Origin of the sequence: Roseovarius dicentrarchi (genome assembly GCF_003316635.1) — a bacterium.
GTDB classification, from domain to species: Bacteria; Pseudomonadota; Alphaproteobacteria; order Rhodobacterales; family Rhodobacteraceae; genus Roseovarius; species Roseovarius dicentrarchi.
Map to the genome: position 1 here is coordinate 113377 of NZ_QNQP01000007.1, position 40548 is coordinate 153924.

Annotated in this window: 45 protein-coding genes (1 of these 45 only partly in view); 26 read left to right on the top strand and 19 right to left on the bottom strand. The window is 63.9% G+C overall.

The window, feature by feature from the left end; genetic code table 11:
- Positions 1 to 505: the 3' portion of a hypothetical protein gene (locus DQ230_RS07210; RefSeq protein ID WP_113911905.1), read on the top strand. It extends 158 nt beyond the left edge of the window; the window shows 505 of its 663 coding nt (coding positions 159–663); the start codon falls outside the window, past its left edge; its stop codon occupies positions 503 to 505.
- Positions 506 to 512: 7 nt separating this feature from the next.
- Here the strand turns inward: DQ230_RS07210 and DQ230_RS07215 are convergent, their stop codons facing one another.
- Complete coding sequence (locus tag DQ230_RS07215; protein ID WP_113911906.1) at positions 513 to 767, bottom strand: accessory factor UbiK family protein; 255 nt, start codon at positions 765 to 767, stop codon at positions 513 to 515.
- A 123-nt stretch (positions 768 to 890) separates the two neighbouring features.
- Between DQ230_RS07215 and lgt the strand changes: the two genes are divergently transcribed.
- From lgt to DQ230_RS07235, 5 genes are all read left to right on the top strand, one after another.
- Positions 891 to 1775, top strand: a complete 885-nt coding sequence (gene lgt / locus DQ230_RS07220; RefSeq protein ID WP_113911951.1) for a prolipoprotein diacylglyceryl transferase — start codon at positions 891 to 893, stop codon at positions 1773 to 1775.
- On the top strand, positions 1772 to 2836 hold the full coding sequence (locus DQ230_RS07225) for a class I SAM-dependent methyltransferase (RefSeq protein ID WP_113911907.1): 1065 nt from the start codon (positions 1772 to 1774) through the stop codon (positions 2834 to 2836). The genes lgt and DQ230_RS07225 overlap by 4 nt, the downstream gene beginning before the upstream one ends.
- A complete protein-coding gene (gene pgeF, locus DQ230_RS07230; protein WP_113911908.1) occupies positions 2833 to 3600 on the top strand; it encodes a peptidoglycan editing factor PgeF in 768 nt (255 codons plus the stop codon). Before DQ230_RS07225 ends, pgeF begins: the two co-directional genes overlap by 4 nt.
- A 228-nt stretch (positions 3601 to 3828) precedes the next feature.
- Positions 3829 to 3981 carry a hypothetical protein gene (locus tag DQ230_RS17065; protein ID WP_162497389.1) on the top strand — a complete coding sequence of 51 codons (153 nt, stop codon included), beginning with the start codon at positions 3829 to 3831 and terminating at the stop codon, positions 3979 to 3981.
- Between the two features lie 154 nt (positions 3982 to 4135).
- Entirely contained in the window at positions 4136 to 4900 is a 765-nt protein-coding gene (locus DQ230_RS07235; RefSeq protein ID WP_113911909.1) for a Hint domain-containing protein, read from the top strand.
- Positions 4901 to 4918: 18 nt separating this feature from the next.
- Here DQ230_RS07235 and DQ230_RS07240 read toward each other — a convergent pair whose 3' ends face one another.
- On the bottom strand, positions 4919 to 5419 hold the full coding sequence (locus DQ230_RS07240; protein ID WP_113911910.1) for an Lrp/AsnC family transcriptional regulator: 501 nt from the start codon (positions 5417 to 5419) through the stop codon (positions 4919 to 4921).
- A 205-nt stretch (positions 5420 to 5624) separates the two neighbouring features.
- On the opposite strand from DQ230_RS07240, the gene trxB reads away from it, so the two are divergent.
- Entirely contained in the window at positions 5625 to 6620 is a 996-nt protein-coding gene (gene trxB / locus DQ230_RS07245) for a thioredoxin-disulfide reductase (RefSeq protein WP_113911911.1), read from the top strand.
- On the top strand, positions 6610 to 6936 hold the full coding sequence (locus DQ230_RS07250) for a ribonuclease E inhibitor RraB (protein WP_113911912.1): 327 nt from the start codon (positions 6610 to 6612) through the stop codon (positions 6934 to 6936). The genes trxB and DQ230_RS07250 overlap by 11 nt, the downstream gene beginning before the upstream one ends.
- 52 nt (positions 6937 to 6988) lie before the next feature.
- On the opposite strand, the gene DQ230_RS07255 is transcribed toward DQ230_RS07250, so the two are convergent.
- The 3 genes from DQ230_RS07255 to DQ230_RS07265 all read right to left on the bottom strand — a co-directional run bounded on the left by DQ230_RS07255 (position 6989) and on the right by DQ230_RS07265 (position 8671).
- Complete coding sequence (locus DQ230_RS07255; protein ID WP_113911913.1) at positions 6989 to 7849, bottom strand: glycosyltransferase family 10 domain-containing protein; 861 nt, start codon at positions 7847 to 7849, stop codon at positions 6989 to 6991.
- Positions 7850 to 7988: 139 nt separating this feature from the next.
- Positions 7989 to 8216 carry a DUF1150 family protein gene (locus tag DQ230_RS07260; RefSeq protein ID WP_113911914.1) on the bottom strand — a complete coding sequence of 76 codons (228 nt, stop codon included), beginning with the start codon at positions 8214 to 8216 and terminating at the stop codon, positions 7989 to 7991.
- 35 nt (positions 8217 to 8251) lie between these two features.
- Positions 8252 to 8671: an Hsp20 family protein gene (locus DQ230_RS07265; protein WP_113911915.1), complete on the bottom strand. Its 420-nt coding sequence runs from the start codon at positions 8669 to 8671 to the stop codon at positions 8252 to 8254.
- Between the two features lie 172 nt (positions 8672 to 8843).
- Between DQ230_RS07265 and DQ230_RS07270 the strand changes: the two genes are divergently transcribed.
- From DQ230_RS07270 to DQ230_RS07280, 3 genes are all read left to right on the top strand, one after another.
- Positions 8844 to 9068, top strand: coding sequence for a YdcH family protein (locus DQ230_RS07270; RefSeq protein WP_113911916.1), 225 nt, complete (start codon positions 8844 to 8846; stop codon positions 9066 to 9068).
- 75 nt (positions 9069 to 9143) lie between these two features.
- Positions 9144 to 9632 carry a 5-(carboxyamino)imidazole ribonucleotide mutase gene (gene purE / locus DQ230_RS07275; RefSeq protein ID WP_113911917.1) on the top strand — a complete coding sequence of 163 codons (489 nt, stop codon included), beginning with the start codon at positions 9144 to 9146 and terminating at the stop codon, positions 9630 to 9632.
- Positions 9625 to 10713, top strand: a complete 1089-nt coding sequence (locus DQ230_RS07280) for a 5-(carboxyamino)imidazole ribonucleotide synthase (protein ID WP_113911918.1) — start codon at positions 9625 to 9627, stop codon at positions 10711 to 10713. The genes purE and DQ230_RS07280 overlap by 8 nt, the downstream gene beginning before the upstream one ends.
- A 7-nt stretch (positions 10714 to 10720) precedes the next feature.
- On the opposite strand, the gene rnr is transcribed toward DQ230_RS07280, so the two are convergent.
- From rnr to dapE, 3 genes are read right to left on the bottom strand one after another with little or no spacing between them, the layout of a single operon-like run.
- Entirely contained in the window at positions 10721 to 12985 is a 2265-nt protein-coding gene (gene rnr / locus DQ230_RS07285) for a ribonuclease R (RefSeq protein ID WP_113911919.1), read from the bottom strand.
- Positions 12986 to 13024: 39 nt separating this feature from the next.
- Positions 13025 to 13603 (bottom strand): TIGR04282 family arsenosugar biosynthesis glycosyltransferase, encoded by a 579-nt coding sequence (locus DQ230_RS07290; RefSeq protein ID WP_113911920.1) that lies wholly within the window; start codon positions 13601 to 13603, stop codon positions 13025 to 13027.
- Between the two features lie 2 nt (positions 13604 to 13605).
- On the bottom strand, positions 13606 to 14757 hold the full coding sequence (dapE, locus tag DQ230_RS07295; protein ID WP_113911921.1) for a succinyl-diaminopimelate desuccinylase: 1152 nt from the start codon (positions 14755 to 14757) through the stop codon (positions 13606 to 13608).
- Positions 14758 to 15012: 255 nt separating this feature from the next.
- Here dapE and DQ230_RS07300 point away from each other — a divergent pair, with 255 nt between their 5' ends.
- The gene (locus tag DQ230_RS07300; protein WP_113911922.1) at positions 15013 to 16068 is read left to right on the top strand and encodes a Hint domain-containing protein; all 1056 of its coding nucleotides are present in this window, start codon (positions 15013 to 15015) and stop codon (positions 16066 to 16068) included.
- Between the two features lie 6 nt (positions 16069 to 16074).
- Here DQ230_RS07300 and DQ230_RS07305 read toward each other — a convergent pair whose 3' ends face one another.
- Together DQ230_RS07305 and dapD are read right to left on the bottom strand one after the other, a co-directional pair.
- Positions 16075 to 16443, bottom strand: coding sequence for a hypothetical protein (locus DQ230_RS07305; protein ID WP_113911923.1), 369 nt, complete (start codon positions 16441 to 16443; stop codon positions 16075 to 16077).
- Positions 16443 to 17270 carry a 2,3,4,5-tetrahydropyridine-2,6-dicarboxylate N-succinyltransferase gene (gene dapD / locus DQ230_RS07310; protein WP_113911924.1) on the bottom strand — a complete coding sequence of 276 codons (828 nt, stop codon included), beginning with the start codon at positions 17268 to 17270 and terminating at the stop codon, positions 16443 to 16445. Before dapD ends, DQ230_RS07305 begins: the two co-directional genes overlap by 1 nt.
- 322 nt (positions 17271 to 17592) lie before the next feature.
- Here dapD and DQ230_RS07315 point away from each other — a divergent pair, with 322 nt between their 5' ends.
- Positions 17593 to 18405, top strand: coding sequence for an LOG family protein (locus DQ230_RS07315; RefSeq protein ID WP_113911925.1), 813 nt, complete (start codon positions 17593 to 17595; stop codon positions 18403 to 18405).
- A gap of 22 nt (positions 18406 to 18427) precedes the next feature.
- Here DQ230_RS07315 and rlmN read toward each other — a convergent pair whose 3' ends face one another.
- Positions 18428 to 19606: a dual-specificity RNA methyltransferase RlmN gene (gene rlmN, locus DQ230_RS07320; RefSeq protein ID WP_113911926.1), complete on the bottom strand. Its 1179-nt coding sequence runs from the start codon at positions 19604 to 19606 to the stop codon at positions 18428 to 18430.
- Between the two features lie 222 nt (positions 19607 to 19828).
- On the opposite strand from rlmN, the gene DQ230_RS07325 reads away from it, so the two are divergent.
- Positions 19829 to 20941 carry a CaiB/BaiF CoA transferase family protein gene (locus tag DQ230_RS07325; RefSeq protein WP_113911927.1) on the top strand — a complete coding sequence of 371 codons (1113 nt, stop codon included), beginning with the start codon at positions 19829 to 19831 and terminating at the stop codon, positions 20939 to 20941.
- Between the two features lie 72 nt (positions 20942 to 21013).
- On the opposite strand, the gene DQ230_RS07330 is transcribed toward DQ230_RS07325, so the two are convergent.
- The gene (locus DQ230_RS07330; protein WP_113911928.1) at positions 21014 to 21535 is read right to left on the bottom strand and encodes an invasion associated locus B family protein; all 522 of its coding nucleotides are present in this window, start codon (positions 21533 to 21535) and stop codon (positions 21014 to 21016) included.
- A gap of 217 nt (positions 21536 to 21752) precedes the next feature.
- On the opposite strand from DQ230_RS07330, the gene DQ230_RS07335 reads away from it, so the two are divergent.
- Positions 21753 to 22763 (top strand): asparaginase, encoded by a 1011-nt coding sequence (locus DQ230_RS07335; protein WP_113911929.1) that lies wholly within the window; start codon positions 21753 to 21755, stop codon positions 22761 to 22763.
- On the opposite strand, the gene serB is transcribed toward DQ230_RS07335, so the two are convergent.
- The gene (gene serB / locus DQ230_RS07340; RefSeq protein WP_113911930.1) at positions 22760 to 23635 is read right to left on the bottom strand and encodes a phosphoserine phosphatase SerB; all 876 of its coding nucleotides are present in this window, start codon (positions 23633 to 23635) and stop codon (positions 22760 to 22762) included. The two genes, DQ230_RS07335 and serB, sit on opposite strands and share 4 nt — an antisense overlap.
- Before the next feature lie 157 nt (positions 23636 to 23792).
- On the opposite strand from serB, the gene DQ230_RS07345 reads away from it, so the two are divergent.
- Positions 23793 to 24962 (top strand): phosphoserine transaminase, encoded by a 1170-nt coding sequence (locus DQ230_RS07345; RefSeq protein ID WP_113911931.1) that lies wholly within the window; start codon positions 23793 to 23795, stop codon positions 24960 to 24962.
- Positions 24963 to 25024: 62 nt separating this feature from the next.
- Entirely contained in the window at positions 25025 to 26620 is a 1596-nt protein-coding gene (gene serA / locus DQ230_RS07350; protein WP_113911932.1) for a phosphoglycerate dehydrogenase, read from the top strand.
- A 214-nt stretch (positions 26621 to 26834) separates the two neighbouring features.
- Here the strand turns inward: serA and DQ230_RS07355 are convergent, their stop codons facing one another.
- Together DQ230_RS07355 and DQ230_RS07360 are read right to left on the bottom strand one after the other, a co-directional pair.
- On the bottom strand, positions 26835 to 27419 hold the full coding sequence (locus DQ230_RS07355) for a UbiX family flavin prenyltransferase (RefSeq protein ID WP_113911933.1): 585 nt from the start codon (positions 27417 to 27419) through the stop codon (positions 26835 to 26837).
- Positions 27416 to 28924 carry a UbiD family decarboxylase gene (locus tag DQ230_RS07360; RefSeq protein ID WP_113911934.1) on the bottom strand — a complete coding sequence of 503 codons (1509 nt, stop codon included), beginning with the start codon at positions 28922 to 28924 and terminating at the stop codon, positions 27416 to 27418. Before DQ230_RS07360 ends, DQ230_RS07355 begins: the two co-directional genes overlap by 4 nt.
- A 135-nt stretch (positions 28925 to 29059) precedes the next feature.
- On the opposite strand from DQ230_RS07360, the gene ubiT reads away from it, so the two are divergent.
- The 5 genes from ubiT to DQ230_RS07385 all read left to right on the top strand — a co-directional run bounded on the left by ubiT (position 29060) and on the right by DQ230_RS07385 (position 32953).
- Positions 29060 to 29602 (top strand): ubiquinone anaerobic biosynthesis accessory factor UbiT, encoded by a 543-nt coding sequence (gene ubiT, locus DQ230_RS07365; protein ID WP_238987450.1) that lies wholly within the window; start codon positions 29060 to 29062, stop codon positions 29600 to 29602.
- Positions 29602 to 30579 carry a ubiquinone anaerobic biosynthesis protein UbiU gene (gene ubiU / locus DQ230_RS07370; RefSeq protein WP_113911936.1) on the top strand — a complete coding sequence of 326 codons (978 nt, stop codon included), beginning with the start codon at positions 29602 to 29604 and terminating at the stop codon, positions 30577 to 30579. The genes ubiT and ubiU overlap by 1 nt, the downstream gene beginning before the upstream one ends.
- A 4-nt stretch (positions 30580 to 30583) precedes the next feature.
- Positions 30584 to 31489, top strand: coding sequence for a ubiquinone anaerobic biosynthesis protein UbiV (ubiV, locus tag DQ230_RS07375; protein WP_113911937.1), 906 nt, complete (start codon positions 30584 to 30586; stop codon positions 31487 to 31489).
- A 22-nt stretch (positions 31490 to 31511) separates the two neighbouring features.
- Positions 31512 to 32018 (top strand): DUF2478 domain-containing protein, encoded by a 507-nt coding sequence (locus tag DQ230_RS07380; RefSeq protein WP_113911938.1) that lies wholly within the window; start codon positions 31512 to 31514, stop codon positions 32016 to 32018.
- 125 nt (positions 32019 to 32143) lie between these two features.
- A complete protein-coding gene (locus tag DQ230_RS07385) occupies positions 32144 to 32953 on the top strand; it encodes a Crp/Fnr family transcriptional regulator (protein WP_113911939.1) in 810 nt (269 codons plus the stop codon).
- 678 nt (positions 32954 to 33631) lie between these two features.
- Here DQ230_RS07385 and panC read toward each other — a convergent pair.
- Both panC and panB read right to left on the bottom strand, forming a co-directional pair.
- Entirely contained in the window at positions 33632 to 34483 is an 852-nt protein-coding gene (gene panC / locus DQ230_RS07390) for a pantoate--beta-alanine ligase (RefSeq protein WP_113911940.1), read from the bottom strand.
- A complete protein-coding gene (gene panB, locus DQ230_RS07395; protein WP_113911941.1) occupies positions 34480 to 35325 on the bottom strand; it encodes a 3-methyl-2-oxobutanoate hydroxymethyltransferase in 846 nt (281 codons plus the stop codon). Before panB ends, panC begins: the two co-directional genes overlap by 4 nt.
- Positions 35326 to 35512: 187 nt before the next feature.
- On the opposite strand from panB, the gene DQ230_RS07400 reads away from it, so the two are divergent.
- Positions 35513 to 36367, top strand: a complete 855-nt coding sequence (locus DQ230_RS07400; RefSeq protein WP_113911942.1) for a hypothetical protein — start codon at positions 35513 to 35515, stop codon at positions 36365 to 36367.
- Complete coding sequence (locus tag DQ230_RS07405; RefSeq protein ID WP_238987451.1) at positions 36364 to 37530, top strand: winged helix-turn-helix domain-containing protein; 1167 nt, start codon at positions 36364 to 36366, stop codon at positions 37528 to 37530. The genes DQ230_RS07400 and DQ230_RS07405 overlap by 4 nt, the downstream gene beginning before the upstream one ends.
- Positions 37531 to 37600: 70 nt before the next feature.
- Here the strand turns inward: DQ230_RS07405 and DQ230_RS07410 are convergent, their stop codons facing one another.
- Complete coding sequence (locus DQ230_RS07410) at positions 37601 to 37981, bottom strand: hypothetical protein (protein ID WP_203228021.1); 381 nt, start codon at positions 37979 to 37981, stop codon at positions 37601 to 37603.
- A gap of 430 nt (positions 37982 to 38411) precedes the next feature.
- On the opposite strand from DQ230_RS07410, the gene DQ230_RS17070 reads away from it, so the two are divergent.
- Positions 38412 to 38573, top strand: coding sequence for a hypothetical protein (locus DQ230_RS17070; RefSeq protein ID WP_162497391.1), 162 nt, complete (start codon positions 38412 to 38414; stop codon positions 38571 to 38573).
- A gap of 84 nt (positions 38574 to 38657) precedes the next feature.
- Positions 38658 to 40217, top strand: coding sequence for a calcium-binding protein (locus tag DQ230_RS07415; RefSeq protein ID WP_113911944.1), 1560 nt, complete (start codon positions 38658 to 38660; stop codon positions 40215 to 40217).
- Between the two features lie 50 nt (positions 40218 to 40267).
- On the opposite strand, the gene DQ230_RS07420 is transcribed toward DQ230_RS07415, so the two are convergent.
- Positions 40268 to 40548: ATP-binding protein (locus tag DQ230_RS07420; RefSeq protein WP_162497392.1), on the bottom strand; the 281-nt coding region annotated here is incomplete at its 5' end.

A 40548-nucleotide genomic window follows, 5' to 3' on the forward strand; every position in this document is an offset into this window, starting at 1 on the left:
TGTCGCGGCGCTGAATCTGTCGCTGGAGCTGTGGCAGATTACCTCAGCCGCAGCCCCCGCAGAAAAAGCCGCGCCAGGGCCGGGCGCGGCGGCGCAGCGCGATGTGTCGGCACATATCACGCTGCCGTTCCATTGCAGCCAACCGCAGGATCGCGCCGCACCGGTTGCCCTGAACCCGGCATGGCTGGCAGCGCAAGGGTGGAATGTTCAGTGTTTGCGATGGATCACTGCACCGCCGAAAACGGACGCCGCGTGCGTGCAGCCCGGCGCGCTTTGCCTGATAGATTGCGAGCAGACATGGCCCGAGGCACACGCGATCTGGGCCTATCTGGACGCTGGCACGCTGAATATCGCGTATCTGCACCGCCCGCTGGCAGGCACTTTGCTGATCGCGGGCAGCGATCCGGCGCAGGGCGCGCGCCATCTGAGCGGCCCGGCGCTGGACGCGATCACGCCGCTCGGGCGGGTTGTCTGGGTTCAGACGCTGCCGCCCGTCCTGCCGTAAAAGGCGCCTAGCCCTTGGTCGCTGCGTTTGCTTCCAACGCATCCAGCCGGGTTTTCAGCGCCTCATTTTCTTCGCGCGCCTTTTGCGCCATCGCGCGCACGGCGTCGAATTCTTCGCGCGTGACAAAATCGCGGTCCGCCAGCCAGCGGTCGATCATCGACGACATCGCCGTCTCGGCCTCTTGCCGGGCGCCCTGGGCCACGCCCATCGCGTTCGTCATCAGTTGCGAGATATCGTCCATCACCTTGTTACGGGTCTGCATATGTTGCCTCCGGCATTGCGGTTTCGCTAAAATTCATGTCTTCGCTTTATATGGGCGCGCGGCCGCCTGATCGCAAGATCTGTGCGGTTGACTTCCCCCCTCATGCGCGGCCATGTCTGCGTCATGCACGCCCTGATCCCATATCCCGACATCTCGCCCGAGATTTTCTCCATCTCCGTTTTCGGCATGGAATTTGCGCTGCGCTGGTATGCGCTGGCCTATATCGCGGGCATCATCATTGGCTGGCGCATTGTGGTGGGCGCCGTGCGCCGCCCGCACCTGTGGCAGGGCGCCCCGGCCATGACGGCCAAACAGGTCGAGGATCTGATGTTCTGGGCGATCCTTGGCATCATCTTGGGCGGGCGCCTGGGGTTCGTGCTGTTTTATCAGCCCGCATATTACCTGTCGCGCCCGCTGGAGATTTTGCAGGTCTGGCAGGGCGGCATGTCGTTCCATGGCGGGATGGTGGGCGTCTTGATGGCCTGTATCGCGTTTTCCCTGCGCAACAAACTGCGCATCCTGTCTGTGGGTGATCTGTTGTGCATGGCGGCGCCCGTGGGGATATTTCTGGGCCGCGTGGCCAACTTCATCAATGGCGAGTTGTGGGGCCGCCCCACCGATCTGCCGTGGGGCGTGGCATTTCCCGGCGCTGCGGCGCAGGATTGCCCCGGCGTGATCGGTCTGTGCGCGCGGCATCCATCGCAACTCTACGAGGCGCTGCTGGAGGGGCTGCTGCTGGGCGCGGTGCTGCTGTGGCTGGCATACCGGCGCGGCGCGCTGAAGCGTCCCGGCCTGATCGTCGGCTGGTTTTTCGCCGGATATGGCGCGGCGCGGTTCATCGTGGAATTTGCCCGCGAGGCGGACGCGCAGTTCATGTCGGAGGGCAACCCGCTGGGTCATGCGCTGCAACTGGGCGCGGGTTATGGCCTGTCGATGGGTCAGCTTTTGTCGCTGCCGATGATCGCGTTCGGCCTGCTGCTGCTTTTGACCCGGCCCAGGGCGCGATGACCCCGCTGGCGCAAACGCTGATCGCGCAGATTGCCGAATGCGGGCCGATGACGCTGGCCGAATATATGGCGCATTGCCTGATGCATCCCGAACACGGCTACTACGCCACGCGCGACCCGCTGGGCGCGGGCGGCGATTTCACCACCGCGCCCGAAATCAGCCAGATGTTCGGCGAGTTGATCGGGCTGTCACTGGCCCAAACATGGCTGGATCAGGGCGCGCCGGCCCCTTTCGTGCTGGTCGAACCGGGACCGGGACGCGGCACGCTGATGGCCGACATCCTACGCGCCACCCGCGCCGTCCCCGGCTTTCACGCCGCCGCCCGGGTGCATCTGGTCGAAACATCGCGCCCCCTGCGCGCCACGCAGGCGGCGGCGCTGGCAGGCGCCAGCCCGGTCTGGCACGATGCGGTACAGACGCTGCCGGATCTGCCGCTCTTTATGGTGGCGAATGAATTTTTCGACGCGCTGCCCATCCGGCAGGCCCAGCGCGACGGCGCGGAATGGCGCGAGCGGATGGTCGGGCGCGATGGCGACAGGCTGATTCCCGGCCTTGCCGCGCCCAGTGTCCTGCCGCCGCTGGCCCACCGGCTGGACGATACCAAGGACGGCGACATCGTCGAATTCTCGCCCGCCGCCACGCATATCGCCGCCCATATCGGTGCGCAGATCGCGCAGCGGGGCGGCGCGGCGCTGATTGTCGATTACGGCGACTGGCGCAGCGTCGGCGATACCTTTCAGGCCCTGCGTGCCCACGCCCCCGCCGACCCGTTTGACGCCCCCGGCACCGCCGATCTGACCGCCCATGTCGATTTCGAGGCGCTGGCCCGCGCCGCCGCCCCCGCGCGCCACAGCCGCCTGACCCCGCAAGGCGTGTTTCTGGAGCGTCTTGGCATCACCCCGCGCGCGCAAAAGCTGGCGCAAACGCTTGTCGGCGATGCACGGGACGCGCATGTCGCCGCACATCGACGCTTGACGCATCCCGCGGAAATGGGGACGCTGTTCAAGGTGATGGCCCTTTATCCCGAAGGCGCCGCACCGCCGCCGGGACTGTCCGAATGACGCTGGAAATTCTGACCGCAAACAGCCTTGCCCCCGTGCGTCACGGGTTCTTTACCCGCCGGGGCGGTGCATCCTCGGGCATTTTTACCGGGCTGAATTGCGGGCTGGGATCGTCGGACCAACAGGAAATCGTCACCATTAACCGCGCGCGGGTCGCGGCCGCCATGCAGGTGCCACCCGATCATCTGCTGACCGTGCATCAGATCCATTCGGCCACCGCCCTGCCGGTGGATGCGCCAATCACCGCCCCCATTTCCGAGCGGCCCCGCGCCGATGCGATGGTCACGGCCACGCCGGGCCTTGCGCTGGCCGTGCTGACCGCCGATTGCCAGCCGGTGCTGTTTGCCGATGCACAGGCAGGCGTGATCGGCGCCGCCCATGCCGGATGGCGCGGCGCACTGGACGGCGTGCTGGACGCGACCATCATCGCGATGGAGGGGCTCGGCGCCACCCGCGCCAATATCGCCGCCGTCATTGGCCCCACGATCAGTCAGGCCGCATATGAGGTCAGCCCCGAGTTCATGCAGGATTTTCTGGCCACCGACAGCGAAAATGCCCGGTTTTTCACCGAAGGCGCCCCCGGCAAGATGCAGTTCAACCTGCCCGGCTTTGGACTGGCCCGGTTGCGCGGCGCGGGCATCGGGCGGGCGGAATGGACCGGCCACTGCACGTACACAGACGAGGAACGGTTCTACTCATACCGCCGCGCCACCCACCGGGCCGAGGCCGACTACGGCAGGCAGATCGCCGCCATTTGCCTCTAGGCCCTGATGGCCGCGCGGAATGTGGCAATTCCAAGCCGCGCCAGGCCGCACCCCAGACGCTAAACCATTGAATTCCAACGCCCGCGGCAGGCGCCAGAAAATTCGCGAATTTTCTCGCCCGCCGCGCCGCTGCCGCCTGTGTGTCAAATCTTGGCCGCAAAGCGATGGCACATTCTGCTCAGACCAAATCAACAGATCCGCATCGCGGGCAGCCTGAGGAGCGAGCGAATGAGCCATACCCCCAAACCCCAAAGACGCTGGATGACCACCGCACTGCAAAGCAGCGCGCAGCCAATGCCGGCCCTGCCCTTCAAGCGCGGCCAGCGCGCGATCACGGCGCGCACCGCACAGACGGCTGCCAAACTGCAACGCCGCGCCTGAAACGACCGATCCCGGCCATCCATTTCGATGCCCGCACCTGTCAAACAGCGTGGCCACCGGCCTTTGTTGCGCCCCGGCGGCCCGCCCTCCGCACGCCTTATTTCCGGCGCGTCTGAACGCGGCACATATTTATTCAGCCAAAAGGCAGTTCATCATGGTTTATACACCATCCGCGCAAAACCTTGTCAGCGCCCTGCGCACGCAGCCCCTGCCGCCCGCATACCGGCGCGGCACGCCTGTATATGACCGCCAAGAGCCGGGCCAGATCGCGCGCACCCTGTTTCAGCGCAATGACGGCAGCATTGAGGAGGCGCGTCACATCCTGCCTGCCATGCCTGTCTTTACAGCCGCATTTTCCGCCTTCGCGCGCGGCACGCTGATCGCCACAACGCGCGGCCCCGTCGCGGTCGAAGATTTGCAGCCCGGCATCAAGGTCCTGACGAACGAGCGCGGCCCCTCGCCCCTGCTCTGGATCGGGTCAATGTCGCTGCGCCCCGCGCCAACGCCCGGCGGCCCGGCGCGCCTGACGCGGATCATGACCGGCGCGCTGGGAATGGGCCGGCCCATGGTCGATCTGATGACCGGCCCCGGCGCGCGCATCGCACAGCGCGGCACGGCGCGCCCGGATCATGTATTGCGTCCGGTCCATGACCTGATTGATGGCAACAGCGTCATTGCCATCACTCCGCCCGGTACGGTCGATCTGTATCATATCGCGCTGCACCGCCATGCGACGATCACCGCAGCCGGGCTGACGGTGGAGACGTACCACCCCGGCCCCGGTTTCGAAGCGGGACTGAACCATCAGCAACTGGCGCAGTTCCTGGCCCTCTTTCCGCATATACGCCGCCCGGCCGATTTCGGCAGCCTTGCCCATCCGCGCAGCGCATTCGGCCAGCCAAATCGCCAGATGGCCTGACGGGGGCAGACACGTCGCTCAGGCGTCGCGGGCCAGCCGCTCTTCCAATACCTCGAACGGCACGCCCGGCTGGTCCTTGGCGTCGCGTATGACCAGCGCGGTCTTGACGCTGGCCACATTCGCCGCCGCCGTCAGCTCTTCGGTCAGGAACCGCTGAAACGTGCTCAGATCCGGCGCCACGCATTTCAGGATGAAATCCACCTCGCCATTCAGCATGTGACATTCGCGCACCAACGGCCAGTCACGGCAGCGCGCCTCGAACGCGCTCAGGTCTGCCTCGGCCTGGCTTTGCAGGCCGACATTGGCAAACACCTGCACCTCGAAGCCCAATTCACGCGGATCGACATCGGCGTGATAGCCGCGAATAAATCCGGCCTCCTCCAACGTGCGCACCCGGCGCAGACAGGGCGGCGCTGAAATTCCGACACGCTTGGCCAGTTCCACATTGGTCATGCGCCCGTCCGCCTGAAGTTCGGCCAGAATTTTTCGGTCGATCGGGTCCAGACGGGTCGTCGCCATTGCTCACCTGCTTACTGGTTGAATTTCGCGATTGTTATACCAACCACGGTGCCCTGCGCAATAATCTATCGCTGCGGCGCAATATACTTGCGCGGAATATGCGCATGGCGCGGGGAATGCAAGGGCGCATTACGGGGGGTTTCACCATGACCCTGCCGTGTCTATATCAGGCGCAACATACGCAGTTTATCGAAAGGGCAGGCACATGGCCAAGACGAAAAAGACCAAGGTTCTGATCATCGGCTCCGGCCCCGCGGGCTATACCGCCGCCGTCTATGCCAGCCGCGCCATGCTGGAGCCGGTTCTGGTGCAGGGGATCGAGCCGGGCGGCCAGCTGACCACCACGACCGAGGTCGAAAACTGGCCCGGCGATACCGAAGTGCAGGGCCCCGATCTGATGGTGCGGATGGAAGCCCACGCAAAGGCGATGGGCGCCGAAGTCATCGGTGACATCATCAGCAGCATTGATTTCTCCAAACGCCCCTATGTCTGCCAGTCCGATAGCGGCACCGAGTATATCGCCGATGCGATCATCCTGTGCACTGGCGCCCGCGCCAAGTGGCTGGGCCTGCCCAGCGAGGAGAAGTTCAAGGGCTTTGGCGTGTCGGCATGTGCCACCTGCGACGGCTTCTTCTATCGCGGTCAGGAAATCGTCGTTGTCGGCGGCGGCAATACGGCGGTAGAAGAGGCGCTGTTTCTGACCAATTTCGCCTCCAAGGTGACGCTGATCCACCGCCGCGATGAATTGCGCGCCGAGCGTATCCTGATCGACCGGTTGGAGAAGAACCCGAAAATCCATCCCGTCTGGTTCCACGAGCTGGAGGAGGTCTATGGCACCGATGCCCCTCTCGGTGTCGAGGGTGTCAAGGTGCGGCACGTGAAAACCGGCGAAATCACCGACATCCCGGCCAAGGGCGTGTTCATCGCCATCGGACACGCCCCCTCGAACGAGCTGGTCAAGGATGTGCTGGAAACCCATATGGGCGGCTACGTCGTCACCAAACCCGACAGCACGGAAACGTCCCTGCCCGGCGTCTTTGCCGCGGGCGATCTGACAGATCACAAATACCGCCAGGCCGTCACCAGCGCCGGCATGGGCTGCATGGCCGCGTTGGAGGCAGAGCGCTGGCTGGCCGAACACGGCATGGCCGAGAACGAGGACATGGTCGAGGCGGCGCCGGAGGATGCAAATGTCACATGATTTTGACGCCCAGCGCGCAGAAACCTACGCCGTATTCGAGGATATTCAGGCCGAGGCCGACCTGCCCGACATCGCCGATATCGACTATGCCTTTACCGCAGGGGACAGCGCCGACTGGGACGCAGCCGAGGCCGCGCTGAGCGAGGCAGGCTTTGAATGCGAGCCGGTAGAGGATGATGACGGCACCCCCTACCTTGCCGCCTGCCTGCCCGATCAGCCCCTGACCGCCATGGCCATCTGGCTGGGCGAGGAGGCCGCGACGCGGCTGGCGATGCCGCATGGCTTCCTGCCTGACGGCTGGGGGTTTTCGGCCTAGCGGGCTCATATCGAAACGCTGCCCGCCTGCCGCAGCGCAGGCGGGCGGGCGCTTATTCCAGAACGGCGCGGGCGGCGCGGCCGTAAAGATCGCCGTAATCTGCCGCCGCAGGGCGCATGGCGCGCAGCGCAGGCAGGCGCGCGCTGTAATCCTCGTCACTTGCCGCCTGAATGGCCGCGCGCAGATCAGCCTCATCCTCGCAGATGATCATTCCGGATGTGTCAAAGAAATCAGCGATATTGGGACAGCCCCAGTAAATCGGCACGGTCTGGCACAGGATCGCGTCAACCAGCTTTTCGGTGAAATAATTCCGCTCGCGCACATTCTCGATCACGACCGAATAGCGATAGGGCGCCAGCCCCTCGGCCTTGGCCGCGAACGGCTTGTAGCCGCGCCCCATCACATCCAGATCCACGCCGGCGCCGCCTGCCCAATCGACGATCGCATGGCGCAGCACATGCCCGTCCTGCGACCGCTTGCTGGAGGCGATCAGCGACGTCATGCGCGCTTTGGTCGTGTCCACGTCTTGCCATTCGGACACCCAAGTGCCGCCAAAGGGGAAAAAATATCCGTTCGGAATGTCCGCCAGCAGCGCGGCATCATGAGTCAGCACCCGGTAAAACCGCCGGTGCGACCGGCGCAGAGAGGCCAGATGACCGCCATGAATCGCTTTGGGTTCCAGCACGGCAATGGAAACACGCGCCGCTGTGCCGAATCCGGGGCGCCAATGCAGGGTCTTGCGTGGAAACACGATCAGGTGGTCCTGCGGCGCCAGATCCCGCAACGTGCGGCCTCCAATACCCTCCGGCACGCCCAGCGGCCACATCAAGCGGTCCAGCGGTATGGCGCCGGGCGTCAGGCCCAGCTTCATGTCATTCGGCAGGATCGCAACTTTCGGCGCGGCTTCAACCATGGATCACTCCCCTTGGATCAACCCGCGCCTCTTACACGGAAAAGGCGCACCCCGGCAACAGACCGGCGCGCGCCTTTCGGCCTTCATCTTGTTTCAAATACTCATGTCGCAGCGGCGGCCACCCGCCGCCGCGACAGCTTTAGTGAACTGTCACCGGATCCAGGTCGTGCTGGCGCGCCAGCACGAACGCCATCTGTCGGTTGCTGACCAGTGCCAGACGCTCGCCCGCCTCGCTGTGAACGGCGTATAGCGTCTTCAACTCGCCCACCTGGCTCTGCACATCTTCGGGCAGATCCGCCACAGCGACAGGGCGGACATATGCAATGCGGTGGCCCGCCTCATGCGGGAAGTCAAATTCGGTATCCATGATCGTATCCTCCTTGAGGGTTGCCCGCTTGGGGATTATTGGCCGCGTTTGTTGATCTTGATCGTCTGAACGACTGTCTCGGGCAGGGCGCGGGTCAGGTCCACATGCAGCAGACCGTTCTCCATGATCGCCGAGCCGACTTCGACCCCGTCGGCCAGAACGAAACTGCGCTGAAACTGCCGCGCGGCAATGCCGCGATGCAAAAACACCCGCTCGCAGGTATCCGCAGATTGCCGCCCCCGGATCACCAGCTGGCGATCCTCGACCGTGACCGACAGATCCTCCTCGCCAAAGCCTGCTACGGCCAGCGTGATGCGATAGGAATTGTCCGATGTCTGTTCGATATTGAAGGGCGGATAACCTTCATTCCCGGATTTCGCGCTGCGTTCCAGCAAACGTTCCAGCTGGTCGAACCCCAGCATGTAGGGGTGTGCCCCCAATGTCATTTTCGTCATGTGCCACGTCCTTGCCTCAAGCGACTGGTCAGATTTCGCGCCATCCCGTCATCGGCAACGGCACCTTGGAATGAATATGGGTCTTCATCCTTTTGGGTGCAAGGGCTATGCGGACAGTCAAATTCAGCCTATCATCTGGCGCATCTTAGCAAGTCCAAGGATTTACCCCGATATGAACGCCTATAGCGAGCTTGCGATGAAGTCCGATGATGTGCTGCGCGTCGAGCTGGAGCAGTTCCGCCGCCAGCACCGCGATCTGGACGAGGCGATCCATGCGCTGGAGGAACGCAGCGTGCGCGATCCGCTCACCGTCAAGCGGCTGAAACAGCAGAAATTGCGCCTCAAGGATCGCATCGCCTATATCGAAGACCGGCTTTTGCCCGATATTATCGCCTGAAAGGCAGCGCATCGACGCTAGACGCGCCGGCGCCGCGCGACTATGGTTTGCGCCTGAATTAACGGGGGGCGCATTATGCCGCAAGTGCAGGTCGGGATCATCATGGGCAGTCAATCGGACTGGCCAACGATGAAGGAGGCGGCCGATATTCTGGACGCGCTGGATGTGCCTTATGAGGCGCGCATCGTCTCGGCCCACCGCACACCTGACCGCCTGTGGTCCTATGGCAAGGAGGCCGCAGGCCGCGGCCTCAAGGCGATCATCGCGGGTGCCGGCGGTGCCGCGCATCTGCCCGGCATGATGGCATCCAAAACCCGCGTTCCGGTGATCGGCGTGCCGGTCCAGACGCGGGCGCTGTCGGGCGTCGACAGCCTTTATTCCATCGTCCAGATGCCACGCGGCTACCCCGTCGCCACCATGGCCATCGGCGCGGCCGGTGCCGCCAATGCCGGCCTGATGGCCGCCGCAATTCTGGCCAATGACGATCCGGCGCTGGCACAGCGTCTGGATGACTGGCGCGCGGCCCTGTCCGCCTCTATCCCCGAGGAGCCTTGCAATGACTGAGCCACTGACATCCGGGCCACTGAAAACCGGCGCGACCATCGGCATCCTTGGCGGAGGACAACTGGGCCGGATGCTGTCTGTCGCCGCCTCCCGCCTTGGGTTCAAGACCTGCATCTTCGAGCCGGGCGCGGATTGCCCCGCCTCCCACGTCGCCAACCGCCATATCGCCGCGCCCTATGAGGATGAAGCCGCGCTGCGCGATTTCGCCGACACCTGCGATGTGATCACCTTCGAGTTCGAGAATATCCCGACCTCGGCGCTGGATATCCTTGAAAAACTGCGCCCCGTTCACCCCAACCGCATGGCGCTGCGCGTCAGTCAGGACCGGCTGGTGGAAAAGGCGTTTCTGAACGATCTGGGCCTGAAAACAGCACCTTTCGCCGCTGTTGATGACAGCGAGGACATCAGTCAGGCGATGGAGGAAATCGGCCTGCCTGCGATCCTGAAAACCCGCCGCTTTGGCTATGACGGCAAGGGTCAGGTGCGCCTGCGCGCGCCTGAGGATGCCGATGGCGCGCTGGCCGATATGAATGGCGCGCCCGGTATCTACGAGGGGTTCGTCGATTTCACCCACGAGGTGTCCGTAATCGCCGCGCGCAATGCGGCGGGTGATGTATCGGTCTTCGATCCGGGGGAAAATGTGCATGAGGATGGCATCCTGCGCACCACCACCATCCCGGCCCGCCTGTCGCCGCCGCAGCGCAGTGACGCGGTGCTGCTGGCCGCCAAGATATTGAACAAGCTGGATTATGTCGGCGTCATGGGGGTCGAGCTGTTCGTGACGGCGGATGGCCTGATCGTCAACGAGATAGCCCCGCGCGTGCATAATTCCGGCCACTGGACGCAGAATGGCTGCACCGTTGACCAGTTCGAGCAGCATATTCGCGCGGTGGCCGGCTGGCCCTTGGGCGATGGCAAGCGGCATTCCAACGTGGTGATGGAAAACCTGATCGGCGACGACGTGGGCCGCGTGCCGGATCTGGCCCGCGACGGCGCCTGCGCGCTGCATCTATACGGCAAGGCCGAGGTGAAACCGGGCCGCAAGATGGGCCATGTCAACCGCGTGACAGGCCCGGCCTGAAGCCCTCCTAAAGCTTCGCCCGGCGCGTGCGTTCCACCTTGCGCCCTGCCTTTGCCGCTTTCTTTTTGGCCGCGCCCAGCTTGCGCTGGGGCGGCTTGCCCCGGCCCTGCCCGCGTCCCTGCGGCATGGCCTTGCCCTCGACGCTGACCAGCTCCAGCGCGATGCCGCCGGTAACGGGCAATGCCTCGGCCAGCTTTACCGTCACGCTCTGGCCAAGCCTGATGATGCGGCCCGATTCCGACCCCATCAGCGTCGCGGACCCTGCGTCATGGACGAAATACTCGTGCCCGATGCTGCGCATCGGAATAAGCCCGTCGGCGCCGGTTTCATCCAGCTTCACAAAGGCCCCGAAACTGGCGATGCCGCTGATGCGCCCGCTGAATTCCTCGCCCACACGCTCGGACAGGAACGCCGCCAGATAGCGGTCATTCGTGTCCCGCTCGGCCATCATCGACCGTCGCTCGGTCTCGGAAATATGCTGCGCGGTTGCCTCCAGCTGATCGATCTCGGCACGGCTCAGCCCGTCATCGCCCCAGCCATGCGCGGAAATCAGCGCGCGGTGCACGATCAGATCGGCATAGCGCCGGATCGGCGAGGTGAAATGCGCATAAGCCATCAGGGCAAGGCCGAAATGGCTGAAATTGGCAGGCGAATAATAGGCTTGCGTCATGGCGCGCAGGGTGGACATGTTGATCTGCTCGGCGTGATCGGTATCCGCCGCGCCATGCAGCAGCGCGTTGATATGCGACGTCTTCAGCACCTGCCCCTTGGCCAGAACCAGCCCCGCAGCCTCGGCCACCTCGCGCAGCGCGTCGAGTTTTTCAATGGGGGGCTCCTCATGGACGCGGTAGAGCAGCGGAGATTTTTTGGCAGCAAGCGTTTCGGCGGCGGCGACGTTTGCCAGCACCATGAATTCCTCGATCAGCTTGTGCGCGTCCAGCCGTTCGGTGAAATTGACGCTCAGCACCTTGCCCTCGTCGCTGAGGATCACCTTGCGCTCGGGCAGGTCCAGATCCAGCGGCTGGCGGTGTTTGCGCGCGATTTTCAGCGCGTCATAGGCGGCGTAAAGCGGCGCGATCACCTCCTCCATCAGGGGTGCGCATTTGTCGTTCGGCGCGCCGTCCTGCGCCGCCTGCACCTCCTGATAATTCAGCGAGGCATCGGAGCGCATGATCGCGCGATGGAAGGTCTGGTCGATCTTCTCGCCAAATTCATCAATCCGCATCCGCACCGCGATACAGGCGCGCGGAACCCCCTCGTGGAGCGAGCACAGATCGCCCGACAGCCGGTCGGGCAGCATCGGCACCACGCGGTCGGGAAAATAGCTGGAGTTGCCGCGATTGCGCGCCTCGGCGTCCAGCGCCGAACCCGGCGTGACGTAATGCGCGACATCCGCGATGGCGACCCAGATCACATGGCCGCCTTCGTTATCCGGCGCATCATCGGCATGAGCGTAACACGCGTCGTCATGGTCGCGCGCATCCCAAGGGTCAATCGTGACCAGCGGCAGATCGCGCAGATCCTCGCGGCCCTCCAGCCCGGCGGGCGTCATCGCGTCCGCCTCGGCGATCACCGCATCGGGGAAATCGTCGGGGATGCCGTGCTGGTGAATGGCGATCAGCGACACGGCGCGCGGGGCCGAAGGATCGCCCAGACGCGCGAGGATGCGCGCGCGCGGCAGGCCCATGCGCCCCTTGGGGCCGGAGCGTTCAGCCTCGACCAGCTCGCCATCCTTGGCGCCGCCGGTGGCGGCCGGCTCGACCATCCATTCCAGCGCCTGCCCCTTGTCGATGGGCAGGATGCGCCCGCCCTCGGTGCCCTTGCGAAAAATACCCAGCACTTTCTGCGGGTTATGGCCGATGCGGCGGATCAGCCGCCCCTCGTATTGATGCGTCTCGCCCTTTACTTGGATAAGTTTGCCCAGAATACGCTCGCCCGCGCCCAGCGCCGGGTCAGAGCCGCGCAGAACCAGCAGGATCGTCGGCTCCGGCCCGTCGCCCTGCCATTCCAGCGGGCGCGCCAGCAGATCGCCGCCGGCGTCCGGGCCGATGACTTCCAGCACGCTGACTGGCGGCAGGCGATCCGGCTCGCGATACGTCTTCTTGCGCTTGGCCAGATGGCCCTCGTCCTCCAGCTCGCGCAGAAGGCGTTTGAGGTCGATCTTGGCGGCCCCCTTGATCCCGAACGCCTTGGCGATGTCGCGCTTGGCGGCGAGGGTGGGGTTTTCGGAAATCCAGGTCAGGATCTCGGCTTTGGTTGGCATTTGTTTCATGCAGCACGGCCTATCATGGGCGCGCGGCGGCGGGAACAGCTAACGCGCGCGCAGATCTGCAATGGTGTCCACATCGCGCAGCATGTCAACCAGCGCGATGCGCGCGCCCGGCAGACTGGCGATGCTATCTGCCAGCGCATCGGCAGTGGACCAGCGCACATTTTGCAAAAATCCGGCAGGAATGGCGCCGCTGCGTTTTAGCCCGATCAGCCAGTAGCCGCCATCGGGCGCGGGGCCAAACACCGCGTCATGCCCGCCCAGCGCGGCAAGGGCGCGGGCGATATGCACCCGCCTGATGCCCGGAATATCGCCGCCGATGATGCAGACCGGCCCCGGCGGCAGGCTGCGCATGATGCGCGCCATGCGGGCGCCCAGATCGCCGCGCCCCTGGGCGATGCGCGGCAGGTGGCGGGGCCAGACGCGGCTGGCCAGCCCTTCGCGGTCCGGCGCGACAGCCAGCACCAGCCGCCAGCGCGGACCCTCCACCTCGCGCAACAGGCGCGCGGTCTGGTGGCGGAACCACCATGCGGCAGGCACCATGCCGATCCCCTGCCCCAGCCGGGTTTTCACCCGGCCCGGACGCGGTTCTTTCAGCATGACGACCAGCGTCGGGCGCATCCTCAGGCGAAATAATCGCGCAGGATACGGGTATAGATCGCCTTCAGCTGATGGATCTGCGCGACGTCGACATTTTCATCCACCTGATGCATGGTGCGGCCCACAAGGCCACATTCCACCACCGGGCAATGATCCTTGACGAACCGCGCATCCGAGGTGCCGCCCGAGGTACTCAGCACCGGCGTGCGGCCCGTCTCGGCCTCGACCGCGCGCACCACCATATCGGAAAAATCGCCGGGGGGCGTGATGAAACTCTCGCCCGAGTTCTTGACCTTGAGCGTGCCGGTCACGCCCATTTCGGCGCAGATCGCATCAAGCTGCCCTTGCAGCCAATCGGTCAGATCCGCACCCGTATGCGCATCGTTATAACGGATGTTCACCGTCGCGCGCACCGTTGCCGGGATCACATTCGTCGCCGCATTTCCGGTGTCGATGGTGACCACCGCCAGCGTCGAGGGGTCAAAATGATCGGTGCCGGTATCCAGCTCATGCGCGCTGAGCCGGTCCACCAGCCGCGCCATCGCGGGCAGCGGGTTGACCGCGCGGTGCGGGTAGGCCGAATGGCCCTGCACGCCGGTGATGGTCAGCCACGCACTCAGCGAGCCGCGCCGCCCGATCTTGATCATGTCGCCCATCTGGTCGGGGCAGGTCGGCTCGCCCACGATGCAGACATCCATCGCCTCGCCATTCGTCTGCATCCAGTCCAGCAACGCGACGGTGCCATCGGTCGCGTCGCCCTCCTCGTCGCCGGTGATGGCCAGTATGACGGCGCCGTCGGGCGGCGTTTGCTGAACAAAATCAATGGCAGCGGCGGCAAAGGCGGCAACGCCCGATTTCATGTCGGTCGCGCCCCGGCCCCACATCATGCCGTCGCGGATCTCGGCGCCGAAAGGGTCGACGCTCCACGCCGCCTCATCCCCCAGCGGCACCACATCGGTGTGCCCGTTGAAGCCAAAGCTGCGCGCCGCGCCCTTGCCGCCCCAGCGCGCGAACAGGTTAGGAATACCGGCCCGATCAACGCGCGTGCAGGTAAACCCGGCATCGGTCAGAACCCCCTCCAGCAGGGTCAGCGCGCCGCCCTCTGCGGGGGTGACGGACGGACAGCGGATCAGGTCCGCGGTCAACTTGGCAGGATCGACAGATGTATGGTGCATGGTCCCTCGGCAGTTGGCGGCAACGATTGGTGATGGCTAGCGCGGATGCAACGGCTTTGCAAATAATGCGCGCCAATGGCAAAATCCGTTACCCGCCGGGTGGATGGTCGTTACAGTGCGCCAAGCTTGACTTAACGGTGCAGCGCATGACCCCGACACGTCCCGATACGTCAGCGCCGCACCGAAAGAGGCCCGCCCAAATGATCCGCAGAACCTGCTCCCATCGGCCCATGCCCTTTGAACGGACCGTGTGACATGGGATGGATCGGCATTGGCGATCATGGCGGCGGCATCCTGAACGCTGCCGGGCTTGCGGCGGGTGACGCGGCGCGCGGCACCCTTATGGTTGAAACGGTCCTGTCCCCTGCATGCCAGCCGCAGATAATGCTGTCCGTCCCGCGCGCCCGGCGGTTTGGCGGGGTGCTGTCGCTCCAGGTACTTCCCTCGGGGGCAATCGCGCTGATTGACGAGGCAGGCGGCGACGTGCGCCATACCTTGCTGCCCCATGAGCTGGACAGTCACACCGATCTGGTGCGCATCACCTACGCATGGGACAGCGCGGCCCGCACCGGGCGGCTGGCGCTTGAAAATCTGGCCAGCAGCAGCATCCAAACCGTGGCAACGCCCCCGCCCCACCCCATTGCGCAGGGGGATCTGCATCGCCTGATCTGCGGCGCGGCGGGCCGGATCATGGACCGGGACGTCAGCTTTGTCGCCCTGTCGGATCGGATCGAGCCGATTGGCCCGATGCCCTCCCTGACCGCACAGGTGCCTGTCGCCACCCCGCATGGCGACGTGCCTGTCGCCCGGCTGCGGCGCGGCGATATCGTGCTGACCCCGGATGGCGACGCCGTGCCGATCCTGCGCTGCGTACGGCAAACCGTCCCGGCACGGGGCAGCCTGCGGCCCGTACGCCTGCGCGCGCCGTATTTCGGTCTGACGCGCACCATAGCGGTCGCACCGCATCAACGACTGGTGATCGGCGGCGGCGATGTCGAATACATGTTCGCAGCCGAGGCGGCGCTGGTGGCCGCGCGCCATCTGGTCAACGGTGCATCAGCGCATTACGGCAGCGGCCCGGATATGGTGACGTATTACGGCCTGCTGCTGCCGGACCATCAGACCCTGCTGGCGGCCGGCTGCCCGGTCGAGAGCCTGTATATCGGGCGCCTGCGCCGCGACAAACAAGCGCTGGCCGCCTCGGTTCTGGGGCACGAGGACGCGGCGCGCCTGCCGGAACATGCGCCGCCCGTCTGGCCGGTGCTGAAACCGTTCGAGGCGCGCGCGCTGGCCATCCACCGCGCGGCCTGAAGCGCCTCAGTCGTCGCCGACATCCTCGTCCCGCTCGTCACCGAAAAACGGTGTCATCTGCGCAACGATCACCGCGTTTTCGTCCAGCGCGCGCTGCATCAGTGCGCGGTCCTCGTCGCCAATCTCGTGGCCCTCGGCCTCCCGCTCGGCCAGGGTGCCGTAACCCGACACATCCAGCGGCGCGGTATCGGCCTGCTTGAGGATCGCCACCGTCTCGCGCACGGCCTCGCCCTCGTCCACGCCGCTGGCGTAGATGACGAGAGCGGCGCCGGTGGCCCCCTTGGGCAGACCGTCCCCGGCCTTGCGGCCGATTTCGACCAGAAGGGTATAAACCTCCTGCCGTTTGGGCGCCTTGGCCTTGGGCTTGCCCTCCATCAGGTGCGCAGAAGTTCGTTGATGGATGTCTTGGAGCGCGTGCGCTCGTCCACGCGCTTGACGATGACGGCGCAATACAGATTGATGCCGTTCTTGGACGGCAGCGAACCGGCCACGACGACCGAACCTGCCGGCACTTCGCCATAGCTCACCTCGCCGGTTTCGCGGTCGACGATCTTGGTCGACTGGCCGATGAAGACACCCATGCCCAGAACGCTGCCCTCGCGGATGATGCAGCCTTCGACCACCTCGGAGCGCGCCCCGATAAAGCAGTTGTCCTCAATGATTGTCGGGCCTGCCTGCATCGGCTCCAGAACGCCGCCAATGCCGACGCCGCCCGACAGATGCACGTTCTTGCCGATCTGCGCGCAGCTGCCGACACTGGCCCAGGTATCGACCATGGTGCCGCTGTCCACATAAGCACCCAGATTGACAAAGGACGGCATCAACACCACGTCCGGCGCGATATAGGCCGAGCGGCGCACGATGCAGTTCGGCACCGCGCGGAAACCGGCGGCTTTCCAGTCAGCATCATTCCAGTCCTTGAACTTGCTGTCGACCTTGTCCCACCAGGCGCCGCCCTGAACGCTGCCCTCCTGGCGCTCCATGTTTTTCAGCCGGAAACCCAGCAGAACGGCCTTCTTGGCCCACTGATGCACACGCCAGGTGCCATCCTCGCCCCGCTCGGCCACACGCAGGCTGCCGCTATCCAGCGCGTCAAGCGTCGCCTCAATGGCGTCGCGGGTCTCGCCCCTGGTTTCGGGCGTGATCTGATCGCGCGCCTCCCAGGCGGCTTCGATTGCGGTTTCAAGCTGAGCGTTGGACATGGCGGTGGACCTTTCGGAAAATACGCTTTGAACTGGCATCGGGTATAGGCAGCCCGCACGCGACGCGCAATGCGCCACTCTGCGCGTGGATTGCGCCAGATCGGGCGCCACGCTCGCGCCGATACCGCAGCGCCCGCAGCCAGCGTAGAAATTGGGTATTTAAACCAAGAAAAGCCAATGGAGCGCCACTGTGGCTTTTCTTGGTGAAAATACCCAAAGAACTGCGCCTCCACGCGGCGCAGCGCTGGCTGCCTGGGCGCTGGTCAAATCACAGGCAACCCGGTAGTGCTGCTGTCAACACAGTATTCAGGGGCATTCGCGCATGACAGACAACCGCACCAGCCAGTTCCGTGACGCCGGATCTGACCGCAAAACGGCCGAGCAGGTGCCAGACACGCCGCAAACCCGCGCGCCAGCTTACCGGCTGGCCTTCAACGACAAGGATTTTCTGTGCCGCGAGGATCTGCGCCCGGTGCGGTTGCAACTGGAGCTGCTCAAGCCTGAGCTGATCCTGAACGAGCGCAACATCAAGAGCACGGTTGTTCTGTTTGGCGGCGCGCGCATTCCCGAACCGTCGCTAAAGGCGGGCGCGCGCACCGAAACGCTGGCGGAGCTGTCGAAATATTATGACGAGGCCCGCACTTTTGCGCGTCTGATGACCGAGCGGTCGATGGCGGCCTATGGGCGTGAATTCGTGATCGCCACAGGCGGCGGGCCCGGCGTGATGGAGGCGGGCAACCGCGGCGCGGCCGATGCCGGGGGCGCCTCCATCGGGCTGAATATCGTGCTGCCGCACGAGCAGGCGCCGAACGAGTATGTCACGCCCGGCCTGTGCTTCAACTTCCATTACTTCGCCATCCGCAAGATGCACTTCCTGATGCGCGCGCGTGCCATCTGCGTGTTCCCCGGCGGTTTTGGCACTTTGGACGAAATGTTCGAGGCGCTGACGCTGATCCAGACCGACCGGATGAAGCGCATGCCCTTCTTGCTGTTCGGCGAAGAATTCTGGCGCCGCCTCATCAACTGGGAGGCACTGGCAGATGCCGGCACGATCAGCGACGAGGATCTGGACCTGTTCCAGTTTGTCGACACCGCCGCCGAAGCGGTCAGGATCATTGACGAGTGGCACGATTAAACCCGCCGCCGCGCGGCGGGCGTCAGCCTTGCTGTGCATCGGCCTCGATCTGGCGGCGGGATTTGCGGGCGCGTTCGGTGGCCGATTTCAACTGGCCGCAGGCGGCCATGATATCCTCGCCGCGCGGGGTGCGGATGGGGCTGGCGTAGCCGGCCTTGTAGATGATGTCGGCAAAGGCGCGGATGCGGTTGTTTGATGAGCGTTTGTAGGGCGCGCCGGGCCATTCGTTGAACGGGATCAGGTTGATCTTGGCAGGGATGCCATCGATCAGCTTGATCAGGCGGCGCGCGTCGTCATCGCTGTCGTTGATGCCGTCCAGCATGACATATTCAAAGGTGATCCGCTCGGAATTGCTGACCTTGGGATACGCCTTCAGCGCCTCCAGCAGGGCCGCGATGTTCCATTTCTTGTTGATCGGCACCAGCGTGTCGCGCACCTCGTCCGTGGTGGCGTGGAAACTGACGGCCAGCATGCAGCCGATTTCAGCCGCCGTGCGGTGGATTTCCGGCACAACGCCGGAGGTGGACAGCGTGATGCGGCGGCGGCTGAGCTGGATGCCCTCGGGGTCCATCGCGATTTTCATCGCGTCGCGCACATTCTCGAAATTATAGAGCGGCTCGCCCATGCCCATCAGCACGATATTGCTGAGCAGTCGGGTTTCGTCCTTGGGCGCGCCCTGCTGCGGCCACTCGCCCAGATCATCGCGCGCAACCATGATCTGGCCGACGATTTCGCCCGCCGTCAGGTTGCGCACCAGTTTTTGCGTGCCGGTGTGGCAGAACGAACAGGTCAGCGTGCAGCCCACCTGAGAGGAGATGCACAAGGTGCCGCGCCCCTCCTCGGGGATATAGACCACCTCGACCTCATGACCGCCGGCGATACGCACCAGATATTTGCGGGTCCCGTCATTGCTGACCTGGCGGCTGACAACCTCGGGGGTATTGAGTGTAAATTTTTCCTCCAGATCAACGCGGTAGGCTTTGGCGAGGTTCGTCATCTGCGCGAAATCACGCACGCCCCACTGATAGACCCACTGCCAGATCTGCCCGGCGCGCATGCGGGCCTGCTTTTCGGGGGTGCCGTGGTCGATCAGGATCTGGCGTAGCGCGTCGCGCGTCAGGCCGATCAGGTTCGGCTTGCCGGCTTCGGCCTTTCGCGGGATCGTAATCAGGTCTTGGGTGATCGGGGCGGTCTGGGTCATCTGGGCGGGCCTTTCAGCGTCGGATACCGCGCTATATAGCATTTGCACGGCAATGCCAAAGGGGACCGCGCTCAAATGAAAGCGAGCGGGTGCGCCGCGTGCCGGGCCTGCGAGGGGACCGCACAGACGCTTGCAATACAGAACATGGCCCGCATAGTTTGCACCGATACCCGGCGCGATGCCGCGCGCCCCCTTGGTCGGCGTCTACGATAGGATACCCTTATGCTGAACGGATTGCGCATCATCGAATTTGAGGGAATCGGGCCGGGACCGTTCGCAGCGATGCATATGGCCGATCTGGGCGCCGATGTGATCGTAGTTCACCGCAAGGGCGGCAATCCGACGCCGGGCATGCCGCAGGCGCCGGTGATCGACCGCGGCAAACGCTCGATCGCGCTGGATCTGAAGGATGCGGGTGATCTTGGGACCGTGATGGCCCTGATTCAGACATCGGACGGTCTGATCGAGGGGTTTCGCCCCGGCGTGATGGAGAAATTCGGGCTTGGTCCCGAAGACTGCCACGCGGCCAATCCCGCACTGGTTTATGGCCGGATGACCGGCTGGGGGCAGGACGGGCCGATGGCACATATGGCAGGGCATGACATGAACTATATCGGGATGTCGGGGGCGCTTTGGTATGCGTCCCTGCCCGGCCAACCACCGATGGCCCCCGCAACACTGGTCGGCGATATCGGCGGCGGCGCGCAATACCTGACCATCGGCATGCTGGCGGGTATTCTGAATGCGCGCAGCACCGGCAAGGGGACGGTGGTGGATGCCGCGATGGTCGACGGGTCGGCGCATATGATGAACCTGCTGATGACCTTGCACCAGTCCAGCACGCACCAGTCAAACCGGGGCGCCAGCCTGCTGGACGGGCCGCACTGGTGCCGGACCTATGCCTGCTCGGATGGCGGGTTCATGTCCGTCCAAAGCCTTGAGCCAAAGTTCTACGCAGTGTTTCTGGACCTGCTCGGCCTGACCGGCGATCCCGATTTCGACAGCCAGTTTGAACCGGCGCATTGGCCCCGCGCGACCGCAAGGCTTGAGGCGCTGTTTGCAGCCAAGCCGCGCGATCATTGGACAGCCCTGTTTGAGGGGACCGATGCCTGCGCCGCGCCGGTCCTGAGCCCGGACGAGGCGCTGCACCATCCGCTGAGCCGCGCGCGCGGCATCTGGCACAAGGATGCGGACGGCACGTTGCAGGCCGCTGTGGCCCCCCGTTTCGACGGGCGTACGGCCCCACCCGCCGCGCCGCCCGCGCGGGGCCAGCATACGGATGAAATCTTGGCGGAGTTGCAAGCGGCAAGCCGGCAGGCAGGCCGGAAAGAATAACGCGCCTGCATTTCCATGCAGGCGCGTTGAAAAACAGTCTATCTCCAGTTCCAGCCGCCGCAGCGTATCAGATCACTGGCAGCGCTTTTGCGCCTCTTCCATCGCGGCGGTATAGCCGATCAGCGAAAACGTGTCCTTGGTCTGCGTTCCGCGCCCGGACTGCGCTGTCAGAACCGCATCGGCGCCGCGCTTCATCGCTGCGATAATCTTGGCGTCGTCATCGGCGCTGGCGGGCCATGCCCACTCTTTTTCCGTATAAAGCTGAAATTTTTCGCCACTGATATTCACGTCCACCGTCGATCCGTCAGCAAACGGATAGCCGCCGGTAAAGGCAACCTGACCGCGCACGCCCGCATCCGGGCGGAAAAACGTCATGAACAGAATTTCGCCGCGGCGCACAGCCACCACCTTGCCGCCGCGCGTGTTGACGGTCTCCGTCGGGGCCGAAACAGTCCAGCATTCGCGCGGCGATGCTTCGGTGAAAACGCTCCATGCGGTTTTGGCGGCGACCTGATTGGTGCTTTCGGCCTGGGCCAGTACGGGTGATCCCGCCCCGAAACCGATCAGTGCAAATGCGCTTATTGCGGCGCACATTGCGCCCCGCTTTACTGGTGATACCATATCTCGTGCAGCCTCCAAGCTGTCATAAGCCTCAGTTTAGTCGCGCCCGGTGAACGCCCCTGTTGCCGGGGGTTTACACTTGGCAAGCGCGCGGATCTTCTCGACACTGCATCAATAGCCGAAAACCTGCCAGAAACGAAAGATTGAATTGGCGGAATCCCGCACATCCCGTCCCCAAGGAACCTGAGCCATGAAAAACACCGCCCTGCCCCCCGTTCCCCTGACCGAAATCTGGCGCGGCCCGATCTGCGAAAGCCTGCATCTGGGCCATGCTGTCATCTGCGGTCCGGGCGGGGACATCGTGCAGGCGTGGGGCGACCCGAACGCGCAGGTCTATCCGCGCTCGTCGTGCAAGATGTTGCAGGCGCTGCCGCTGGTCGAAAGCGGCGCGGCGGACGCCGCCGGTCTGGGGGCGCGGCATCTGGCGCTGGCCTGCGCGTCGCATAACGGCGCGGCGATTCATACGGCGCCGGTCGCTGACTGGATCGCGGGGCTGGGCCTGTCCGAGCCGGACCTGCGCTGCGGCAGCCACATGCCCAAAGACGAGGACGCCGCCCATGCGCTGATTCGCGGACACGAGGCGCCCTGCCAGCTGCATAACAACTGCTCCGGCAAACATGCCGGATTTTTGACGCTGAACCAGCACTTGCAGGGCGGCCCTGATTACGAGCTGTTCGATCATCCGGTGCAGCAGGCCTGCCTGCGCGCGTTTGAGGAGGTGACCGCGCAGACCAGCCCCGGCTATGGCATCGACGGCTGCTCGGCCCCGAATTTCCTGACCACGTTGCACGGTATGGGCCGCGCCATGGCCTATTTCGCCAATGCACAGCACGGCGCGGGTACGCGCCAGACCGCCGCCGCCCGCCTGCGCGACGCGATGATCGCGCACCCCGATCTGGTCGCAGGCGAGGGGCGCGCCTGCACCGAGCTGATGCGCGCCTGCAATCAGCCCGTGGCGCTGAAAACCGGCGCAGAGGCGTTTTTTATTGCCATCATTCCTGGCCTTGGTCTGGGCATTGCGCTCAAGGTGGCGGACGGCGCCGACCGCGCATCGGAATGCGCCATTGCCGCGTTGCTGGTGCGGCTGGGCGTGCTGGACCCCGAACACCCCAGCGCGCGCAAGTTCATGAACAAGACGCTGCGCAGCTGGCGCGGGATCGAGGCCGGCATGATCAAACCCGCGCCGGGACTGGTGGCTTAGCCCGCGTCCACAAACTCGCTGCGCGCGTAGCCTTGCAGATATAGCAGGGCGGTCAGATCGCCGTGATTGATGCGCAGATCGCACTGCGCCGCCACGGACGGTTTGGCGTGCAGCGCCACGCCCGCGCCCGCCCGGCCCAGCATGCCCAGATCATTCGCGCCATCGCCCACGGCCATCACATCGGCGGCCGTGATGCCCAGCCGCGCGGTAATCTCCTCCAGCGCGTCAATCTTGGCCTGCCGCCCCAGAATGGGGCGCGCCACATCGCCGGTCAGTGCGCCCTGCTCGACGCACAGCACATTCGCGCGATGCTCGTCAAATCCCAGATCCGCCGCCACTGGCCCGGTAAAGGCGGTAAATCCACCCGACACCAGCGCCGTATGCGCGCCATTGCCGCGCATCGTCGCAATCAAGGCGCGCCCGCCCGGCGCAAGCGTGATACGGGTTTGCAAAACATCCGAAATCACCGCCTCCGGCAGACCTTTCAGCAGCGCCATCCGCTCCAGCAGGGCGCCCTCGAAATCCAGCTCGCCATTCATCGCGCGGGCCGTGATGGCGCGCACATGATCGCCCACGCCCGCCACTTCGGCCAGCTCGTCAATACATTCCTGCGCGATCATGGTGCTGTCCATATCGGCCAGCAGCATCCGCTTGCGCCGCCCATCGCGCGCCTGCACCGCAAGGTCAACGCCCATCTGCTGCACGTCCTGCCAGACATCCCACAGATTGCCGGGGCGCGCGGCCAGCGTGAACTCCGCTGCCTCATCCGGCGACAGCCATTGCACATCGCCCCCGCCCCAGGCGTTGCGCAGGCTTTCGGTCAGGCTCGGCTCCAACCCGCCGGGGCGGGCGATCAGGGTGGCTGTGAACATCTGGCAAGGCTCCCGCTAAAGGCGACACAGGTCGCAAACTATTTCCGATCCGCCGCATAGCGTGAATTACCCCCTTGCGAAAGGCCCCGGCCCCGCATAGCTTCGCCCGTGGGACACCCTTCCCCAACGAAGGGCGCTTATCTGGAAGGATAGCTACATGGCTATTGACGACCCCGCGCGCGATGGCGTGCGCGCACCTGAATTGCGGCCTGCAAACCCGCGCTTCTCCTCCGGCCCCTGTGCCAAACCCCCTGTATTCACACTCGAAAAGCTGTCTGGCGCGCCCTTGGGCCGTAGTCACCGCGCGGCGGTGGGCAAAGAGCGGCTGAAGGCCGCGATTGACGGCACCCGCACCGTTCTGGGCATCCCCGAGGATTATCGCATCGGCATCGTTCCCGCCTCCGACACCGGCGCGGTGGAAATGGCGATGTGGTCGCTGTTGGGCCCGCGCAAGGTGGAAATGCTGGCATGGGAGAGCTTTGGCGCGGGCTGGGTCACCGACGCGGTGAAACAGCTGAAACTGGATGCCGAGGTCAAGACGGCCGACTATGGCGAGCTTGTCGATCTTGGCAGCGTCGATACCGATAATGACGTGGTTTTCACCTGGAACGGCACCACATCGGGCGTGCGCGTTGTAAATGGCGACTGGATCGCCGCCAAACGCGCCGGGCTGACCATTTGCGATGCCACCTCTGCCGCCTTTGCGCAGGATCTGCCTTGGGACAAGCTGGATGTGACCACCTTCAGCTGGCAAAAGGTGCTGGGCGGCGAGGCGGCGCATGGCATGATCGTGCTTAGCCCTCGCGCCGTGGAGCGGCTGGAATCCTACACCCCGCCATGGCCCATGCCCAAGATTTTCCGCCTCACCAAGGGCGGCAAGCTGATCGAGGGCATCTTCAAGGGCGAGACGATCAACACCCCCTCCATGCTGGCGGTCGAGGATTATCTGCTGGCGCTGGACTGGGCGCAGTCTGTCGGCGGCCTGCCCGGACTGATCGAGCGCGCGGATGCCAATGCGGGCGTCATTGCCGATTTCGTGGCCGATCACGGCTGGATCGCGAACCTTGCCAAGGATCCCGCAACCCGCTCGAACACCTCCGTCTGTCTGCGCTTCACCGACCCGTCCATTGCGGATGGCGCGGCCTTCGCCAAGGCGGTGGCCAAGCGGCTGGAGGCCGAAGGCGTGGCTTATGACATCGGCGCTTACCGCGATGCACCGCCCGGTCTGCGCATCTGGTGCGGCGGCACGGTAGAGACGTCCGACATTCAGGCGCTGATGCCCTGGATCGAATGGGCCTACCACGCCGAGCGGGCCGCGCTGGCCTGAGCGTTTCCCGGCGGGCCAGCGCGGCCCGCCCCCTCCCCCATATTCCATAAAGGACGCTGAAAATGGCTCCCAAAGTACTCGTCTCCGACAAGCTGTCTGAAACTGCCGTGCAGATCTTTCGCGATCGCGGCATCGACGTGGATTTCCAGCCCGACCTGGGCAAGGACAAGGACCGCCTTGCCGAGGTGATCGGCGATTATGACGGCCTCGCCATCCGCTCCGCGACCAAGGTCACCGAAAAGATCCTGGAGAACGCCCACAAGTTGAAGGTGATCGCCCGCGCCGGCATCGGCACCGACAATATCGACAAGGCCGCAGCCAGCAAAAAGGGCGTCATCGTGATGAACACGCCCTTTGGTAATATGATCACCACCGCCGAACACGCCATCGCGCTGATGTTCGCGGTGGCGCGCCAGATCCCCGAAGCCAGTGCCTCCACCCATGCCGGCAAATGGGAAAAATCCCGCTTCATGGGGACCGAGCTGACGAACAAGGTGCTGGGGGTCATCGGCGCGGGCAATATCGGCGGCATCGTCTGCGACCGCGCGCGCGGGCTGAAGATGAAGGTGATCGCCTATGATCCCTTCCTCAGCGAGGCCAAGGCCGACAAGATGGGCGTCGAAAAGGTCGAGCTGGACGATCTGCTGGCCCGCGCCGATTTCATCACGCTGCACGTGCCGCTGACCGACCAGACGCGCAACATTCTCAGCCGCGAGAACCTTGAGAAAACCAAGAAAGGCGTGCGCATCATCAACTGCGCCCGCGGCGGTCTGGTGGACGAGGCGGCGGTCGCCGACATGCTGAAATCCGGCCACATCGCCGGCGCCGCCTTCGACGTGTTTGAAATCGAGCCGGCCACCGACAGCCCGCTTTTCGGCCTGCCGAACGTCGTCTGCACGCCGCATCTGGGCGCCGCCACCACCGAGGCGCAGGAAAACGTCGCCCTGCAAGTGGCCGAGCAGATGTCGGACTACCTGCTGACCGGCGCCGTGACCAACGCGCTCAACATGCCGTCAGTCACCGCCGAGGAGGCCAAGGTGATGGGCCCCTGGATCAAGCTGGCCGGCCACTTGGGCGCCTTCATCGGCCAGATGACGGATGAGCCGGTGAAGGCGATCAACATCCTTTATGACGGTGCCGTGTCACAGATGAACCTGCCCGCCCTGACCTCGGCCAGCGTGGCCGGTATCATGAAAGCGGTGAACCCCGAGGTGAACGTGGTCAGCGCCCCCGTGGTGGCCAAGGAACGCGGGATCAAGATCAGCACAACCCATCAGGATAAATCCGGCGTTTTCGAGGGTTATATCAAGCTGACCGTCGTTACCGATAAACGCGAGCGGTCGATCGGCGGCACGATCTTCTCGGATGGCAAACCGCGCTTTATCCAGATCAAGGGCATCAATATCGACGCGGAAATCGGGGCGCATATGCTCTACGTGACCAACAGCGACCAGCCGGGCATCATCGGCACGCTGGGCCAGACCATGGGCGATCACGGCGTGAACATCGCCAACTTCACCCTTGGCCGCTCCAGCGCCGGCGGCGAAGCGATTGCCCTGCTCTATGTCGATGCGCCGGTGCCGCAAAAGGCGATTGATGCGCTGCAAGCCACGGGCTGTTTCCTGCAAATCAAACCGCTGCAATTTGATATCGAGTGATCGCGGCGCGGCTTTCATCCTTCCGGTAAATACTTCTGCCGGACGGATATCCTGATGCCATGCGGATCAGATCAGCTGGCATCAGGACGCTCCCGGTTTCATTTCCCGCTTTGATTCCGATGCGTTCCCTTGCCCAAGCGTCACGGGGCGGCAGCAGGACATGGTGCAGCCACGTGTCGGGGGGCCGTCACTGGACTGTGTCGACGGCGGCGGCTCAAACCTGCAGCGCTGCGGGATCTGCCCATTGATGCGCCAAGGGTCGCGTGATCGCCAAAAGGTCGATCGCCCGCGCGGCGATCTGATCGACGATATCGGCCACGCTTTGCGGGTTCAGGTAGAACGCCGGGACCGGCGGCAAGAGGATCGCGCCCGTTTCGGTGGCGGCGGTCATGTTGCGCAGATGGGCCAGGGTCAGCGGTGCCTCGCGCGTCAGCAGGATCAGGCGGCGGCGCTCTTTCAACTGGACGCTGGCGGCGCGGGTCAGCAGGTTGTCGTCCAGCCCGTGGGCGATGGCGGCAAGGCTTCGCATCGAACAGGGCGCAACGATCATGCCCGCCACCGGAACCGACCCCGAGGCGATGCTGGCGCCGATATCCGCGATGTCATGCCAGCGCGCCACCAGCCTGCGCAGCTCGCCCTGCGCATCAGCGCCGCATTCGGTGTCCAGCGTCCGCCCGGCGGCGGCGCTGGTCACCAGATCGACCTCGGCGCCGATCTGTGCCAGCTGGCGCGCGACAGACAGGCCCAGCGCGGCCCCGGACGCCCCGGCAATCCCGAGGACGACACGCGGCGCGGTCATGGCGCGCCCTCCGGCATCAGCCGCGACAGCAGGTCGCTGGCGAATGCGGCATCCTCGGGGGCGGTCTGCATCACCTCGCCCCATTCGCGGCCCGTCTCGGTGCCGATCTTGACGGTGGCGTCAATCCCCATCTTTCCCGCCAGTCCGGCCTGCGGAGAGGCAAAATCGAGGTAGTCCATCGGTGTATTCTCCATCAGCATGACATCGCGCGACGGGTCCATGCGTGTCGCCAGCGCCCAGGCGATATCGTCCCAGTTGGAGGGGTTCAGATCGGCATCGATTACGATGATCATCTTGGTATAGCTGAATTGCGGCAACATCCCCCACAGCGCCATCATCACGCGCCGGGCCTGACCGGGATAGCGTTTTTCGATGCTGACCACCGCCATCCGGTAAGAGCAGGCAGCGGGCGGCAGCCACAAATCGCGGATTTCGGGGATCTGGGCGCGGATCGTTGGCAGGGCGAGCCGGTTGAACACCTCGCCGATGATGGCAGGCTCGTCCGGCGGGCGGCCGGTGTAGGTGGACAGATAGAGCGGATCGCGCCGGTGGGTGATCGCGGTCACCTGCATCACCGGAAACGGCTCGGCCCGGTTGTAATAGCCGGTGTGATCGCCAAACGGGCCTTCGGGTGCCAGCGCGGTCGGCGAGACCAGGCCCTCCAGCACGATCTCGGCATCGGCTGGCACCATGAGATCCACGGTTTTCGCCGGCACCAGCCGGGGGCGGGCGTTGTTCAGCGCGCCTGCGAAACTAAGCTCGGACACCGTTTCAGGCAGGGGCAAGGCGGCGGACAGCAGGCTTGCCGGATCGGCCCCAAGGACAATGGCGACCGGTGCAGGCGCGCCATGGCGCGCCCAGCTTTGATGATGGGCGGCGCCGCCGCGATGGGGCAGCCAGCGCATGATGACCTTGTCGCGGCCCAACACTTGCGCGCGGTAGACACCGGCGTTGTAGCGGTTGATGTCGGCGCCCGCCGTTCCGTGCGGGCGGGTCACCACGACCGGCCAGGTGATCAGCGGGCCGGCATCGCCGGGCCAATGGGTCTGCACCGGGATCATTGACAGATCGACCTTGTCGCCCTCGATGACATGCTCTTGCACCGGGGCGGAGCGGGCGATTTTCGGGCGCGTGGACAGGGCCGCCTTCAGCATCGGCCAGCGCGACAGCGCATCGCGCAGACCGCCCGGCGGTGCAGGCGCGCGCAGCGCCGCAAGAAACGCGCCCAGATCATTCAGCCCGCCCGGCGTGACCCCCAGACCCGCCGCCACCCGGCGCGGCGTGCCGAACAGATTGGCGATGACGGGAATATCCGCCTCGGCGCCGCCCTCCAGCACGGGCCGGTCGAACCTAAGGACCGGGCCGCCCCGCTCCAGCACCGCGCGATGCACGGCCGTCATCCGGTGGCGCACGGCCACGCGCTCGGGGATGCGCTGCAACTGATCGCTGTCGGCGCACCAGTCGAGGAAATCGCGTAGGCTGAGGAATGGTGGAAGGGTGCGCACGGGATATCCTGTCAGGCGATTTGCCCTGCACCTATCAGCAATGAATCCGGCTGAACTTGATGATCGTCAATTTCATTTGCCAATCACACGGCTAAGACAAAAAGAATTGCATGATCGCCGATGAAGGAACGCCACGTGTCACCGCCCCCCGGACAAATCCCGCAGTTTCCGGCTGTGCTGGCGACCGCGTTTCGCGCGGCGCCGCTGGCGCCGTTGTCGCTGTCGCTTACCATGTTTTCGCGCGGCATTGCCCGGCGGCATCCCGCGCTGTTTCGCAGATTGGGGGAATACAGCCACACGCGGTTCGTGCTGGACCCTACCGATCTGCCCTTCGTGATCGTGCTTGATCCCAATGGCGGCGCGCCGCGCGTCACGCTGATGCGCGGCCAGGGCGACGGTGCCGCGCGCATTGCCGGGCCGCTGGCGGCACTGCTGGGGCTGGTGCATGGCGCGTTTGACGGCGACGCGCTGTTTTTCTCGCGCGATCTGGTGGTCGAGGGCGACACCTCGGCCGCGCTGGCGCTGCGCAACGCGATTGATGACAGCGAGCTGGACCTGTCCGAGGAAATCACGCGCTATTGCGGGCCGATGAAAGGCCCGCTGCAAAAGTTTTTCACGCGAATTGAACACTATAGCGGGGTCAGCCTGACCCGCGCGGAAGAGGGGCTGGCATGGTAATGGAAATCGTTTGTCCGGCGGGCACGCCCGCGTCGCTGCGCGCTGCCGTGACGGCCGGGGCGCACACCATCTATTGCGGTTTTGCGGATGAGACGAACGCGCGCAACTTTCCCGGTCTGAATTTCGACCGCTCGGAAATGCACGAGGGCATCGCGTTTGCACATGCCCGTGGCGCAAAGGTTCTGGTGGCCATCAATACCTTTCCCCGTGCAGGGGACGAGGCGCTGTGGCACCGGGCGGTCGCCGATGCCGAAAGCTGCGGTGCCGATGCGGTCATCCTTGCCGATCTGGGCCTGCTGGATCATGCCGCGCGCCATCATCCGGGGCTGCGCCGGCATCTGTCGGTGCAGGCGGCCGCATCCAACGCCGACGCGCTCAACTTTTACGCCGATACATTCGGGGTCAAGCGCGTGGTGCTGCCGCGCGTCCTGTCGGTGCCGGAAATCGCCGCGATCAATGCCGAAACCGATGTCGAGACGGAGGTTTTCGTTTATGGCGGCCTGTGCGTCATGGCCGAGGGGCGCTGTTCGCTGTCGTCCTATGCGACGGGCCGCTCGCCCAACATGAACGGGGTCTGCTCGCCCGCCAGCCATGTCGAATATCACGACGAGGGCGGCGTTCTGGATGCGCGTCTGGGGGGCTACACGATCCACCGCGTCGGCAAGGACCAGCCGGCGCCCTATCCGACGCTGTGCAAGGGATGTTTCAGCGCCGGCGACAAAACCGGACATCTGTTCGAGGATCCCGTCAGCCTGAACGCCGAACAACTGATCCCGCAACTGCAAAAGGCCGGTGTGACCGCGCTGAAGATCGAGGGGCGACAGCGCTCGCGGTCCTATGTGGCGCAGGTCGTGCGCAATTTCCGCGCCGCAGTGGACGCGCTGGACGCGGGCCTGCCCATGCCCGAAGGCATGCTGGCGCGGCTGTCCGAAGGTCAGGCGATGACCACCGGCGCCTATAAAAAGACGTGGAGATGAGCATATGGAACTGACTGTCGGCCCCAACCAATTCTTCTGGTCGGCAGACCGCTGGAGTGCCTTTTACGACGATCTGGCCAAGGCCCCCGTGGACCGGCTGGTGCTGGGCGAGCTGATCTGCTCCAAACGCCTGCCGTTCTTTCAGGACCGCATTCCCGACGCGATTGAAACGCTGGTCGAGGCTGGCAAGCAGGTCGCCCTGACCAGCCTCGCGCTGGTCACGCTGAAGCGCGAAAGAAAGGCGACAGGCGCGTTGGCCGATATGGGCATCCCCGTCGAGGTGAATGACCTGACCGCACTGGCCCATTTGCCGGACGGCGCGCCGTTCTGGGTCGGCCCGATGGTCAACGTCTATAACGAAGGCACGATTGCGTGGCTGGCGCGGCGCGGTGCCACGCGCATCTGCCTGCCACCCGAATTGCCGCTGGACTCTGTGGCGCGTCTGGCGCGCGCGGGCGCCGATGCGGGCGTCGCGATCGAGGTCTGGGGCCATGGCCGCCTGCCGCTGGCGATTTCGGGCCGGTGCTATCACGCGCGGATGCACGGGCGCACCAAGGATAACTGCCAGTTCGCCTGCGAGGACGATCCCGACGGTCTGGACGTCAAAACGCTCGACGGCCAGCCTTTCATGGCGATGAACGGGGTGCAGACGCTGTCCGACAGCCATGCCTGCACCGCCCATCAGATCGACGCCCTTGCAGAGGCTGGCGTCAGCGCGCTGCGCCTGTCACCGCAATCAAAGGGCTTTGACGCGATATGCGGGCTGTACCGGCAACGTCTGGACGGTAAGCTGGACGCGGACGCAATGGTGGACAAGATTGTGGCGATTGATGCGGGGCTTCGCCTGTCGGACGGGTTCCTGACCGGCGCGCGTGGCGCGGACTGGTCGGGCAATCCCGCGCCGCGTTGATCGAATAAAAAGGAGAGCGGCGATGAAAATGGCATCTGTCACATCGGACGAACGCGGCGCAGTCGACCGATTGCTGAGCGACATCGCAGAGCGTTTGCAGGCAGACGGTGCCACCCTTGCCGGGATCGTCAAGGATCACAGCCATGATAGCCGCTTTGCCAACGGGTGCGACGCAAAGGTGCGGGTGCTGCCCAAGGGGCCAGTGATCCAGATCACCCAGGATCTGGGCGCTGGGTCCGATGCCTGCCGGCTGGATCCCGGCGCCATCGCGCAGGCGGTCGCCACGGTCGAGGCCGCGTCTTTTGAGAACGCCGATCTGTTCATCGTCAACAAGTTCGGCCCCGAAGAAGCCGCCGGGCGCGGGTTCTGCAACGCCATCGCCACCGCGCTGGAGCGCGGCATTCCGGTGCTGGTCGGGGTCGGCAGCGCAAGCATGCCCGCGTTCAACGAATTCGCCGGGGGGCTGGCCACGGCCCTTGCGCCGCAGCCGGGTGCAATCCTTGCGTGGTATGGCGGCGATGCGCGCTGATCCTCGCGGATCTGCACGGTAAAATGAAGGCGCCTGTGCCGTCCGCGCTGATAGGTCGCAATCGACACTGCGCGCGGGCCTCGATAGCGTGGATGCACATGGCGCTATCGGGCATTTGAACGGCAATGACCAACACCAAATCGGATCACCCCTGCAATGGATGCGCCTTCTATCAGGGCAGTGTCTGGCAACCGGCCAACGCTGCCGGTCTGTCCGCTTTGAAACGTGGCTTTGCGCGCAAGGATCTGGCAGCCGAGCAGGCGCTTTATGCGCAGGATGACGAAAACCGGGGCGTTTTCTGCGTCTCTTCCGGGTTGATTGCGGTCCGCACGCATCACTCCGACGGCACCTCCACATTGATCAAGCTGGCCTATCCCGGCGACATCATCGGCTATCGGTCGTTCCTCGCAGGCGCGCGTCACAAGACAGAGGCGCGCGCGCTGGTGCCATCACGGGTTTGCATCGTCGCGCACCGGGATGTATCCCACGTCATTGGCGCAAACCCCACAGTCTTGCGGCGAATTGCGGGGCGCTGCGTGACCGAGATAGACAGCAATCATGCCCGGATCATCGCGACCTCGGTCAAACCGAACCGCGACAGGCTGCGCGATCTACTGCTGGAATTGATGGAACGGCATGGCCATCGGGACGGTGATCGGCTGTCCATGCACCTGCCGCTGTCGCGAACGGACCTTGCCGATCTGATCGGTGTGCGGCCGGAAACCATGTCGCGGCTTTTCCGCCAGTTGAAGGATGACGGAACCCTCACCGTTTCGGGCCGCGAAATCGGAATGGCCGTTACCGCCCCGTCCCGGCCGCCGGAGGCCGGGCTTCTGCCCCGGCGTCATTCACAGTCGCGGGACACCCGCCGGTCATCTCGGGTCGCAACAGCAGTCAGGGATCACGGGCACCCGGCAATACCCACCGACAGATGACGCCTCTCTCTATTCTCTATCCGGCGGAGTGTTGTCGCGTCGCGCGCCCTGACCACCGAGCAGCAAGCGACCTTGCCGCCCCTGCCTCCGCCTCCCTTCGACTCCACGCCTGAAATTTTCACAAGGCTCTCAGGCCGTGTCAAAGACCATCCCACCCAGATCGACGTCGAGCGTGTCCAAATACTCCTCAACTGCGAGGGGCAAGGTAATCCATTGCTTGCGCCACTCTTTCGACTTGGCGATCGACTTCGCAACAAGGAGGGTGTCCCTCGCCCGCTGAAGACCCCGGATAAGAATGCCAAGTCTGCGATCTTAAAATACGCAGATGCTGGATGGCAATTCCCGGACCGGAACGGCCATGCGCAGGACCGTCCAAGGAAAAAGCTGCGTCAAGTGTGATGGTTGCGAATTGGCGGGTCCAGCAGAGCAAAAATTCTTTGCGGCCCCTCTCGAATGGAGCGCTTTGGATCAGTGAGTGGGGTTGATGAGGGCGTTGTGTCCAAGACAACGCGCGTTGGGTGGCGATGAAATCGCCGTCCATTTCCCGGCGCAATCGAAACACACTTCCACAAGCTGCCCCGTGCGCGACGAGGGCGTCTCCAGTGACCTCCCACCGAGCGGAATGCGTCGGACAACTGCCGGGATATTTGAAGCAAGAAGAAACAGGGCCAGGGCGCCCTACCTCGGGACGGCGATATTGTCGATCAGTCGCACACCGGCCAGCCATGCAGCAGCAAAAAGGCGCGCGGGCCGGGTGGTGGATGACGCCGCAAGGGACAGATCGTCATTCGCACGGATTTCAAAATAATCGACGCTGGTGAAACCGGCCCGCAGAAGCGCGGCGATACTGGCCGCCTGCGCCGCTGCCGGATCCTGGCCTGCGGCGACGGCATCGGCCATCGCCTCCATCTGGTCGATCAGCGCGGGTGCGATGGTGCGCGCCCGGTCTGACAGCAAAAGATTGCGCGAGGACATCGCCAGCCCGTCCATTTCGCGGATCGTCGGGCAACCGTGAACCGTAATGGGAATATCCAGATCGCGCGCCATGCGCCGGACAACCTGAAGCTGCTGAAAGTCCTTTTCGCCGAAAAATGCGTCTGTCGCCGCGCTTTGCGCAAAAAGCTTGGCCACCACCGTTGCGACGCCGGCAAAATGGCCGGGCCGGTGGACACCGTCCATCACATCGGTCAGGCCCGAGACGGTGACATTGGTGGCAAAGCCGGCGGGATACATCTGATCGCCATCCGGCACATAGATCGCATCGACGCCAAACCGGGCCAGTTTGGCGGCATCGGCCTGTTCGGTACGCGGATAGCTGGCCAGATCCTCGGGCGCGCTGAACTGGCGTGGATTGACGAAGATGGTGACGATCACATGATCGCACCGCGCCTTGGCGGCGGCGACCAGCGACAGGTGGCCGTCATGGAGCGCGCCCATTGTCGGCACGATGCCGATGCTGCGGCCGGCACGCTGCCAGGGCGCCGTGGCTGCGCGCAGCTCTGCGACGCTGCGCAATATCGGGGCGGTCATGCGCCGCTTGCCTTGCCGGATACGGGTGCCTCATCGGCAAAAACATGCTCGGCCGCGGGAAAGGTGCGGGCGCGCACCTCGGCGGCATAGCTGGCGATCGCGGCCTCCCCATCGGTGCCCAGCTGCGCGTAACGCTTGACGAATTTCGGCTTGAACGCGGTAAACAGCCCCAGCATGTCATCGACAACCAGCACCTGCCCGTCGCATCCCGCCGATGCCCCGATGCCGATGGTGGGAATGTCGATTTCTGCGGTGATCCGGTCGGCAAGCCCGGCCGGCACCTTTTCCAGCACGACGGCAAAGGCGCCGGCATCCGCCACCGCCTGCGCGTCCTCGCTGAGGTGTTTCGCGCCCGCGCCGCGGCCCTGCACCTTGTAGCCGCCCAGCGTGTTGATCGCTTGCGGCGTCAGGCCGATATGGGCCATCACCGGCACACCCCGCGCCGTCAAAAAGCGAATGGTTTCAGCCATATGCGCGCCGCCCTCCAGCTTGACCGCGGCCGCGCCCGTCTCGCGCATGATGCGGGACGCGTTGCGCATGGCCTGGCGCGGATCTTCCTCGTAGCTGCCGAACGGCATGTCGATCACCAGCATCGCCTTGTCCAGCCCGCGGGCCACCGCCTGCCCGTGCAGCACCATCATATCCATGGTCACGCCCAGTGTTGAGGGCATCCCGTGCAGCACCATGCCGACGCTGTCGCCAACCAGCACAAAATCGCAATGCGCATCCATCATCCGGGCCATTGGTGTGGTGTAGGCCGTCAGGCTGACGATGGGGGCATTGCCCTTCATCGCGCGAATATCGGCAGGAAGCGGGGCGGTCTGGCGGGCTGTGGCGCTCATCTGGCGGGCCTCGAAGGTTGCTGCGTTGCCGCGATGGGTAGCAAGGTTTGGGCCCGAGTTCCACTGTTGACTTGTGCCGTGCGGCGCTTGCATGGCGCATACAATCCGCTAGGGGTGGCGCGGTGCGGCGCCCTGCTGATACCATGGCCCACACAGCGCGCGGCAGCGCAACCAAGGAGGCCCGATCTTGCGCCACATTTCAACAAATCTACCGGCGTTTTTGCGCGCCTTCAGCCCCCTCATGCTGGGCCGTGCCCTGCTGTGTGCGGTGGTCCTGTCCGCACCATGGCAAGGCGCCGTCGCAGCGCAAGCCGCCCAGACCCAAGGCGCCGCCACCGTCAGCCGCGCCGATCTGATCCGCCTGCTGGGCCGGATGCACGAGGAGGAAACCGTGCGCGCCGACCTGCGCAAGCTGGGCTTCAAGGGTGAAAACCTTGAACTGGCGGTTCAGCACGCCGCGAACATGCTGCGCGATCCGGTGATCGCAGGCTATATTGCGGACCGCGTTTTGCAGGTGCAATCCGGCGCGCAGGTGCCGATTGGCCGGGCGCAGGGCCTTTTGTGGGGCGTGATTGATCAGGGCCTGCCGCACCTGCCGCTGCGCGATTTGCGCTATTATTATCTGGTCGAACAGGCCGTTCTTGGGGCAATGCCGGTGCATATTTGCGGACAGGCCGTGCGCAGCACACTGCCGCCGGATCGCATGGCCGATGTGACGGCACGCGCCGCCGCGCGGCTGAACACGGCGGGCCTGCGCAACTATTACCGCATTCAGCTGCGCGCGGCGCAGCTGGGCGCCCAGCGCGGCACGCTGACCACCACGCCCAAACGCGCTGCCGCCGCCGAGGCGCTGATATTTACTGCACTGGCGCGCCATATCGCGGCCGAACCGGACGCGGCGCAAATCATGGACAGTTTTGCCCGGCTGGACCGGGTGAACAACACACGCGCCTGCCGCGCAGGCCAGCTGTTCATTGCCGCCGTCCTGAAACTCGAAGGGCGCGACTTGCACGAGGCGTTGATACAACTCAGCCTTCCGTGACATCGCTGCTGGACAACCGGACGGCGCGGCATCTTTGGTTGCACGTCAACGGGCTGTGCCAGATGGGAACCGGCGCGCCCGATGTCATGGATCTGATCGGTCAGATCGGGTTTTTGCAGATCGACACGATCCGCAATGTCACCCGCGCGCATAACCACATTCTGTGGTCGCGCAATTCCAATTACCGCGAGGGGATGCTGTGGCCGCTGCTGGGCCAGCATTTATTCGAACATTTCACCCATGATGCGTCCCTGATCCCGATGCAGATCCTGCCGCTCTGGCAGCGGCAATTTGCCCGGCTGGGCGCGCATGCCGCGCGCGGCGAGTGGTATCAATCCGGGCTGGGCAGATCGGAGATTGCCGCCATTCGCGCCCGGATCGCCGCCGAGGGGCCGCTGTCCACCCATGCGTTCGACACCAAGGCGGCCAGCCGGGAAATGTGGGCGCGCCCACCCCACAAAAAGGCGCTGGACCAGATGTGGTATGCGGGCGATCTGGCGACATGCAGGCGCGAGAATTTCGTGAAATTCTACGATCTGGGCGAGCGCGTCTTTCCCAAGGTGCCGCAGGATCAGGACGACACCGCGCAAGCGGACGCGCTGTGCGATCTGGCGCTTGACCGGCTTGGCACGGCCAGTTGCGGCGAAGTTCAGCGGTTCTGGGCCGCGATGGACGCGCACGAGACGCGCGACTGGATGGCGCGCCGCGCGCCGCGGCAGGTGCGCGTGACCGATGCCGATGGCGCGGTACGCACGGTGCTGGCCGCCCCGGATCTGGACGCGCGGCTGGCCGCCCTGCCCCCGCTTGGCAACCGGATGCGTATTCTCAACCCGTTCGATCCGGCGATTCGCGACCGTGCGCGGCTGCGGCGGCTTTTCGGATTTGACTATGTGAACGAAATGTTCGTTCCCGCCGCCCGGCGCCGCTGGGGCTATTACGTGTATCCGCTTCTGGAAGCCGACCGTTTCGTTGGCCGGATCGAGCTGAAGGCAGACCGCGCGCAAGGCCGGCTGCGCGTTACCGGCTTCTGGCCCGAACAGGGCATCCACTGGGGCGCAGGACGATCAGGCCGACTGAATGCGGAACTGCGCCGGTTCGGACGGATGGTCGGCGTCCATTCCATCGACTGGTCGGCGCCGATCACGTTCAATCGCGGATCGTGACCGATCTGTGTCTTGTCGCTTGGTGTTTTCGGTAATGAATATGATTCAATACATCAAACAGGTGACGCCTTTACGCCAGAAATAAGAACTCGGATGGCAATTTTTGCGCGGGGGATTTTGACACGGCGCGAATTTTCTGCACAAAAATCAACCCGGATGTGACCGGCCGCCATTCGGTAATAAATGATTGCCCTTTTTTCATGCAATTCAATAAGTCGGTAACGATCTGGAATAAAAACCACTCTTCGTGGCGGTCGATAGTCGCGGATTTTTCAATATGGCCGGAGAATACGATTATTTCAGCGTTACGTCTGCGGATGGCAAGCGCAAAGACGTGCAGAACGCATGCCTCGCACCCGGTCAGAGCGCTGCAACCATGATCTTGCCCTGCCCGGCCTGAAATTACCGAAAATATCCATTTGCACCATGTCATTGCGGCACTTCGGGACATTGCGGCAGGCCGCGACGCCGTGCAGCCGCTTTGTGCCTGCCGTAACGGATCGGAGAAACCGCGATCGCATCACCGGATCACGTCTATGCATTTTGCAGGCGGAAAATCGAATCAATCGAGATAAAGATTTTTCAAATGAGTTCCGCCGATCGACGTGGCAGCTTTACTGTCGTAAAACATGGTAAACTCAATGCAAGCAATGGTAGTCTATGGCTTTGGGTTAAATGTCTTAGGGTTGTATTTTACGTCCTAATACCGGAAATCATGGTTAATATTTAATAAACTTCTTGCCCAATGACGTTAACTTGCGCCACCGTTCGGGCTGGGGTGGGTCCCTTGTCATTTTGATTTGCATGCAACACGCAATTTGCGTGTCGCGCGTGCGCTGGCGGCGATCCGTTGTAAAAAAAGTAATTGGGAGAATTTAACCATGGCCATTTTAACTGTTACCAAAACGGGTGACGCTGATTTCGTAACCAGCTTCAACACCATCAACGATGCGCTCAACGTTGCCGCCACAGGCGATACGATCCTGATCGGCGACGGTCAATTCGACGAAAACCTGCGGATCGACGTCGAAGGTATCACGTAGAAATCGGTTAATGGCCGCGGTGCCACGACGATCAACGGCAGCGATCTCAGCCCGTTGCTGGGTACGATCGAAATTGACCCCGGAATGAATAACGTGACGATCGAGGGTCTGACGATCATAGGTATCAATGGCAACGGCGCGATCGAAAAGGCGGCTGTCTATATCCAGGGCGCAAACACCGGCCTGAGGGTGATCGATAACGACGTCGTGGCGAGAGGCGATGCCGGGCTGATGTCCGAATATGGCTCTGGAGTGACAAACGCCGAAGTCGATGGCAACATTTTTTCGGGCATAACATTTGTCGGGACAGATCCACAAAGCTCGGCAACCAATAGCTTCAACGGCCAGTTCGACGTCGGAAATGATTTCCCCCGCCAGTTGGTGGTGCTCAGCAACGGTGGCGGTTCGGGGCCTTCGGCCAACGACAACATTACCTTTTCCAACAACATCGTATCGGGCACCACAGGCGGCATCAGCAGCGTGACCGGTTCGCCGTTCGGCAATAACCTGGTGACGATTGACGCCTCCAATTCGACCATCTCCGAAAATGAGTTCACCGGATTCACAGGCGCTTTCACTGCGGCATTGCGCAGCCGCCGTGATGATACCTCCATCGACAACAACGTGTTTGACCTGTCCGAGGGCGGGCAGTTTGCATTTCCGAACACCATGTTTGTGCAGAATAATTCCGGCGAGGACCTGAGCGACAATCGCCTTATCAACGCCGACGGCATGGAGCTGTTCTTTGGCACGGCCGACAATGATTCCATTATCGGGACAGCAGGCGACGACATCTTTTTCGCGTCTGGAGGCAATGACACGCTCGACGGTGCTGACGGCACAGATTTGCTCGACATGGGCGCGGCGGGTTCCGCCGGTGCGTTTGTCGATCTGAACTCTGGTCTGGCCTTTTCTTCGAATACCGGCATCGACAACGTCAGCAACTTTGAAAACGTCAAAGGCTCGGTCGGCGACGATGCCCTGTATGGTGATGCGGGCGACAACGTATTCATCTCCAGCGACGGGACGGACGTGATCGACGGGCGCGGCGGCTCTGACACATACGATGCATCGGCTGAATCGAGCACGGTGATTGTAAGTATGGGAACCGGCATGGCACTCGGCGCTGGCACGGCCACGCTTAACGGTATTGAAAACGTCATGACCGGTTCGGGCGATGATGTGATTTTTGCGGGCGCCGGCGCAAGCAGCATTGACGCTGGCGAAGGGATGGATTCGGTCGTATTCGGTGGCGACCGCATTGATTTCGACATCACATGGGATGGCACGACGGCAACGGTCGATGATCGCGCGGGTAACGTCACCACCATCACCGACGCCGGACATCTGAGTTTCGACGATATATGCGTCTGGCTGGTCGACGGCGCATCAACTGAATTCAGCACAATCCAGTCGGCAGTAGATGTTGCCGGTGACGAAGACGAAATTCTGGTAGCAGAAGGCACCTATACCGAACAGCTTGAGATTGACAACTTTGTCGGCCTGAAGCTGACCGCGACCGGTGCTGTCACAATCGAAGCGCCTGCGGATCTGGTCATTTCGCACCAAAGCAGCGGGTCGTCGCCGAAGGACGTTAATGCGGTTGTAAGCGTTACCAACTTGTTGATTGTCATTGAGAACTGACCCGGCATTTTCATCGAGATCTGACCCACCCAGTCGTTATGATCTGCTGATTATGATGGCGTCAATGCTGTTGCCTCCTTTCGCTTTTTCTTCGCTGTTTCGGAGCTGGCCTTGAAGCGGTAGCTGTCATTGCCGGTCTCGAGGATATGGCAGCGATGGGTGAGACGATCGAGCAGTGCTGTGGTCATTTTCGCATCGCCAAAGACGCTGGCCCATTCACTGAAGCTCAGGTTAGTGGTGATGATGACGCTGGTGCGTTCATACAGCTTGCTCAGAAGATGGAAGAGCAACGCGCCGCCAGAGGCGCTGAACGGCAGATATCCCAGCTCAT

Bases quoted from the DNA above. Each gene is read 5' to 3' on its own strand.
- DQ230_RS07215 (WP_113911906.1), bottom strand. From the start codon at position 767: ATGCAGACCCGTAACAAGGTGATGGACGATATCTCGCAACTGATGACG.
- lgt (WP_113911951.1), top strand. From the start codon at position 891: ATGCACGCCCTGATCCCATATCCCGACATCTCGCCCGAGATTTTCTCC.
- DQ230_RS07225 (WP_113911907.1), top strand. From the start codon at position 1,772: ATGACCCCGCTGGCGCAAACGCTGATCGCGCAGATTGCCGAATGCGGG.
- pgeF (WP_113911908.1), top strand. From the start codon at position 2,833: ATGACGCTGGAAATTCTGACCGCAAACAGCCTTGCCCCCGTGCGTCAC.
- DQ230_RS17065 (WP_162497389.1), top strand. From the start codon at position 3,829: ATGAGCCATACCCCCAAACCCCAAAGACGCTGGATGACCACCGCACTG.
- DQ230_RS07235 (WP_113911909.1), top strand. From the start codon at position 4,136: ATGGTTTATACACCATCCGCGCAAAACCTTGTCAGCGCCCTGCGCACG.
- DQ230_RS07240 (WP_113911910.1), bottom strand. From the start codon at position 5,419: ATGGCGACGACCCGTCTGGACCCGATCGACCGAAAAATTCTGGCCGAA.
- trxB (WP_113911911.1), top strand. From the start codon at position 5,625: ATGGCCAAGACGAAAAAGACCAAGGTTCTGATCATCGGCTCCGGCCCC.
- DQ230_RS07250 (WP_113911912.1), top strand. From the start codon at position 6,610: ATGTCACATGATTTTGACGCCCAGCGCGCAGAAACCTACGCCGTATTC.
- DQ230_RS07255 (WP_113911913.1), bottom strand. From the start codon at position 7,849: ATGGTTGAAGCCGCGCCGAAAGTTGCGATCCTGCCGAATGACATGAAG.
- DQ230_RS07260 (WP_113911914.1), bottom strand. From the start codon at position 8,216: ATGGATACCGAATTTGACTTCCCGCATGAGGCGGGCCACCGCATTGCA.
- DQ230_RS07265 (WP_113911915.1), bottom strand. From the start codon at position 8,671: ATGACGAAAATGACATTGGGGGCACACCCCTACATGCTGGGGTTCGAC.
- DQ230_RS07270 (WP_113911916.1), top strand. From the start codon at position 8,844: ATGAACGCCTATAGCGAGCTTGCGATGAAGTCCGATGATGTGCTGCGC.
- purE (WP_113911917.1), top strand. From the start codon at position 9,144: ATGCCGCAAGTGCAGGTCGGGATCATCATGGGCAGTCAATCGGACTGG.
- DQ230_RS07280 (WP_113911918.1), top strand. From the start codon at position 9,625: ATGACTGAGCCACTGACATCCGGGCCACTGAAAACCGGCGCGACCATC.
- rnr (WP_113911919.1), bottom strand. From the start codon at position 12,985: ATGAAACAAATGCCAACCAAAGCCGAGATCCTGACCTGGATTTCCGAA.
- DQ230_RS07290 (WP_113911920.1), bottom strand. From the start codon at position 13,603: ATGCGCCCGACGCTGGTCGTCATGCTGAAAGAACCGCGTCCGGGCCGG.
- dapE (WP_113911921.1), bottom strand. From the start codon at position 14,757: ATGCACCATACATCTGTCGATCCTGCCAAGTTGACCGCGGACCTGATC.
- DQ230_RS07300 (WP_113911922.1), top strand. From the start codon at position 15,013: ATGGGATGGATCGGCATTGGCGATCATGGCGGCGGCATCCTGAACGCT.
- DQ230_RS07305 (WP_113911923.1), bottom strand. From the start codon at position 16,443: ATGGAGGGCAAGCCCAAGGCCAAGGCGCCCAAACGGCAGGAGGTTTAT.
- dapD (WP_113911924.1), bottom strand. From the start codon at position 17,270: ATGTCCAACGCTCAGCTTGAAACCGCAATCGAAGCCGCCTGGGAGGCG.
- DQ230_RS07315 (WP_113911925.1), top strand. From the start codon at position 17,593: ATGACAGACAACCGCACCAGCCAGTTCCGTGACGCCGGATCTGACCGC.
- rlmN (WP_113911926.1), bottom strand. From the start codon at position 19,606: ATGACCCAGACCGCCCCGATCACCCAAGACCTGATTACGATCCCGCGA.
- DQ230_RS07325 (WP_113911927.1), top strand. From the start codon at position 19,829: ATGCTGAACGGATTGCGCATCATCGAATTTGAGGGAATCGGGCCGGGA.
- DQ230_RS07330 (WP_113911928.1), bottom strand. From the start codon at position 21,535: ATGTGCGCCGCAATAAGCGCATTTGCACTGATCGGTTTCGGGGCGGGA.
- DQ230_RS07335 (WP_113911929.1), top strand. From the start codon at position 21,753: ATGAAAAACACCGCCCTGCCCCCCGTTCCCCTGACCGAAATCTGGCGC.
- serB (WP_113911930.1), bottom strand. From the start codon at position 23,635: ATGTTCACAGCCACCCTGATCGCCCGCCCCGGCGGGTTGGAGCCGAGC.
- DQ230_RS07345 (WP_113911931.1), top strand. From the start codon at position 23,793: ATGGCTATTGACGACCCCGCGCGCGATGGCGTGCGCGCACCTGAATTG.
- serA (WP_113911932.1), top strand. From the start codon at position 25,025: ATGGCTCCCAAAGTACTCGTCTCCGACAAGCTGTCTGAAACTGCCGTG.
- DQ230_RS07355 (WP_113911933.1), bottom strand. From the start codon at position 27,419: ATGACCGCGCCGCGTGTCGTCCTCGGGATTGCCGGGGCGTCCGGGGCC.
- ubiU (WP_113911936.1), top strand. From the start codon at position 29,602: ATGGAAATCGTTTGTCCGGCGGGCACGCCCGCGTCGCTGCGCGCTGCC.
- ubiV (WP_113911937.1), top strand. From the start codon at position 30,584: ATGGAACTGACTGTCGGCCCCAACCAATTCTTCTGGTCGGCAGACCGC.
- DQ230_RS07380 (WP_113911938.1), top strand. From the start codon at position 31,512: ATGAAAATGGCATCTGTCACATCGGACGAACGCGGCGCAGTCGACCGA.
- DQ230_RS07385 (WP_113911939.1), top strand. From the start codon at position 32,144: ATGACCAACACCAAATCGGATCACCCCTGCAATGGATGCGCCTTCTAT.
- panC (WP_113911940.1), bottom strand. From the start codon at position 34,483: ATGACCGCCCCGATATTGCGCAGCGTCGCAGAGCTGCGCGCAGCCACG.
- panB (WP_113911941.1), bottom strand. From the start codon at position 35,325: ATGAGCGCCACAGCCCGCCAGACCGCCCCGCTTCCTGCCGATATTCGC.
- DQ230_RS07410 (WP_203228021.1), bottom strand. From the start codon at position 37,981: ATGTCCCGAAGTGCCGCAATGACATGGTGCAAATGGATATTTTCGGTA.
- DQ230_RS17070 (WP_162497391.1), top strand. From the start codon at position 38,412: ATGGCCATTTTAACTGTTACCAAAACGGGTGACGCTGATTTCGTAACC.
- DQ230_RS07415 (WP_113911944.1), top strand. From the start codon at position 38,658: ATGAATAACGTGACGATCGAGGGTCTGACGATCATAGGTATCAATGGC.